At 48.7% G+C, this 57,671-nt stretch carries 55 protein-coding genes (1 of these 55 cut by a window edge); 51 read left to right on the top strand and 4 right to left on the bottom strand.

All coding sequences use genetic code 11. From position 1 onward, the window contains the following. Window positions 1-1,079 carry the 5' portion of an AI-2E family transporter gene (locus H8S44_RS01110; protein ID WP_186872885.1) on the bottom strand. The gene continues 70 nt to the left of window position 1, outside the view, so the window shows 1,079 of its 1,149 coding nt (coding positions 1-1,079); the start codon lies at window positions 1,077-1,079; its stop codon lies off the left edge, out of view. Further along, on the bottom strand, window positions 1,066-3,699 hold the full coding sequence (locus tag H8S44_RS01105; protein ID WP_186872886.1) for a cation-translocating P-type ATPase: 2,634 nt from the start codon (window positions 3,697-3,699) through the stop codon (window positions 1,066-1,068). Before H8S44_RS01105 ends, H8S44_RS01110 begins: the two co-directional genes overlap by 14 nt. Window positions 3,700-4,092: 393 nt before the next feature. Here H8S44_RS01105 and H8S44_RS01100 point away from each other — a divergent pair, with 393 nt between their 5' ends. The 13 genes from H8S44_RS01100 (at window position 4,093) to lysS (ending at window position 15,425) form a co-directional block, all read left to right on the top strand. Then, window positions 4,093-5,112, top strand: coding sequence for a cell wall hydrolase (locus H8S44_RS01100; RefSeq protein ID WP_186872887.1), 1,020 nt, complete (start codon window positions 4,093-4,095; stop codon window positions 5,110-5,112). A 300-nt stretch (window positions 5,113-5,412) separates the two neighbouring features. Continuing rightward, window positions 5,413-5,853, top strand: a complete 441-nt coding sequence (locus tag H8S44_RS01095; protein ID WP_186872888.1) for an NfeD family protein — start codon at window positions 5,413-5,415, stop codon at window positions 5,851-5,853. A gap of 2 nt (window positions 5,854-5,855) precedes the next feature. Continuing rightward, window positions 5,856-6,791: an SPFH domain-containing protein gene (locus tag H8S44_RS01090; protein ID WP_186872889.1), complete on the top strand. Its 936-nt coding sequence runs from the start codon at window positions 5,856-5,858 to the stop codon at window positions 6,789-6,791. 99 nt (window positions 6,792-6,890) lie between these two features. Continuing rightward, complete coding sequence (locus tag H8S44_RS16265; protein ID WP_186872890.1) at window positions 6,891-8,066, top strand: patatin-like phospholipase family protein; 1,176 nt, start codon at window positions 6,891-6,893, stop codon at window positions 8,064-8,066. Window positions 8,067-8,084: 18 nt separating this feature from the next. Further along, window positions 8,085-9,074 (top strand): ornithine carbamoyltransferase, encoded by a 990-nt coding sequence (gene argF, locus H8S44_RS16260; RefSeq protein WP_186872891.1) that lies wholly within the window; start codon window positions 8,085-8,087, stop codon window positions 9,072-9,074. Between the two features lie 3 nt (window positions 9,075-9,077). Beyond that, complete coding sequence (locus H8S44_RS01080; protein WP_186872892.1) at window positions 9,078-9,371, top strand: hypothetical protein; 294 nt, start codon at window positions 9,078-9,080, stop codon at window positions 9,369-9,371. Beyond that, window positions 9,371-10,351: a biotin--[acetyl-CoA-carboxylase] ligase gene (locus tag H8S44_RS01075; protein ID WP_186873019.1), complete on the top strand. Its 981-nt coding sequence runs from the start codon at window positions 9,371-9,373 to the stop codon at window positions 10,349-10,351. Before H8S44_RS01080 ends, H8S44_RS01075 begins: the two co-directional genes overlap by 1 nt. A 37-nt stretch (window positions 10,352-10,388) precedes the next feature. Then, on the top strand, window positions 10,389-10,730 hold the full coding sequence (locus H8S44_RS01070) for a DUF6145 family protein (protein ID WP_186872893.1): 342 nt from the start codon (window positions 10,389-10,391) through the stop codon (window positions 10,728-10,730). Continuing rightward, window positions 10,720-11,502 (top strand): prolipoprotein diacylglyceryl transferase, encoded by a 783-nt coding sequence (locus tag H8S44_RS01065; protein WP_186872894.1) that lies wholly within the window; start codon window positions 10,720-10,722, stop codon window positions 11,500-11,502. The genes H8S44_RS01070 and H8S44_RS01065 overlap by 11 nt, the downstream gene beginning before the upstream one ends. Next, window positions 11,495-11,755 carry a hypothetical protein gene (locus H8S44_RS01060; protein WP_186872895.1) on the top strand — a complete coding sequence of 87 codons (261 nt, stop codon included), beginning with the start codon at window positions 11,495-11,497 and terminating at the stop codon, window positions 11,753-11,755. Before H8S44_RS01065 ends, H8S44_RS01060 begins: the two co-directional genes overlap by 8 nt. Window positions 11,756-11,798: 43 nt before the next feature. Further along, window positions 11,799-12,755, top strand: coding sequence for a tRNA dihydrouridine synthase DusB (gene dusB / locus H8S44_RS01055; protein WP_186872896.1), 957 nt, complete (start codon window positions 11,799-11,801; stop codon window positions 12,753-12,755). Between the two features lie 210 nt (window positions 12,756-12,965). Then, complete coding sequence (gene greA, locus H8S44_RS01050) at window positions 12,966-13,448, top strand: transcription elongation factor GreA (RefSeq protein ID WP_158362491.1); 483 nt, start codon at window positions 12,966-12,968, stop codon at window positions 13,446-13,448. A gap of 24 nt (window positions 13,449-13,472) precedes the next feature. Next, window positions 13,473-15,425, top strand: a complete 1,953-nt coding sequence (gene lysS, locus H8S44_RS01045; RefSeq protein WP_186872897.1) for a lysine--tRNA ligase — start codon at window positions 13,473-13,475, stop codon at window positions 15,423-15,425. 127 nt (window positions 15,426-15,552) lie between these two features. On the opposite strand, the gene H8S44_RS01040 is transcribed toward lysS, so the two are convergent. After that, complete coding sequence (locus tag H8S44_RS01040; RefSeq protein ID WP_186872898.1) at window positions 15,553-16,785, bottom strand: site-specific integrase; 1,233 nt, start codon at window positions 16,783-16,785, stop codon at window positions 15,553-15,555. 52 nt (window positions 16,786-16,837) lie between these two features. After that, window positions 16,838-17,038 carry a hypothetical protein gene (locus H8S44_RS01035; RefSeq protein ID WP_003501914.1) on the bottom strand — a complete coding sequence of 67 codons (201 nt, stop codon included), beginning with the start codon at window positions 17,036-17,038 and terminating at the stop codon, window positions 16,838-16,840. Between the two features lie 915 nt (window positions 17,039-17,953). On the opposite strand from H8S44_RS01035, the gene H8S44_RS01030 reads away from it, so the two are divergent. The 38 genes from H8S44_RS01030 to H8S44_RS00850 all read left to right on the top strand — a co-directional run bounded on the left by H8S44_RS01030 (window position 17,954) and on the right by H8S44_RS00850 (window position 57,557). Then, complete coding sequence (locus tag H8S44_RS01030) at window positions 17,954-19,021, top strand: YqaJ viral recombinase family nuclease (protein ID WP_050624129.1); 1,068 nt, start codon at window positions 17,954-17,956, stop codon at window positions 19,019-19,021. 14 nt (window positions 19,022-19,035) lie between these two features. After that, complete coding sequence (recD2, locus tag H8S44_RS01025) at window positions 19,036-21,309, top strand: SF1B family DNA helicase RecD2 (protein WP_186872899.1); 2,274 nt, start codon at window positions 19,036-19,038, stop codon at window positions 21,307-21,309. 69 nt (window positions 21,310-21,378) lie between these two features. Further along, window positions 21,379-22,536, top strand: a complete 1,158-nt coding sequence (locus tag H8S44_RS01020) for a hypothetical protein (protein WP_186872900.1) — start codon at window positions 21,379-21,381, stop codon at window positions 22,534-22,536. A 42-nt stretch (window positions 22,537-22,578) separates the two neighbouring features. After that, complete coding sequence (locus H8S44_RS01015; protein ID WP_118552396.1) at window positions 22,579-24,372, top strand: YodL domain-containing protein; 1,794 nt, start codon at window positions 22,579-22,581, stop codon at window positions 24,370-24,372. Window positions 24,373-24,387: 15 nt separating this feature from the next. Next, entirely contained in the window at window positions 24,388-24,636 is a 249-nt protein-coding gene (locus tag H8S44_RS01010; RefSeq protein WP_025529719.1) for a hypothetical protein, read from the top strand. 72 nt (window positions 24,637-24,708) lie between these two features. Further along, window positions 24,709-25,629 carry a PcfK-like family protein gene (locus H8S44_RS01005; protein ID WP_182439116.1) on the top strand — a complete coding sequence of 307 codons (921 nt, stop codon included), beginning with the start codon at window positions 24,709-24,711 and terminating at the stop codon, window positions 25,627-25,629. 25 nt (window positions 25,630-25,654) lie between these two features. Continuing rightward, on the top strand, window positions 25,655-26,197 hold the full coding sequence (locus tag H8S44_RS01000) for a DUF7666 domain-containing protein (protein ID WP_117497564.1): 543 nt from the start codon (window positions 25,655-25,657) through the stop codon (window positions 26,195-26,197). Window position 26,198: 1 nt separating this feature from the next. After that, a complete protein-coding gene (locus H8S44_RS00995; protein WP_186872901.1) occupies window positions 26,199-28,388 on the top strand; it encodes a PcfJ domain-containing protein in 2,190 nt (729 codons plus the stop codon). A 66-nt stretch (window positions 28,389-28,454) separates the two neighbouring features. Next, on the top strand, window positions 28,455-28,712 hold the full coding sequence (locus H8S44_RS00990) for a hypothetical protein (RefSeq protein ID WP_186872902.1): 258 nt from the start codon (window positions 28,455-28,457) through the stop codon (window positions 28,710-28,712). Beyond that, window positions 28,709-29,032: a hypothetical protein gene (locus H8S44_RS00985; RefSeq protein WP_003501931.1), complete on the top strand. Its 324-nt coding sequence runs from the start codon at window positions 28,709-28,711 to the stop codon at window positions 29,030-29,032. The genes H8S44_RS00990 and H8S44_RS00985 overlap by 4 nt, the downstream gene beginning before the upstream one ends. After that, complete coding sequence (gene ligA / locus H8S44_RS00980; RefSeq protein ID WP_186872903.1) at window positions 29,032-31,056, top strand: NAD-dependent DNA ligase LigA; 2,025 nt, start codon at window positions 29,032-29,034, stop codon at window positions 31,054-31,056. Before H8S44_RS00985 ends, ligA begins: the two co-directional genes overlap by 1 nt. 110 nt (window positions 31,057-31,166) lie before the next feature. Further along, complete coding sequence (locus tag H8S44_RS00975) at window positions 31,167-33,284, top strand: hypothetical protein (RefSeq protein WP_186872904.1); 2,118 nt, start codon at window positions 31,167-31,169, stop codon at window positions 33,282-33,284. After that, on the top strand, window positions 33,281-35,755 hold the full coding sequence (locus H8S44_RS00970) for a hypothetical protein (protein ID WP_186872905.1): 2,475 nt from the start codon (window positions 33,281-33,283) through the stop codon (window positions 35,753-35,755). Before H8S44_RS00975 ends, H8S44_RS00970 begins: the two co-directional genes overlap by 4 nt. After that, window positions 35,748-36,377, top strand: coding sequence for a hypothetical protein (locus tag H8S44_RS00965; protein WP_186872906.1), 630 nt, complete (start codon window positions 35,748-35,750; stop codon window positions 36,375-36,377). Before H8S44_RS00970 ends, H8S44_RS00965 begins: the two co-directional genes overlap by 8 nt. Window positions 36,378-36,503: 126 nt before the next feature. Then, window positions 36,504-36,692: a DNA-binding protein gene (locus H8S44_RS00960; RefSeq protein ID WP_186872907.1), complete on the top strand. Its 189-nt coding sequence runs from the start codon at window positions 36,504-36,506 to the stop codon at window positions 36,690-36,692. Then, window positions 36,685-37,377, top strand: coding sequence for a response regulator transcription factor (locus tag H8S44_RS00955; protein ID WP_118560426.1), 693 nt, complete (start codon window positions 36,685-36,687; stop codon window positions 37,375-37,377). Before H8S44_RS00960 ends, H8S44_RS00955 begins: the two co-directional genes overlap by 8 nt. 5 nt (window positions 37,378-37,382) lie before the next feature. Further along, entirely contained in the window at window positions 37,383-38,300 is a 918-nt protein-coding gene (locus tag H8S44_RS00950) for a sensor histidine kinase (RefSeq protein ID WP_118560424.1), read from the top strand. 134 nt (window positions 38,301-38,434) lie between these two features. After that, on the top strand, window positions 38,435-39,361 hold the full coding sequence (locus H8S44_RS00945; protein WP_186872908.1) for an ABC transporter ATP-binding protein: 927 nt from the start codon (window positions 38,435-38,437) through the stop codon (window positions 39,359-39,361). Next, on the top strand, window positions 39,354-40,148 hold the full coding sequence (locus H8S44_RS00940; protein WP_186872909.1) for an ABC transporter permease: 795 nt from the start codon (window positions 39,354-39,356) through the stop codon (window positions 40,146-40,148). Before H8S44_RS00945 ends, H8S44_RS00940 begins: the two co-directional genes overlap by 8 nt. 12 nt (window positions 40,149-40,160) lie before the next feature. Further along, complete coding sequence (locus H8S44_RS00935; protein ID WP_080908643.1) at window positions 40,161-40,976, top strand: ABC transporter permease; 816 nt, start codon at window positions 40,161-40,163, stop codon at window positions 40,974-40,976. A gap of 5 nt (window positions 40,977-40,981) precedes the next feature. Continuing rightward, window positions 40,982-41,443, top strand: coding sequence for a hypothetical protein (locus H8S44_RS00930; protein WP_118560416.1), 462 nt, complete (start codon window positions 40,982-40,984; stop codon window positions 41,441-41,443). Window positions 41,444-41,502: 59 nt separating this feature from the next. Next, window positions 41,503-41,937 carry a winged helix-turn-helix domain-containing protein gene (locus H8S44_RS00925; RefSeq protein WP_080908641.1) on the top strand — a complete coding sequence of 145 codons (435 nt, stop codon included), beginning with the start codon at window positions 41,503-41,505 and terminating at the stop codon, window positions 41,935-41,937. 238 nt (window positions 41,938-42,175) lie between these two features. Then, on the top strand, window positions 42,176-42,898 hold the full coding sequence (locus tag H8S44_RS00920) for a response regulator transcription factor (RefSeq protein ID WP_456298169.1): 723 nt from the start codon (window positions 42,176-42,178) through the stop codon (window positions 42,896-42,898). Next, window positions 42,895-43,926: a sensor histidine kinase gene (locus tag H8S44_RS00915; RefSeq protein WP_186872911.1), complete on the top strand. Its 1,032-nt coding sequence runs from the start codon at window positions 42,895-42,897 to the stop codon at window positions 43,924-43,926. The genes H8S44_RS00920 and H8S44_RS00915 overlap by 4 nt, the downstream gene beginning before the upstream one ends. A gap of 128 nt (window positions 43,927-44,054) precedes the next feature. Next, window positions 44,055-44,315 carry a hypothetical protein gene (locus H8S44_RS00910; RefSeq protein ID WP_003501938.1) on the top strand — a complete coding sequence of 87 codons (261 nt, stop codon included), beginning with the start codon at window positions 44,055-44,057 and terminating at the stop codon, window positions 44,313-44,315. 101 nt (window positions 44,316-44,416) lie between these two features. Further along, the gene (locus H8S44_RS00905) at window positions 44,417-47,074 is read left to right on the top strand and encodes an ABC transporter permease (protein ID WP_186872912.1); all 2,658 of its coding nucleotides are present in this window, start codon (window positions 44,417-44,419) and stop codon (window positions 47,072-47,074) included. Between the two features lie 129 nt (window positions 47,075-47,203). Next, window positions 47,204-47,869, top strand: coding sequence for an ABC transporter ATP-binding protein (locus tag H8S44_RS00900; protein WP_186872913.1), 666 nt, complete (start codon window positions 47,204-47,206; stop codon window positions 47,867-47,869). Window positions 47,870-47,883: 14 nt separating this feature from the next. Then, window positions 47,884-50,268, top strand: a complete 2,385-nt coding sequence (locus H8S44_RS00895) for an ABC transporter permease (RefSeq protein ID WP_186872914.1) — start codon at window positions 47,884-47,886, stop codon at window positions 50,266-50,268. Between the two features lie 79 nt (window positions 50,269-50,347). Further along, the gene (locus H8S44_RS00890; protein ID WP_186872915.1) at window positions 50,348-52,732 is read left to right on the top strand and encodes an ABC transporter permease; all 2,385 of its coding nucleotides are present in this window, start codon (window positions 50,348-50,350) and stop codon (window positions 52,730-52,732) included. Window positions 52,733-52,814: 82 nt separating this feature from the next. Next, window positions 52,815-53,585, top strand: coding sequence for a response regulator (locus H8S44_RS00885; RefSeq protein WP_118646852.1), 771 nt, complete (start codon window positions 52,815-52,817; stop codon window positions 53,583-53,585). 204 nt (window positions 53,586-53,789) lie between these two features. Next, window positions 53,790-54,173 (top strand): GntR family transcriptional regulator, encoded by a 384-nt coding sequence (locus H8S44_RS00880; protein WP_118746637.1) that lies wholly within the window; start codon window positions 53,790-53,792, stop codon window positions 54,171-54,173. Beyond that, entirely contained in the window at window positions 54,166-55,026 is an 861-nt protein-coding gene (locus tag H8S44_RS00875; protein WP_118746636.1) for an ABC transporter ATP-binding protein, read from the top strand. The genes H8S44_RS00880 and H8S44_RS00875 overlap by 8 nt, the downstream gene beginning before the upstream one ends. Continuing rightward, on the top strand, window positions 55,019-55,669 hold the full coding sequence (locus tag H8S44_RS00870; RefSeq protein ID WP_118746635.1) for an ABC-2 transporter permease: 651 nt from the start codon (window positions 55,019-55,021) through the stop codon (window positions 55,667-55,669). The genes H8S44_RS00875 and H8S44_RS00870 overlap by 8 nt, the downstream gene beginning before the upstream one ends. A 9-nt stretch (window positions 55,670-55,678) precedes the next feature. Continuing rightward, a complete protein-coding gene (locus H8S44_RS16565) occupies window positions 55,679-55,801 on the top strand; it encodes a hypothetical protein (RefSeq protein WP_272106404.1) in 123 nt (40 codons plus the stop codon). A 215-nt stretch (window positions 55,802-56,016) separates the two neighbouring features. Continuing rightward, complete coding sequence (locus H8S44_RS00865; protein ID WP_118501973.1) at window positions 56,017-56,340, top strand: PadR family transcriptional regulator; 324 nt, start codon at window positions 56,017-56,019, stop codon at window positions 56,338-56,340. Continuing rightward, the gene (locus H8S44_RS00860) at window positions 56,337-56,924 is read left to right on the top strand and encodes a DUF2812 domain-containing protein (RefSeq protein WP_118501974.1); all 588 of its coding nucleotides are present in this window, start codon (window positions 56,337-56,339) and stop codon (window positions 56,922-56,924) included. Before H8S44_RS00865 ends, H8S44_RS00860 begins: the two co-directional genes overlap by 4 nt. Before the next feature lie 12 nt (window positions 56,925-56,936). Beyond that, a complete protein-coding gene (locus H8S44_RS00855; protein WP_118646100.1) occupies window positions 56,937-57,356 on the top strand; it encodes a nuclear transport factor 2 family protein in 420 nt (139 codons plus the stop codon). A gap of 24 nt (window positions 57,357-57,380) precedes the next feature. Beyond that, window positions 57,381-57,557, top strand: coding sequence for a hypothetical protein (locus H8S44_RS00850; protein WP_002578900.1), 177 nt, complete (start codon window positions 57,381-57,383; stop codon window positions 57,555-57,557). Window positions 57,558-57,671 lie beyond the last annotated feature (114 nt).

Here is a 57,671-nt window from a genome sequence, read left to right as displayed (position 1 = left end):
GTCAGTGGGATAAAGACAAGCATTCCTGCGATTCCCATCAGATTTCCGCCAATTGTCACAGCCGCAAGCACCCAGATGGAGGGCAGCCCGACAGAGCTGCCGACCACATGAGGATAAATCAGATTTCCCTCCAACTGTTGAAGGATCAGAAATACAAGAATAAACAAAACAGCCTGCCTGGGACTTACCATGAAAATGAGAAAGGCTGCCGTTGCACAGCCTATGAATGCGCCGAAAATGGGAATCAAAGCGGTAAACGCAATCAGGATTCCGATTAAAAGCGCATAGGGCATTTTTAAAATAATTAAGGTAAGAAGAAACATACTTCCGAGAATCACTGCTTCCAGACACTGTCCGGTAAGAAAATTTGCAAAAGTCCGATAAGTCAGGGAACAGATTCGAAGGGAAGCCTCGGCTTTTTCTTTTGGGAGAAAGGCAAAAAAGACTTTCCTTACCTGGATACGCAATTTTTCTTTCTGAAACAGAATATAACAGGCAAAAGAAAACGCGATAAAAAAGGTCGTGATACCGTTGACGATGGAGCCGACAGCCAGTATGGTTGTGTTCATCACATTTCCGGTTCCTTTTCCCAGAAGGCCCATTCCCCATTTGACAGCCTGGTCCGGGTCAAACCGGATCTGGTTTACCAGCTGCATGATTTCCTGGTTATTGTGTGAAAATTCCAGGATCCAGGCTTGCATCTGAGGAATAAAAGCAGTGATGTTTGTGATTAGAGTTCCGATGGTCCTGGTAAGCTGGGGAATGACTCCAAACATCACGAGGATAAGGAGGCCGACGATCCCGATAAGGGTGAGAAGCAGGCTTATGGGCCGCGCGAATTTTTCGGCGGTCTTCGTTCCTTTTTCCTTTGCTTTTCCAAAGAGCTTCTTTTCTAAGAAGCTCATGGGGACATTGATGACAAAGGCGATGGCGCCTCCCAGCGCAAAGGGAGACAGGATATCCCAGATGGTTTTTATTACATCGATCACGATATCGAATTTCCACAGCGCAATGACAAGGAATGCGGTAAATACGATGAGTTCGCGAATTTTTTTCATGGATAAGTTATTTAGATCCATTGTTTTCTCCATTCTTTTTTGATATCGTGCGGATCCATTTCAGCGCCTGAATGAGCAGAAGACTGGTAACTGCATACAGGTACACCTGGCCAAGCTGTACCAGATTCAGGGATTCCACCTTAAACAGCAGATGAAGGCCGGGAAGGGTCAGTACGGCTGTTATAAGCACTGCGCCCAGGGCAAAGGCCCCCAGCAGCCATGTATTGTGAAAGAAGCGGCTGGTAAAGAGAACCGGGTGATCGGATTTGCAGTTAAAGCCGTGGAACAGGCGCGACAGGCAAAGGGTTCCGAATGCGTATGTGCTTCCAAGCAGCGCGCCGTTCTGATGATATCCGGACAGAAATCCCACCATCGTCATGATACCGATGATCAAGCCCTCCAGGCCGATTTTGCTGAGAAAATCTTTTGTCAGAATCGATTCACCCGCAGCGCGCGGCTTTTCATTCATGACCTCGCTGCTATGGGGCTCTACGCCCAGGGCAATCGCCGGAAGGCTGTCTGTCAGAAGATTGATAAACAGCAGATGTACCGGTGCAAACGGAACCGGAAAGCCTGCTATCGACGCGCAAAGAACCGTCAGGATTGCTCCGAAGTTTCCGGATAACAGAAACTGGATTGCGTACTTAATATTCCGATAGACGTTACGGCCATTTTCCACCGCCTTTACAATCGTTGCGAAGTTATCATCGGTAAGCACCATCGCAGCGGCATCCTTGGCAACCTCTGTTCCGGTGATTCCCATAGCAACGCCAATGTCTGCCTGCTTCAGCGCGGGGGCGTCATTGACGCCGTCGCCGGTCATTGCGACAATCATACCTCTTTCCTGCCATGCGCGGACAATACGGATCTTATGCTCCGGGGATACTCTTGCGTACACCGAAATATTCGGAACCAGCGCTTTTAGCTCCTCATCGCTTAAATGTTCAATGTCCGCTCCCTCGCAGGCTTCAGATAAGTCCTGTAAAATGCCGATTCTTTTCGCGATTGCCGCCGCTGTTATCTTATGATCCCCGGTAATCATAACCGGCCGGATTCCGGCTCTGATACATTCGGCAACCGCTGCCTTCGATTCTTCTCTTGGCGGATCCATCATAGCGATGAGACCCAGGAAGATCAGATGATTTTCATCTTCGGCAGTTAAGAGATGTTCTTCCGGAAGGGGCCGGTAGGTAAAGGCAAGCACGCGGAGTCCTTCCATGGAAAATTCCTGATTCTGTTTTTGGATTTTCTCTTTATCGTCCGCTGTCATGTCCCGGACGCCCGCTTTGGTCCAGATTTGTTCCGTCCGTTCAAGGAGACAGTCTACCGCGCCTTTTACAATCAGTCGGTTCTCACCGTCTATCTTATGAAGGGTTGACATCATTTTACGCTCACTGTCAAAGGGAAGCTCTCCGTTCCTGGGATAGGTGCTTCTTACTTCCGCGGCATGAATTCCGCAGCGGCTTCCCAGATTAATCAGAGCGGTCTCTGTGGGATCTCCGATTTCGACTCCGTTTTCATTGGTTGAATCATTGCATAAAATACTGCAGTCCAGAAGATATCGCTGCGCCGGATCCATTGTATCAATGGCAGATGCGGGAACCCGTTTTTCATCTATATAATAATCCTCTACGGTCATCTTGTTTTGGGTAAGCGTTCCTGTTTTATCTGAACAGATAATGGAGACACTTCCAAGACCTTCCACCGCCTGAAGCTTGCGAATGATAGCGTGTTCCTTCGCCATTTTCTGCGTTCCAAAGGAAAGAACTATGGTGACGATGGAGCTTAAGGCCTCCGGAATTGCAGCGACCGCAAGCGCTACGGCAAACAGAAAGGCGTTGCCGGGTTGTTCACCCCGGAACACGCTGAGGGCAAATAAGATTCCGCAGAAAAGCAGAATTAAGATGGAAAGCTTCTTTCCGAAGGCCTCCAGATTTACCTGGAGAGGCGTCTGCTTTTCAGAAGTGGATTTCAAAAGTCCGGCAATCTTCCCGACCTCGGTCTGCATTCCGATGGCAGTCACAACTGCCCTGCCGCGGCCATAGGTCACAAAGCTTCCGGAGAACAGCATATTGGTTCGATCGCCAAGGGAAACCTCTGCGGAAAGAGTATCCAGGCTTTTTTCTACAGCGAGGCTTTCTCCGGTGAGAGCGCTTTCGTCAATCTTCAGACTGGCGTTCTCGATTAATCTTCCGTCTGCCGGAATCATATCGCCTGCCTCAAGCAGGATGATATCCCCGATGACCAGCTCCCTTGCCGGAAGCTGAACGACTGTGCTGTCGCGCAATACTTTGGCTTCCGGGCCGGCAAGCGTCTTCAGACTTTGCAGGGATTGTTCTGCCTTTATGGTCTGAACAGTTCCTAAAATTGCGTTAATTGTGATAACGATCAGGATAACGAGCGCGCTTTCCATGTCTCCGAGCACACCGGATATGATTGCCGACGCAATCAGGATAAGCACCAGAAAATCCCGATACTGTTCAAAGAAAATCTGTGGGATGCTTTTCTTTTTTCCTTCCGCAAGTTCATTCCAGCCGCAGGCTTCTCTGGCTCTTTTTACTTCTTCGCCGGTAAGTCCGGATTCTCTGCTGTTCACATGTTTCAGAACCTCTTCCGGCGTTTGCTGATAAATTTGTTTCATATGATTTTCTCCTTTTTCCTAAGTATTGCCAACAGGAATTTTTGTATAAAAAAAGAGACCTTTATTGCACAATAAATATGCAATAAAAGTCTCACTGTTTTCTTGTGACACCGGATGCTTTCACCGTATTGACGACGCCACAAACGCAGATTCGCAAGCGTAAGTTACTCCCTTTTATTTAAGAAAACTATATACCATCGCTGTTGTTTCTGTCAAGATTTTTATTTCATTTTTCGCCAAAGCGCCCGAAAGCCCGGAAAACTTGACAAAAGAGGATTTCTCTGCTACAATACCTGACGTAACAAAAATGTAATATTTGTAATAATAATTGTAACAAGTGACATAAAATATTAAAAAAGTCGCTGGTGCAATTAAGACTTACAGGAGGTTTTTATGAACGCAATCAGCAAAAAGATACCGTTGCTTTTTTCACTGGTATGCGTCTGGGTTCTGGCCTGCGGCTTTGAGAATCTGGATGTGGATACATCTGCCGGTATCGAGTCCGTTATGGAGGACCTGACAAGCGAAGATTTTGAGGCACTGAAGATAGAGACTGAGTGGGAAGACAGAGTTCTCGCCAACGTGGAAGACTACGTGACTGTGCGCCAGGAGCCCAATGCGGATTCCAAGGCCGTCGGCCGGATGTTTAAGGGAGACGGGGGAGAGGTGCTGGAGCACACAGAGGACGGATGGACCTTGGTAAAGTCCGGAAATGTAGAGGGTTATGTGAATGATGATTACCTCTTCTTTGGCCGGGACGCATATGAAGCATCCCAGGAAGCAGCGTCTCTGATCGCCACATCCCTGACCGGGGGCCTGCGGATCCGTTTCGAGGCCAGTACTGAGGCAAAAATTCTGAAGAATGTGGAAGAGGGCGCGAAGCTGGACGTTATCGAGCAGGGTGACGAGTGGGTACAGGTACAGTACGCAGAGGATAAGACAGGCTATGTATCGGCGGAGTTCGTGGATGTGAACTATGAGCTGGGTGAGGCCATGACCATGGAAGAGATCGAGAGGAAAGAGGCAGAGGAGAAGCGGGAGAAGCTGAAACAGCAGCTCACCGCCATGCAGGCAAATGGCGACGAGGTAACGCTTCTGGCAGCTCTGATTCAGGCAGAGGCCGGAAACCAGCCCTATGAAGGCCAGGTGGCCGTAGGCGCGGTGGTCATGAACCGTGTGCGCAGCGGACGTTATGGCAGTATCTTGGCGGCCATCTATGCGCCGGGGCAGTTTGGTGTAGTCAGCAATGGCACCATCGGAAGATATTTAAGTAACCCGAAGGCCAGCTGCAGACAGGCGGCCCAGGAAGCCATCGACGGCTACACTACAGTGGGAAACTTCACTCATTTCAAGAACGCGGCTTCTCCGGTGAGCGGTGATCACATCGTGATCGGAAATCATGTATTTTATTAATGGAACACATAGAAGTCGGAGAAAACAGAAGGAGCGGACGCGCAGGCGGCCGCTCCTTTTTATGGAATGATGTCGCTAAAGCGACCCGCCGCAGGCGGAGAATCCTGCAGAGCAGGATTCTATTTTACATCGGTGTGCAACACAGCTACAAAACGTAATAGAAAGTTTACTTGTAATTCCCTGAAAACTATAGTATCATTAGCCTAAGATTCATAATATTGCCTGTTCGGTCCGATGGGAGGGCATGGAAAGCTGTCCGGCGGAGCGAAAGAGCAGGCGCGAAAGGAGAGTGTAAGGCGTATGAGCGCCATGTATTGGCTGATATTGATCATCGTGCTGGTGGTGATAGAGATTATTACCCTGGGTCTGACGACGATCTGGTTTGCGGGCGGCGCGCTGATGGCATTTATACTTTCAATGCTGCATGTTTCGCCTGTACTGCAGTGGGCAGCGTTCTGCGCGGGATCACTGATTCTGCTGTTCGCCACCCGTCCCTGGGCGCTGCGGTATTTCAGCAGCCAGAAACGGGAGAAGACGAATGTGGACAGTCTGATTGGGAAAACAGCGGTGGTTACCGCTGACATTCACAATCTGGAAGGACGCGGACAGGTCTTTGTGAACGGCCTCACCTGGACGGCCCGGGCTGAACGGGAAGAAGAGACGATTCCGAAGGACACCCAGGTGGAGATCGTCAGGGTAGAAGGCGTGAAACTGATTGTGAAGAAGAAAGAGGAGGGCTGATTATGCCGGCTATTTTTGGAACTGTATTAGTACTGATACTGGTTATTTTTATCTTAATGGTGATTGCTTCCTGTATTAAGATCGTACCGCAGGCGCAGGCACTGGTTATCGAGCGCCTGGGCGCGTATATGGGAACCTGGGGCGTAGGTATTCATTTCAAGGCACCCTTTATCGATCGGGTGGCAAAGCGTGTGACCTTAAAGGAACAGGTGGTAGACTTCGCTCCCCAGCCCGTTATTACCAAGGATAACGTAACCATGAGAATCGACACCGTCGTATTTTTCCAGATTACCGATCCAAAGCTGTTCGCTTACGGTGTGGAGAATCCGATCATGGCGATCGAGAACCTGACAGCCACCACCCTTCGTAATATCATCGGAGACCTGGAGCTGGATCAGACCCTGACCTCCCGCGAGGTCATCAATACCAAGATGCGCGCGTCTCTGGATATCGCCACCGATCCCTGGGGCATCAAGGTAAACCGTGTGGAGCTGAAGAACATCATTCCTCCGGCGGCTATCCAGGATGCCATGGAGAAGCAGATGAAAGCAGAGCGTGAGCGCCGTGAGGCTATCCTTCGTGCGGAAGGTGAGAAAAAGTCCACCATTCTGGTGGCAGAAGGACAGAAGGAATCCGCAATTCTGGACGCGGAGGCGGAGAAACAGGCTGCCATCCTTCGGGCAGAGGCGAAGAAGGAAGCGACCATCCGCGAGGCAGAAGGTCAGGCACAGGCGATTCTGAAGGTGCAGCAGGCAAATGCAGACGGTCTGAAGATGCTGAAGGAGGCATCCGCGGACAGCGCGGTTCTGCAGCTGAAGAGCCTGGAGGCATTTGCCAAGGCGGCAGACGGACAGGCTACCAAGATCATCATTCCCTCAGACATTCAGGGACTGGCCGGTATGGTAAAGGCTGTTACGGAAGTGGCAAAAGAGAGCTAGGACACACAAAAGAGAAGACAGGGCTGCGGCACAGGGAAGACTTGCGCCCGCAGCCTGTTTCTGTTATGGCGGAAAGAACCGGAAGGAGGCTGAAAAAGTATGAAACCGGTGATTGATACCACAAAGGAATACGGACTGGTGCTGGAGGGCGGAGGAGCCAAGGGAGCCTGGCAGATCGGAGCCTGGAAGGCACTGAAGGAAGCGGGCGTGAAGATCCGGGGCGTGGCCGGAACCTCCGTGGGGGCCCTGAACGGAGCACTGATTTGCATGGGGGATCTGGAACGGGCGGAGAACCTCTGGAAGAATATCGAATATTCCCAGGTCATGGACGTGAACGACGAGCGGATGCAGAGCCTGTTTGACAAGGCGCGGATGACGCCGGAGTTTCTGCGGGAGACTCTGAAGGATATCTTCAGAACCCTGGGCGAGGGCGGCATGGATATTACGCCCCTGCGGCATCTGATAGAAGAGAATATCGACGAGGAGGCCATACGGAAGAGTCCGGTGGATTTTTATTCCTGCACCTTTTCCCTGACGGACTGGAAAGAGATGGATGTGGATATGAAGTCCGTACCGGACGGACAGATGAAGGACATGCTTCTGGCAAGCTCCTACCTGCCCGTGTTCAAGAATGAGAAGCTCCATGGCAAGACCTACGTGGACGGTGGCACCACCAATGTACTGCCCATGAACGTACTGCTGGAGCAGGGATATCGGGATCTGATTCTGTTGCGTATCTACGGAGTGGGTATCGAGAAGCGGGTGGAGATTCCCGAGGATGTGACGATTCTGGAGATCGGCCCCAAGGTGAGCCTGGGAAGCGTCTTGCAGTTCGACAGCAAAAAGAGTCGCCGGAATCTGCGGATGGGATATTTCGACACCATGAAGGCCATCTACGGGCTGGAGGGAGAAATATATTATATTGAACAAACCGGGGAGGAGTGCTATTATTTAAACAAATTGGTTCAGGTTAAGCCGGAGCTTCAGCGGGAGCTTCTGGAGCGGGCGCGGGTAGAGTGTCCGGGGGGACAGGAGCTGCGGGCCTATGTGGAGAGATTACTGCCGTTGCTGGCGGAGAAGCTGAAGCTTCCCAGAGAATGGAGCTACCGGGAGCTGTACCTGAAGATGTTGGAGCAGACGGCACGGGCGCTGAAGGTTCCCCGATACTGGATCTGTACGCCGGAATCATTGCTGGCAGAAGCGGAAAAAAGAGCGGAGGAAAAAGGAATGCCGGATTCCATGCCGGAGTACGGTCGCCTGATTTTAAATCGTTAGGCTGAGGAGGACAAAAGAATGAATTTAAAAGGACGGGATTTTCTGACACTGAAGGACTTTACACCGGAGGAGATCGAGTATCTGGTGGAGCTGGCCGCGGATCTGAAGGCCAGAAAGAAAGCAGGCATCGTAGAGAGGAATATGCGCGGGAAAAATGTGGCGCTGATCTTTGAAAAGACAAGCACCCGTACCCGCTGCGCTTTCGAAGTGGCGGCCCACGATATGGGAATGGGAACCACCTATCTGGATCCTTCAGGCTCCCAGATCGGAAAGAAGGAGAGCATCGCCGATACGGCCAGAGTCCTGAGTCGTATGTTTGACGGCATCGAGTACCGGGGGTTCGGTCAGGAGATCGTGGAGGAATTGGCCAAGTATTCCGATGTGCCGGTCTGGAACGGACTGACCAACGAGTATCATCCTACCCAGATGCTGGCGACTCTGTTGACGGTAAAGGAACACCTGGGTCACCTGAAGGGCGTAAAGCTGGTATATATGGGCGATGCCCGCTATAACATGGGTAATTCCCTGATGATCGCCTGTGCGAAGATGGGTATGCACTTCACAGCCTGCGCGCCCAAGAGCTATTTCCCCAACGCGGAACTGGTAGCTTACTGTGAAGGCGTGGCGAAGGAGACAGGCGCGACGATTACGCTCACCGAGGACGTGATGAGCGGAACAAAAGACGCTGACGTGATTTACACGGACGTGTGGGTATCCATGGGAGAGCCCGACGAGGTATGGGAAAGCCGTATCCGCGAGCTGATGCCCTATCAGGTCAATAAAAAGGTCATGGACAATGCGGGGCCCCAGGCTATCTTCACCCACTGTCTGCCGGCATTCCACGATCTGAAGACCAAGATCGGCAAGCAGATTCAGGAGAAGTTCGGTATCACAGAGATGGAGTGTACTGACGAGGTATTCGAGTCCGCCCAGTCCGTAGTATTCGACGAGGCGGAGAACCGTATGCACACCATCAAGGCTGTAATGGCAGCCACACTGGGGGCATAACGCATGAGCATGCGAAAAAAGACGGGCAGGTTGAGCCGGGATCCTTATTATTACTGGAAAATGATCTCCATGGTTCTGGCCTGTGCGGTTCTGATTCTGGCGCTGCTGATTCTCTTTGGAGGAAAGGAAGGGGCGCTGATACCGCTGGTCTTTTTTCTGGGAGCCGTCATGAGTGCGGTGACCGGAATCATGGAGCTGGCAAAGAATAAGAAGATCACAGGCTATCTCTGTTCCGTATTCGCGGGAGTGATGGCGGTGGCCATGATCTTCAATATTATCTGGATGTGGTTTTTATGATAAAGGAAAAGATACTGACGGCTTTGCGGGAACGGGAGGGCTATGTGTCAGGCCAGGAGCTTTGCGAAACCCTGGCCGTATCCCGGACTGCGGTCTGGAAGGCCGTGACAAAGCTGCGGGAAGAAGGATACGAGATAGACAGCGTACAGAATAAGGGGTACAGCCTTCTGGCGTCGCCGGACGCCATGACCGAGGCGGAGATCCGGAGTTGGCTTCACACCCGGGAAATGGGACAGAATCTGGTCTGCTTCGAGGATACGGACTCCACGAATCTTCAGGCCAAGTATCTGGCCGAAGAGGGAGCGCCCCACGGGACGTTGGTATGCGCCGATCAGCAGACGAAGGGCCGGGGCCGCCGGGGCCGGGCCTGGGATTCGCCGCCGGGAGAGGCTATCTATATGAGCCTGATGCTGCGGCCTGCCATCCGGCCGGAGCATGCCTCCATGCTGACACTGGTTATGGGAATGGCGGTGGCCGATGCCTGTAACGAGCTTATGGAAGGAAACATGGCGGGTTTGAAGTGGCCCAATGATCTGGTTATAAACGGGAAAAAGGCGGCCGGAACCCTGACCGAGATGAGTGCGGAGCTGGACTGCATCCATTATGTGGTGATCGGTACCGGGATCAATGTGAATACCCGGGAGTTCCCGGCGGAGCTGAGCCAGGCCATTTCACTGCGACAGGCCGCGGGACACAGTTTCCAGCGGGCAGAGTTGATCGCTCTGTGTATGAAGTATTTTGAAACCTATTACGGGCTTTTTGAACAGACGGAGGATCTGAGCCTGCTAAAGAAGGACTATGATCGTCTGCTGGTGAATACGGGGCGGGAAGTGCGGGTACTGGAGCCGGGGCATGAGTACACGGGGACAGCCCTTGGCATCAACCGCTACGGAGAGCTGCAGGTTCGCTGCGAGGACGGACATGTAGAAGAAATTTATGCCGGAGAGGTGTCGGTGCGGGGAATATACGGTTATGTATAGGATAGAGCGCGGGACGCAGAACCGGCCGGGAGGACACATGAGTCAGGAAAATAAGGTGCTTTGCGGAGCCAATTCCTATGAGGAAAAGTATTTTTTTAATCCGGAATTTGCGGCATTGCCATCGGCCATCAAAGATGAACTGAAGGTAATGTGCGTTCTTTTTGTGACGGAGGTGGGCGGCATTCTCCTGTTGGAGTTTGAGGAGGACGGCTCCCTGTATTTCAGGGTATCCAGTCAGGAAAATGATTTCTTTTTTGATGAGATCGGCAGCGAGCTGCGCATTAAGGAACTGCAGAAGGAAAAGGAAGAGCTGCTGGCTTCCATGGAACTGTTTTACAAGGTATTCTTTTTGAATGGAGAGACAGAACATGCACAATGAACTTTTGAAAATAGGACCCTTTACTGTATATGGCTACGGCCTGATGATCGCCATCGGTATCTTTTCCGCCTACTGTCTGGCGGAGTACCGGGCGCGGAAGCTGGGACTGGAGGATGAGAAGATTTTCGGACTGACCTTTTCAGCGGTCATCGGCGGTATTCTGGGTGGAAAGATTCTGTATTATATTACGGTGCTGCCGCAGATTATAGCGGATCCGTCCCTGCTTTACCGGGATCTGGTGGAGGGCTTTGTGATTTATGGAGCCCTGATCGGAGGCTTTCTGGGAATCGTAGTTTACTGCAGGATCCGGAAAATGAAACTGCTGGCCTATCTGGATCTGGCGCTGCCGTCGGTGGCCCTGGCCCAGGGCTTTGGAAGAATCGGCTGTCTGCTGGCCGGCTGCTGCTATGGCCGGGAGACCAGAGGCGCCTTTGCTATCACATTTCAGAATTCGGCCTATGCGCCCAACGGCGTTCCGCTGATTCCCACTCAGATCATTTCCAGCGGACTGGACTTTCTGCATTTTGCCATTCTGCTCTGGTTTGTGAAAAAGTGGAAGAAGGGCGACGGACAGGTGACGGGTCTGTACTTTATGCTGTACAGCGCGGGCCGCTTTATCCTGGAGTATTTCCGGGGTGACCTGGAGCGGGGCAGTGTAGGCGTGCTGTCCACCTCTCAGTTTATCGCCATCTTTATGTTTCTGTTCGGCGCCGTATTTTTCTTCGGATTCGGAAGAAAACAGGCGAAAGCGGATGAGGTGAAGGATGAGTAAGGAAGAAAAGCGGGCCCAGACCTGTCTGTATTTCGGCGTGCTGCTGGGCCTTATTGCGGCGGACTGGCACTGGTATCTGGGCAGATACGCCGGGGAAAGCGCTGTGGCGCAGCTGCCGTTTACTCCTGTGATTTATGTTTTGTGGCTGGCGGCGGTGGCGCTGTGTCTCGGAGCCAGTGTGGTATTTTTCTGGCGGGCCCGGAAGCAGGAGGCGGCCTATCGGACCAACCGGCGGAAGCCGAAGCGGCGTTAGGAACAGAAACAAAGACAGAAACGATAATAAAGGAAAGAAAGCTATGACATTGAAGATAGGAAGCGTGGAGCTTCCCAATCCGGTCATACTGGCGCCGATGGCAGGGGTAAGTGACCTGCCTTTTCGTCTGCTCTGCAGAGAGCAGGGGGCGGGTCTGGTATGTATGGAAATGGTCAGCGCAAAGGCCATTGCCTACCATAATAAAAATACGGAAAAGCTCATGGAGACCAGAGAGCAGGAGCGGCCGGTATCCCTGCAGCTCTTCGGGTCGGAGCCGGATCTGATGGCGGAGATTGCCGCACAGATCGAAGAACGGCCCTTTGATATCCTGGACATCAACATGGGCTGCCCTGTGCCGAAGATCGTGGGAAACGGCGAGGGGTCGGCGCTCATGAAGAACCCGAGGCTTATCGAGGAGATCATTACGAAGGTATCCCGGGCCATCAAAAAGCCTCTGACTGTGAAGTTCCGGAAGGGCTTCGACGACGACCATGTGAACGCGGTGGAGATCGCGAAGATCGCTGAGGCCAGCGGCGCGGCGGCGGTGGCAATCCATGGCCGGACCCGGGAACAGTATTATTCGGGAAAAGCGGACTGGGAGATCATCCGGCAGGTGAAGGAGGCTGTATCGATCCCCGTCATCGGGAATGGGGACGTGGACAGTCCGGAAAAAGTCAGAGCTTTACTTGACGCGACCGGTTGCGACGGAGTCATGATTGGCCGGGCGGCCAGAGGAAATCCCTGGATTTTTCATCGGGTATCCGAATATCTGAAGACCGGAAAGCTCCCCGACAAGCCATCCAGGGAAGAGATTAAGGCCATGATGCTCCGTCATGCCCGTATGCAGGTGGAACACAAGGGCGATTACACGGGCATCCGGGAAATGCGGAAACACATTTCCTGGTACACCACAGGCCTTCCCGGATCCGCAAAGCTTCGGGGAAGGATCAACAGCGTGGAGAGCCTGGAGGAGATGGAAGCCCTTTTACGGGAGATGTAAAGAAAGCGGTAAGAAAAGTACGGAAAAACCGGTGAAACATTTGACAATAAGGGCGTTAGAGTGTATAATATCGTGGACATTCTGAAAGCGGGGCAGTGTCGCATTCCACCATTTTCCGGAATGTCTGCAGGAATAATTGAGACAGAATAAGATATAATGAAATAGATACCGCCATAGGCGGTCAGGCGCAAAACCAGGAAGGATGTAAAAATGAGCGAGAAGAAAAACTTACTGACTTATGAGGGACTGAAAAAGCTGGAGGACGAGCTCCAGGATCTGAAGGTAGTTCAGAGAAAAGAGATCGCGCAGAAGATCAAAGAGGCAAGAGAACAGGGCGACCTGTCCGAGAACGCCGAGTATGACGCAGCCAAGGACGAGCAGCGTGATATCGAGGCCAGAATCGAGCAGATTGAGAAGATCCTGAAGAACGCAGAGGTGGTCGTAGAGGACGAGGTGGATCTGGACAAGATCAGCGTAGGCTGCGTGGTAAAGGTTCTGGACGTGGAATACGATGAGGAAGAGGAGTTCAAGCTGGTAGGTTCCTCCGAGGCAAACAGCCTGAACGGTAAGATTTCCAACGAGTCTCCGGTAGGAAAGGCACTGATCGGCGCGCGCGTAGGCGACACCATCAAGGTTGAGACTCAGGCAGGAGAGATTGAATACAAGGTACTTGAGATCCAGAGATCCAAGTAATCGACATACGAGAGGAGTACAGGAATGGAAGAACAGAAGAATCAGAACGGACAGGAGCAGGATATCAATCAGCTTTTAAAAGTTCGCCGAGAGAAGCTGGCAGATCTGCAGGAGCGGGGAAAGGATCCGTTCCAGATCACCAAATTTGACGTGACACATCACAGCCAGGAGGTCAAGGACGATTTTGACGCTCTGGAGGGCAAGACCGTAACCATCGCCGGACGTATGATGTCCAAGCGTGTCATGGGTAAGGCTTCCTTCTGCAACGTGCAGGATCTGAAGGGCAATATCCAGTGCTACGTGGCCAGAGACAACGTGGGCGAGGAAGAGTATAAGGATTTCAAGAAATATGATATCGGCGATATCATCGGCATCACCGGCGAAGTGTTCCGCACCAAGACCGGCGAGATCTCTATCCATGCGGCCAATGTGACACTGCTCAGCAAGAGTCTGCAGATTCTTCCGGAGAAGTTCCATGGCCTGACCAATACAGACGTGCGTTATCGCCAGCGTTACACCGATCTGATCATGAACAGCGATGTGAAGGATACCTTTATCAAGCGTTCCAGAATTATCAGCAGCATTCGCCGCTATCTGGACGGGCAGGGCTTCATGGAGGTGGAGACTCCCCTTCTGGTAGCCAATGCAGGCGGCGCGGCAGCGCGTCCCTTTATCACACATTCCAATGCGTTGGACGAGGACTTCAAGCTTCGTATTTCCCTGGAGCTGTACCTGAAGCGTCTGATCGTGGGCGGTTTGGAACGTGTATATGAGATCGGCCGTGTATTCCGTAACGAGGGCTGCGATACCCGCCACAACCCGGAGTTCACTCTGATGGAGCTGTATCAGGCATATACCGATTACCACGGCATGATGGATCTGACCGAGAACCTGTACCGTACCGTGGCTCAGGATGTCCTGGGAACCACAAAGATTGTATACAATGGCATTGAGATGGATCTGGGCAAGCCCTTTGAGCGGATCACCATGGTAGATGCTGTCAAGAAATATTCCGGCGTAGACTGGAACGAGATTCATACCCTGGAGGATGCCCGCGCCGTAGCGAAGGAGCACAACGTGGAGTTCGAAGAGCGCCATAAGAAGGGCGATATCCTGAATCTGTTCTTCGAGGAGTTTGTAGAGGAGCATCTGCTTCAGCCTACCTTCGTCATGGATCACCCCATTGAGATTTCTCCGCTGACCAAGAAGAAGCCGGAGAACCCGGATTATGTAGAGCGTTTTGAGTTCTTCATGAACGGCTGGGAGATGGCGAATGCTTACTCCGAGCTGAATGACCCGATTGATCAGCGGGAGCGTTTCAAGGCCCAGGAGGAGCTGCTGGCACAGGGCGACGACGAGGCGAACACCACAGACGAGGACTTCCTGAACGCCCTGGAAATCGGTATGCCGCCCACAGGCGGAATCGGCTTCGGTATCGACCGTATGTGTATGCTGCTGACAGACTCCGCAGCTATTCGCGACGTACTGCTGTTCCCGACAATGAAGACCCTGGATCCAAAGAAGGCTGAAAACAAAGCCGAAAAAGCAGCGGTAAATGGTTCTGCAGAGGATGCAACCGTGTCCGCGCCAAGCGTACAGATTGATCTTTCCAAGGTGAAAATCGAGCCGTTGTTTGCAGATGATGTAGACTTTGAGACATTCAGCAAGTCTGATTTCAGAGTGGTTAAGATCGAAGCCTGTGAGGCAGTGCCGAAGTCCAAGAAGCTCCTGAAATTCACACTGAATGACGGAACAGACCGGAAACGCACCATTTTAAGCGGTATTCACGAATATTACGAGCCGGAAGAGCTGGTTGGTAAGACCTGTGTGGCAATCACAAACCTGCCGCCGAGAAAGATGATGGGTATTGATTCCGAGGGTATGCTGATTTCCGCAGTGTACGAGTATGACGGACGGGAAGGCTTAAATCTTTTGATGCTGGATGACAGTATTCCGGCAGGAGCAAAGCTGTACTAAAGAGGTCATTTACTACAAAAAATCGTGTTACTACAACTTTTCTACAACTTTTGCGCGAGACCCTACGAAACCAGATGAAGCAATATGAAAGGCGGATCTGCTTATAAATGCAGATTCGCCTTTCTTTTTACATTAGCTTCATGTTCACGCTAATGCTTTTTGCCTTCTCCTGCATATTCTCTTGTGTGATATGGGTGTAGATGTCCATTGTAGTAGAGAAATCGGCATGCCCCATGACTTGCTGAATGAATTTAACATCGTTGGTGCTTTCGCAGAGCCGGGTACAGAAGGTGTGCCGCAAGTTGTGAACACTAAAATGAGGGAGCAGATCCGGCTCACGGTCTTCCAGTTCAGCCTGATCCATTTCTTCCATGTTGTAAGTTACGCTGATTCTCTCAATCGCCCGATTGATATTGTGGGCGCTCATGAATGAGCCGGTTCGGTTGCGGAAAACAAAACCATGAACTCCTCCTAACACCAGTTGATCATCTGGATACAATGCGTCGATGGTTTCAATCTGGAGGCGAAGCTGCTCGGCCACCTCTGGATAGAGGATAGGGATAATTCGTGTACCGCTCTCAGTTTTGGGAGTGGTAATGTGAAATCCGGCTTTTCCGTCAATGACCCGGTAGATTAAGTTGTGGTTGACCGAGATTGTGTTTTCGCTCAAGTTAATATCGCTTTTGGTAATGCCGGTACATTCTGCTACACGCATTCCTGTTCCAAGGAGCACAGTCATGATGGGGAGCCAATGGCTGTATGTAGGGGACTTGGCAATAAAACGCAGGAAATTCTGCTGTTGCGTTTTTGTGAGTGCGATCCGCCGTTTAGGCTTTGGAGCGCTGCCATCCGTCTTGAGCTTGCGGTAAATGCCCTTGCTGGGATTTTTGCGGATGTAATCGTCGTCCACGGCCATTTCAAGCGTAGGGTGAACAATGGTGTTGATGCTCTCCAGTGAGTTGATAGCAAAGCCGTGTTTCAGCAGTTTGGTATAAAACGCGAGAATATCACTTCTGTGGATTTGTGGCAGAGGCATGTTAGCGAAAGGCTCTTCTTTCACATAGAAGTCCCACAGGTAAAGATAATTTGCTCTGGTAGAGGGCTTCAGTTTGATGTTGTTATTCATGTAGACCTTGAACATATCATTCAGGGTAAGCTTCATGGCTTCCTGAGTACGGATGCCATCATCCTTATCTTTGTTGATCTGCTTTTCTTTGACACGAAGACTTGCGAGATCGGAGTCGTAAAGATATTTCTTTTTAGTGCCTAATTTGTAGACATACATATAGCTGCCATCTGCCCGTTGTGTTTCTCCGGGCCGAAGATTTCGTCCTTTGTTGTCTTTTCTCACTTTTGCCATTACTGGTACCTCCTGATTATAAAAGTGTAGTGCGCCTTACTGGCATGGTTATTTAGCCGGAAATATCATAAAGATATTCTTTGATACGCTGGACACTCCATAGGACACGGGTGTTCATGGTAATGCGTGCATTGGCAAGATCCCCAATCTGTACTGCAGTGTGCCTTCCACAGCACAACAGTTTGCAAAGGGTATCGGTATCAACAGCCAAGCACTGCTCCGGCGGTAGGTCATTCGGTTTTCTTTTCTCCATAATCGTCCTCCTTTTTTCGATTACAATGATCCCTTACGATTTGTAGAAGAAGGTTTTCAACAAAAACAATGAAAACGGTCTTGAGGTCAGGAGGTATTGAAATAACAAAAGAACTCTAATGGGGCCATTTCCTACGCCAGAACGGTTCTGCCGTGTATTTCAGGCTGCTGCTGTGCAGCACTTCGATTATGGGCGCGCTTCTGTGGTCATCGCACACTGTCCAGAATTCCTGTATAACTCCCCATAGAGGTTATGAACTTGTCAAGGTACTAAAAGAGCGTAGGGATCATCCGGTATTACCAAATGATCCGATACATCCTATAAATAGGCGGGGAAGAAAGAACTTCTGCAAAGAGGAAAGAAAATTTAAAGAAAATCCAAAAATCAATATATAGAATGTTTGAATTGACAATCACTATATATTGTGTTAGAATTGCAATGTAATTGATTTTTGTGCGTTGCCCGTCAGGGTACACAGGCTTTAGGGCTTGTGTTGCGGAGTAATGACTGCATTGCACACGCTGTTAATTTTGTACTTGTGTCAGTAGTATCACTGCGCCTTTTCAGGCCGGTATATTGCTGGCTTTTTTTATTTTACGGGATTTACCCACCATTGCGAGAATGACATCGGTTCATAGGCAACTATGGACGCCAGGCTTTATGCCGTCTGTCATTCTCGCTTTTTTATTGCCTGTAAGCCTGAAAGGGCTTTAAGGATAAATCAAAACTGAGAAAGGCAGGTCATGTACATGAATGTGAAGCAGAAAAGAAAGCAGAATGGTCGGCGGGTCAAGCCGGCACACTCCACGGACTGGAAGATGAAGAGACAGGCAGTATCTTCGCTCCGGCCCCGAAATGTTGCACCAATGGCGAGGGCAGTTATTTTGCCCCGAAGATCACGAAGGGGGATTTGATATGTCTGGCAGCAATAGTGCTGAACGAAAGCGGCATGAACCACTGGTGCTGGTAGAAACGGCAGATCTTTCAGAAGAAGACTGGCTGGATTACCGGCGCCGTGGAATCGGCGGCAGCGATGTATCGGCGATCTTTGGCACTTCTCCATTCCGGACAGCCAGGGATCTGTACTACGACAAACTGAACATAGCGTCAGTGGAAGATGATGAGGGCAACTGGGTTGCCATGGAAATGGGGCATTTGCTGGAGCCTCTGGTAGCAAAGATATTCGAGCGGAAAACCGGATATCGGGTCTACCAAATCAAAAAGATGTTCCAGCACCCACAGTATCCTTGGATGCTGGCTGATGTGGACTACTTTGTGGAACTGCCGGATGGCACCACAGCGATCCTTGAGATCAAGACCACAAACTATAATGCCAGAGATAACTGGTGGATGAATGGGAAGGAGACTGTTCCAGTCTACTATGAATCTCAGGGGCGTCATTATATGGCAGTAACGGATCTTGACCGATGTTTCTTTTGCTGCCTGTATGGTAACAACGAGGAGGAAGTTATTATCCGGGAGGTCAAGCGTGATTTCGAGTATGAGGCTGAGATGGTCTTTTTGGAGCAGTATTTCTGGGAAAACCATGTGCAGCGCCATGTGCCGCCGCCCTATACAGAAAGTGGGGCCTTGATTATTGAGAGCGCACGCAAACACTTTGGCCCGGCAGATAAAAATGCCCCGGCCGTTGCACTCGACCTGGATATGACTGCAAAACTCATGCAGTATTTGCGGCTTCTGGATGAAAAGAAAAATGCAGAGGTGTACTCCAAAGAAATCGACAAGGATATTCAGCGTCTGAAGGCGCTGTTGATTGCGGAAATGGGTACCAGCTGCACTGCAGTCTGTGAGCAGGAGGGAGTGAACTATACGGTTACCTATACCCCTGTTCGCAAGTCCATCATCGACAAGGATAACCTGCTTCGGTTGAAACTGGAGCATCCGGATATTTACGAGCAGTTTGTTACAGTATCCGAATCCAGACGGTTCAGTGTTAGAGCCTCGATTATGGAGGCCGCTTAGTGAGGTGAAAAAGGATGAATTGTATTGGTACCTACGACGGGACGATTTTTTATAATCCTGCCAATAAGTTTTGTATCGTCAGTGTAAAAACCGCAGATCAGAGCGTGCCAGCCGAGGCCAGGTCAAACAGGCGGTACAAAGACCATTTGATTCGCTTTACAGCTGTGGGGTATGAGATTCCACGGACAGATGCGGTAGAGTTGGAACTGGATGGTGAATGGACAAAGGGCAAGTATGGTGTCCAGCTCCAGGTGGAGCAGTGGCGTGAAATTGTGCCCAGAACAAAAAACGGCGTAGAGGGCTACCTTGCCTCCGGGCTTATCAAAGGGATTGGTCCCAAAACTGCCGCAGACATTGTGGAGCGGTTCGGTGTGGACACACTGGATATTCTGGAACACCAGCCGGAGCGGCTGTTGGAGATCCGGGGCATTACGGAAAGTAAATTGGAGGACATCAAAGCTTCTTATGCAGAAAACCGTATGCTCCAAGGAATTATGACCTTGCTGGCACCGTTTAAGATTACTCCCAAGACGGCATTGAAAATATATCAATATTTCGGCCCGACCAGCGTAGAGATTTTGGAAAAGAGCCCATTTGAGCTTTGCCAGATCTCCGGCTTTGGATTTCGGCGGGTAGATGCAATCGTACAAAAGAGCGGGGGCAATCTCCATGACTCTATGCGTATCAAAGGGGCTGTCTTTTGTGCGCTGGATGAGGGCAAGAGTAAACGAGGCCATCTGTACATCAGTTCTGAAGAACTGGAGAAATCAGCGCTGAAACTGCTCAATGAGAAGATACCTGTACCGGAGCTTCGCCTGCATCAGCAGGAAGTCAGGGATATGATGCAGGAAATGATCCTGAATGGAGCAATTGTTTCCGTGAAGGATAATATCTATCTTCCCAGAGTGTTTGCCCAAGAGGACGAAACGGCGCGCCGGATCGCCCAGCGTCTGGTCACCCAGATGCCAGTAGAGCATATTGCGCCGGTGCTGGAACAGGTCAAGGTTGAAATGGGACTGCGCCTGTCTGCACAGCAGGAGGCTGCGGTCTATGCAGCATTTAGGCATGGCTTGTCAGTGATTACGGGTTCTCCTGGTACTGGTAAAACAACAGTGCTGCGGACGATACTTGAGGTTTACCGGCGGCTGCACCCTGATGGCAAAATTGCTCTTATGGCGCCTACCGGTCGGGCAAGCCGCAGGATGTCGGAGAGTACCGGCTTTGAGGATGCCCGAACATTACACAGTGGTCTGGGACTGACCAGTGAAGAGGATGAGGGTAGCCGGAACAGAAAGTCAGAGCCACTGTCGGCCGATTTAATCATTGTGGATGAGTTTTCCATGGTGGATATGTGGCTTGCTGAGAAATTTTTTGAACGCATGAAGATAAATGCCAGAATCGTACTGGTAGGCGACCCAGATCAGCTTCCGAGCGTAGGAGCCGGAAATGTGTTTCGTGAAATCATCGAAACCAAAATCGTCCCAGTAACGGTGCTGGATCAGATTTTCCGTCAGTCGAAGGATAGTCTGATTGCCTATAATGCCAAATTTATCAACGAGGGCAATACCAAACTGTTTTACGGACCGGACTTTGTTTTCGTGTCTGGTGATAGTCAGGAAGATACCGCTGAAAAGATTACAGAACGGTATTGTTTGGAGATACAGGAGAGTGGCATTGAGAATGTGCAGATTCTTTCACCTTTCCGTTCAGAAGGCGCCGCGTCGTCGGAACAGCTGAATGAGACCATTCGTGAATTGGTCAACCCATTCCGCTCTGCGGAGGAGGAAATCAAGTTCGGCCCCAAGATATTCCGGGTCAATGACCGCATCATGCAGACCAAGAACACAGAAAAGGTCTCTAATGGAGATCTGGGCTTCATCCGGTATATTAAGGACACTGACCAGGGTAAAAAAATCGGCATGGATTTTGGCGCTGGCAGAACACTGGAATACGGCGTAGATGATTTGAGCAATGTGGATCTGGCTTATGCTACTACGATCCACAAGGCTATGGGCTCTGAGTATGAGATCGTTATTATGCCGCTGCTCAAAGCGCACACCATCATGATGTACCGTAATCTGCTCTACACCGGAATCACGCGTGCCAAAAAGCGGGTGGTGCTGATTGGGCAGAAACAGGTATTGTTTATGGCAATCCATCGTAATGAGATCGGCAAGCGGAATACGCTGCTGGGTATGCGTATTCAGATGTATTTCAAAGCCTACGCAAAGAAAGCCGGTATCCCCATTCCGGCTGCGTTGGAAGAACAATTAAAGAACGCAAGTTAAAAAAGAGAGGTCAGGTGCAGAAATGGCACTTGGCGTCTCCTATTTTTATGTCAGAAAGGAGTTTCCAACATGAACGAAAAAAGTAATCCGATGCCTATGATGTACAAAACAATTCCGGCAGTGGCAGAACTGAACAAGGTGCCGGGCTTTGACCCGCTCAAATTTCTGCGCCATAAGGTGTCCAGAAAAACCAATGAGGAAATGCTGCAGTTGGAATTGCCCTATCAGAAGCTGTGGTTTCGCCTGCGTCACCCCCAGGGCCGCATGAAACTGACTACTCTGCGGATCACGGAACAGCTTGCGATTATGGAGGCCAGAGTTTATCTGGACCGCAGTGATGCAGAGCCTATCAGTAATTACATCTCGCAACACAGTGCAGAAGAAGGTACCGACTATGTACAGGCTGCCCAGGATGAGGCATTGAGTGCTGCGCTGTCGGATGCCGGTTTCGGTCTGCAGTTTGCCGATGTCGCTGTTGACAGTACGGGCAAGGTGTTTGGAAGCAGTATTCCGCTTTCCGGGACGGCTCCTATCCAGCAACCGATGCCAAATGCGGCGCAGAGGCCCGTAGAAGCCCCTGGAGCGGCGCTGCGGCAATCTGGCGGGGAAGTTCATGCCCGGCCGAAAAGAGCGCCTCAGAACGCCGTAGAGGGCCGTAATGCTCCTGCTCGTCCGGCGCCTATTCAGAAACCTGCGGCAAAGCCGGTTCAGAATGAACAGCCCCCGGTTTCTCCGGTACAGCCAGTTGTCCAACAGATGGTTGCAGAAGAGAAGGAGAATATGGATACACTGCCTGCCGGCAAGGTAGAGGAGAATGCTCCCAATATGGAGCTGCCGGTACCGAGCCGCGAGGTTACATTGGATAGCAGTCCAAAACAGGATGATGCGTCTGAGCAGCCGGCCGCCTCCGTATTCCAATCGGATGAACCGGAAGAACTGCCTGTGGCGCCTGTTGTCCAACAGGAAGCACCCGATCAGCCTGTGGCGCCTTCTTATACGGAGAGCACTCCGGTAGAAGACATCTTGAAGGTAATGACCTTTGAAGAAGCGCAGAATGTGGTGGTGGATAGTGGTCTGAGCAAAGGAAAGACCATGGCAACAGTTGCCAAGGAGCGTCCGGTGAGTCTGAAATTCTACCTCACCCCAGGCAACAAGAGCACCAACAATATCGTTCGTGCTGCGGCGCAGATCATGCTCGATGGTATGGCCGCACAGAAAGCCGGATGATAAGCAGCCCCATCTATGGGGGCAAGAAGGGAGGGAGAACAGATGGACTCATATCCAGGAGATTTTCCGTTCGGTATTATGGATGTAGTGGAACTTCTACATCTACGAATCAGACGCCGACAGGCAAACAGTGTATATGTGGATTGCCCGTTTTGTGGTGACCGCCGCGGCAAGATGAATGTGAATTTCGTCAAAAATGTCTGGCGGTGCAATTATTGTGATGAGCATGGCGGTATGCTTGCGCTTTATGCGCGGCTAAACAATACGACTACATCCGATGCGTATTGGGAGATAGGAGAAGCCCTGTGCAACGATTTTCACAGGGAACGGCCGAACTCTGGATATGAGATGGCAGGAAACCAGCAGGCTGGCACTGGGTCCCCGGTTTCGGGGACTCAGACCGACTTTGCCGGATATGAGAGGAGGGGCGAACTAAAAACAGTGCAGCAAGCAGAACGGGCCAGCGGACAGGAAATTCATCAAACGCTTTCGCTGCTGCTCGCTATGCTGCCTCTTCAGCCTGCCCACCGCAACCATCTGCACTCCCCAAAACGGGGACTGTCGGATGAACAGATCGACCGGATTGGGTTCAAGAGCACTCCACCCCCATTCCTTTGCCGCTCCATTACCGAGCGGCTGATGAAACAGGGATGCAAGGTGGAGGGGGTGCCCGGCTTTTATCTGGATGACAGCGGGCGCTGGACCATGAACTTCTACCGAAAAAACGCAGGGATTTTGATTCCGGCTGTGGGATACGACGGTATGATACATGGCCTGCAGATACTTTTGGATAGTCCGCTCAAGCAAAAAGATGATCCACCGGATAAGTCAGGAGCCAAATACATCTGGTTTTCGTCCTCGTCCAAAAATATGGGCGTCACATCCGGGAGCCCGGTACATTTTATCGGCCATCCATCTGCTCGAGTGGTCTATGTCATTGAGGGACTGCTGAAAGCAGACATCTCACACTGCCTGACAAACCGGACTTTTGCGGCGATTGCCGGCGCAAACAACACAAGCCAGTTGGATACGCTGTTTGCACTGTTGGCACAGAATGGCACTGAGGAGATCATTGAGGCTCATGATATGGATAAGTACAGTAACCAAATGACCTCTAATGGGGCATCTAAGATCTATCTGATGGCCCGAAAAAATGGAATGGCATGTCGTCGGCTGACCTGGAATCCGAATTATAAAGGGTTTGATGATTGGCAGCTTGCCCTTCGGGAGAAAGAACAGAAGGAAAAGGAGGTGCAGAGAATGAATTTTAAGCAGCAATATCTGTGCGGTAAGTGTGATTTTACCTATATAGATGGCTGCGTCGAGCTTTGGCACACCAGAGCGGAGAAAGATTTGGATCTGACAGAGTATCTGGGGCTGACAAAGGAAGAGTATCAGATATTTCTTGCTCAGGGCAATCGGGCGCTGAAGGATATTCTGGACAGCCAGAGAGTTTTCCGGAGATTTTGCATTTACCAGCTTTGCCTGGGTGAGACACAGACGGTACCTTTCGCGTTCAAGCAACTGGATGCACTGCGTAAAGCTGGATATGAACAGCCGCCTGCCGCCGCCTATCAGACGGTATGGAGCGCAGAGGTCTGTTGCCCAAAGGGGCAGAATGACATGGAAGTGCTGGGGCGCCTGTTCCTGGACTTTAATGAGCATTTGCCGGAAGATTACAGAGGCCGTCCGTTGGCTCCATCTGATGTGGTGGAACTGGACTGCCAAGGCAAACGCACATACTTCTATGTGAATGACTGCCGGGATTTTGCGCCGGTACGCTTCTCCCCATTCTTGTGTAAAAGACTTCCGGAGCCTGCTCAAAAACAGGAATGAAGGGATAGGGGTCAGATGCGTATTGCAGAAAAGAAGAAAAGCCAGATTACAGCACTGTATGAGCAGTGCTCCAATCTTCCGGCAGATGTCAGAAGTTGTCTGGAGAATGGCTACTTTACCGTAACGGTACCTCCACCCTGGAACATGAGCAATCAAAAGACTGCGCAGGAGGTGCAGGACAAAATCAAGGAATGGTCAAGGCAGTATACTGGCGTGGTCTGCTACTGTTTTGACAGCTTCAGCACACTTTTATATGTGCTGTGAGCAACACACAATGGCATGGAAAGGGTCATAACGGCCTACTCCATGCCATTTTTTGCGAAAGGAGATTTTACAATGGGTGTTTTTTCAGAAATAGCAATGGAGCAGCAAAACAGTATGTTCGATTCGTCTGCAGCCTTTGAGGATGATGAAGCCTTTGAGCTGGAGGAGATGGAATCTTTGCCTGTGCCGCCTGTAGGTACAGACACTGTCCCAGTATCGGCGGCTTCGGTTTCTGCCGGTGAGACTGCTTTGGCTGATGCAGAGGAGGAACCTGCGGATGAAGTAGCGCCTGCTGGGGAAGAGAAGTCTGCTGAGGAGGGGAATTCGGCACAACCGCCCGCCGCAGAAGATGAAGAAAAAAAGCGTGCGGAGCATGAGGCGGCTGAAGCCCAGCGCAAAGCGGAATTTGACGCCAAACAGCAGGCGAAGAAAGCCGCGGAGCAGGAGCAAATCGCCCGTCTGGAAGCGATGAGTGATGAAGAAGTAATCGCGGCCTCTACCCAGAGGGTGAGTACCGATGTAGAAAAACTGACACGGCGAAATATGAAGGAATGTGTGTCCGAGCATATCCAGATGCTCTGTATGGAAGATACGGCGTTTGCCCGTCTGACGATGCATCCGAAAAAGAACATGATCCGCTGTTTCCAGTACATCAACCGAAAGGCATGGGATTATGTGCAGGATGAACTAAAAGCAAGCGGAACCCGCCCTGGTCCCGGACAGCAGACATATGGCTGCGATGTGCCGGATGATATGTGCTATCAGTGGGCGGAAGATTATTTCCGTGACCCTGATGCCAAGGAAGACCATGAGGATGAGGAGAAGTTTGTTCCCAAGCCGTATGCTGGGAAGTCCTCTGCAAAGAGCAAACCCAAGAAGGCGGCAGAGAAGAAAAAGACGGAACCCAAGGCGGCACCCAAGCAGGAGGAAAAAAAGCCTTCTCAGGATGGGCAGATGTCGCTTCTGGATTTTGGGATGGCAAAGGCAGGCTGAGCCGGCAAAGGAGGAAAAATGCAGAATGATTGCTTATAAGGGTTTTCGCCCCGGGCTGATATGCCGTGGCTATCAGTTTGTGATGGGGCTCAATACGACTGAAAAAGCAAATTGCAGGGAAAATGGATTTCACTGCGCGGAAAATCCGCTCGACTGCCTTAGCTATTATTCCAGCCTGGAGCATTCGGAATATTATATTGTCAACGCCGGCGGCGACATCGATGAAGATGAGCATGACTCCAAAATCGCCTGTACGGAGTTGACTGTGATTAAGCGGCTAACCAAAGAGGAGCTGTTTTTACATGGTTTGGCCTACATGGTAGATCACCCGCGCAGGGTGTGGAGTTCCCATGTGGCAGCCAACCGGGCAATGGCGAACTGCGGTTATGCGGTGGTACGGGGGAAAGACCCCGTTGCCACCGGCAGACTGGGAGACATCCTTGCTTTTGCGAAGGAAGCTCCGGATTCCGAAGCTATCGTACAGGTTGCTGTAGGGCGAGTTGATGGAATCACGTTGATGCCGGATGTGTGGTATGGCGTGGATTTGACAAGAAGGACGGTGAATTGAGATGAAAAAACGAGCCCTGATGGCATTTCCCAAGCTGACAGCAACAGAAGAAATGAAGCAGATTGCCGCTTCGGATATGCCGAGAAAAGAAAAAACGAAATATGGCTATGTCACGGAGGTTTGTGATTATTACGTTTATCTGCGTTGTGTCGTGCAGGCTGGAATTTTGAAAGCCGCACTCTTTTTTCCGGACTACCTGCGTTTGGACGGAAATAATCCGGTCTACGAGGTGTATCTGGATAAAGAGAATCGGCAGTTTACCACCTATGACTGCTTGAACCAGAAATGGAGCGAGGCCAAACTGGACCGACTGGACTGGAAACACTGGTATGCAAAAAGCAGCTGGGTCAGCGAGGAAGAAGCAGCAGTTATACAGACATATTTAGACAATGATAAAAGAGGAGCAAGTGCGATCCTGCAGTTCCAGAGGGCTGTCCGTGACGAACAGCTGGTGCAGCGACATCGGCTGGAAACCGACCCATGGGATAAAGATCTGGAGCAGGTGCCGGAACTTCCAAAGGACTGGAACCGCTGGGTGAATAAGGTCGCCATCCAGCAGAACTACATCTACTACCATTACAAAAAAGGCGGTGCAAAAACAGGGTACTGTACCTATTGTGAAAAGGAAGTGCCGATTAAAGGGCATCCTCACCACAATCAGGAAGGTTACTGCAGTTGCTGCCGCCATCCGGTGGTATTCAAAGCATATGGCCGGGCGGGGTACATGCAGACAGAAAAATATTTTGCTTACCTGATCCAGCGATGCAAGGACGGCTTTGTAGTTCGTGAATTTCAGGCTGACCGGACATACAGAAAAGAAAGCCTTCCAAATTCCAAGCTTTATTGCCAGGAAATCCGGCGTACCATCTATGACAGAGAACTAAAACCCAGAAGTTATTACTGGGGGATGTATAAGCAGCGTAATATGCGCTGGATTTCTTGTAGCCCCTGTTCTTATGACTGGCATGGTGCAGAAAATGGCCGTGTCTATGGTAAGACTCTGCCTCATCTTGAAAAGCATGAGCTTCGCTGTACCGGTCTTGTGCAATGGATTCGGAAACAGAAAAGCATCGATCCGGAAAGTTATCTGGCAGTTTGGCGCCGGCTTCCCCAGATGGAGCAAATATGGAAATCCGGCTTATCAAAATTGACGAAGGAATGTTTTAAGAACTGTGATGTAGTGCGGCAAATGATTTTGTACCCGGAGGCTCCAAGGCTGATTCGCGCATTGGGTCTGGATTCTCAGGGATTCAATCGTTTGCGGCAGATGGATGGAGATACAGAAGATTTAGGATGGCTGCAGGTTGAAAAGAAAAGGGGAAAACCCATTACCAATGAATTGCTTCGGTGGTTCCGTATCCATAAAATTCGAGCCAAGGATATTTTATTTATTGTGGATCGCATGAGCCCGCTGCAGATACGTAATTACCTGCAAAAGCAAAAGAAGTATTTTGATGGCAGCTGCCGACAGGCGTTAATCGCTTGGCAGGACTATATGGCTATGGCACAGCGCCTGCACATCGATACCAGTGATGAAATTATTTATCGCGTGCGCAAGCTGCGTCAGAGACATGATGAACTGGTAATTCAGTGTGAAGCCGGAAGTCTGGAACTTCAGGCAGAGAAAATGGCAGAAAAATATCCCAATGTTGATGGCATTTGCAGAGAACTTCAGAAGAAATATACCTATGCTGAGGAGGAATACATGGTTGTTGCTCCGGAAAACATTTTTGCGATCATCAAAGAGGGGCGAATGCTTCATCATTGTGTTGGCAACGATGGCAGTGGTGAGCGATATTATGAGCGCATGGAGCGTCGTGAGAGCTTTATTCTGTTCTTGCGCCGAACCGACGAACCGGAAGATCCCTATTACACATTGGAGATCGAACCAGATGGCACAGTGCGTCAGAAGCGTACACTATTTGACCGTCAGCATGAGGATATTGAGCAAGCAACTGACTTTCTTCGCAGATGGCAAAAAGTTATTGCAGAGCGTCTTACAGGTCGTGATTTGAAACTGGCTGCGGAAAGTCGGATTCTTCGTGAGAAGGAGTTTATCCAGTTGAAGAAGGATCGGGTCATCATTCATACCGGCCATTTGGCAGGAAGGCTTTTGGCGGATGTGCTGATGGCAGACCTGATGGAAAACACGGATAGCATCCAGTCTCCGGCATTGGCTGCTGCAGCGTGACAAAATGAGAATGGCCGGGCATCCTTGAGGGCGTCCGGTCATTGATGAAGAAGGAAGGAGCAGAGCATGAAACAAATTGGAAATCTGGCAGTGGTTTGCGCCAGGCGACAGGATGTGCTGCTGCAGGTTGGCAGTGAAAAGGTATGTGTCCATGTGGGAGCCGGGCCAGAGCGGAATACGCTTCACGCAGCGTGGGACGATGATGACGCCATTCAGCGTATTGTCCATGAATTGAATTTTGGCAAGTATGCAGCCGGCAGAAATGGGCTGCATACCGCACAGCAGAATTGCTCTGTGGGGCGGGGAAAGGAGAAAATCGCATGATCAAAAACCTGAATCAGCTGCGCAGGACACTTCGGGAAGGGACACAGTTGGAGATATTGGATCACTGCCGGCCGGAATGTATTGGGCAGATACGGAACATTACGCTGGTAAACACGCAGGGCTTTTATAGTACCGTAGCGAATCAGCCAGATGCGTCTGCCAACAGAGGCAACGGCGGCCGCGGCCCGATCCTTTGGTGGGGCAGAGCCGCCCACTGGCAGTTTGCAGACGGTGTTTGCAGTGTTTTCGACAGTGAACAGAAGCATACGGAAGAAGAACTGGTTATGTCCTTCCGGGTACTTGAAAAGGAGGCAGCATAATGGAACAGAATATTTTTGAAAAGCAGAGAGACTTGAATGACCGGCTCAACCGTTATCGGGATGAGTATTATAACCGCAACGCTCCCAGTGTGTCAGATGAGGTCTATGACAGACTCTTTGACGAGTTGAAAGAGTTGGAACAGGAAACGGGAATCCAAATGGCAAATTCGCCAACCCAGACAGTAGGCTATCCTGCGGTAAGCAGGCTGGAGAAAACCAGACATGAGATCCCGCTGCTGTCTTTGGATAAGACGAAGAGCAGTATGGATCTTCTGAATTTCATGGGTGAGCAGCAGGTGATGCTGATGCTCAAACTGGATGGCTTGACTGTAAAGTTGACCTATGAGAATGGAGAACTTCTGGAGGCGGCTACCCGTGGCGATGGTGACGAAGGGGAGATCATTACCCATAACACCCGAGCCATCAGCGGTATCCCTTCCCACATCACCTACAAAGAGAGACTGGTTGTGACGGGCGAGGGCTTTATCAGACCCAGTGATTTTGAGGAACTGAAGACCAGCCTGCAGGACAGCAGCGGTAAGCCCTATAAAAACGGCCGCAATCTGGCTGCTGGTTCCATTCGTCTGATGGATGCCAAGACATGCCGGGAGCGTCGGCTGGTTTTCATGCCGTTTGGTGTGCTGGAGGGCTTTCCGCACCTGACCCGGAAATCAGATAAGCTACGGGAACTGCGTGCGTTGGGGTTCCAGCCCTGTAAGTATCTGGTCACAAAGCAGAAACTGACGCTGGAAAATGTGGAAGCCGGTATCTATCAGCTGCGGCAATATGCCACTGACAAAGATATCCCCATTGACGGTATCGTGGTTTCGTTTAACGACATCGCCTATGCCCAGAGCTGCGGCCGCACCGGACATCACTATAAGGACGGTCTGGCCTATAAGTTTGAAGATGACCTGCATGAGAGCCTGCTGCAGTACATCGAATGGACGCCGGGCAGAACCGGAGAGATTGCTCCGGTAGCAGTATTTACGCCGGTGGAAATCGATGGCTGTGAGGTCAGCAGGGCCAGTCTGCACAACCTGTCCTTTATTGAGGATCTGGAACTGATGGCTGGAAACCGGATTCTGGTAAGCAAACGAAACATGATCATCCCCCACGTGGAGGAAAATCTGGACAGAGGCGGCTTCTCTATGGTGGATACGATTCCCCATGTTTGTCCCTGCTGTGGACAGCCTACCCGCATCCATGAATCAAGTGGAAAGGGCGAAAATGGCGAGGATCGCATCATCAAGACGCTGTACTGTGATAACCCTGACTGCGAGACACGTCGGCTGAAAAAGTTCGTCCATTTTGTCAGCCAGAAGGCAATGGACATTGAAGGGCTGTCGGAGGCTACATTGGAAAAATTCATCGGTCAGGGATTTATCCATAGTTATCTGGATATTTACCGTCTGGATCGTTACCGGGCTGAAATCGTCCGCATGGATGGGTTTGGTGAAAAGTCCTGGCAGCGCCTTTGGGACGCTATCCAACAGAGCCGAAACACCACCTTTGAGCGGTATCTGATTTCTATGGACATCCCTATGATCGGTAACACTGCCAGCAAGGTATTAGGTCGTGTGTTCCACTATGATTTGGATGAGTTTCGGGATGCGGTCTATGGTGGCTATGATTTCCGGCAGCTTCCGGATTTCGGGGAGACATTGCATAACAATATCCACGACTGGTTCTGTGTAGAAGATAATTTTTGTATTTGGGAGGAGTTACAGACTATGATGAGTATTCAAAAGCCTGCTGTGGCAGAACACAGCGAAAACAGGGTGCAGGATAATCCCTTTGTAGGAAAGACTATCGTAGTTACCGGCAAGGTGGAACCCTACACCCGGGACGGAATCAATGACCTGATCGAATCACTGGGAGCCCATGCCGGCAGCTCGGTGTCCAAGAAGACGGATTATCTGGTCTGCGGCGAAAATGCCGGCAGCAAGTTGTCCAAGGCCAGGGATTTGGGCGTTACGGTACTGTCACCTGCGGAGTTCTTTAGCATGGCCGGCGCTGAGTAAGAAAATATAGCATACCATCGGTATGCTGTCAGTTGATCAATGGGGAGAGAGCCATGTTGCGGCTCTCTCCCCATATCTTTTATGGAAGATTTCAGGTAGGAGGGATTTTAATGCATATCGACAGGATACCGGTTTACCGGGTATATCAGAGGGCTATTGATTTGGAGCTTTACCATGCCTTTGCCGAATTGGTAGTACAGACTTCTCAGGACGATACGGCGAGAAGGACTTACCGACAAACAAGGGCGATGCAGATATGGCAGGTGGAAACGGATGTGTCCGGCTATTTTGAACCATATCATCTGCGTTATCCTGGCGAGGTGTTGGAGCGGTTTGAGGAAAAACTGGGCAATGATGTCCGAGTTCTCCGCGCTCTGGCCCTGGCGCTGGGAAATACCTGTGCGATCCAGTCTGACAATATGTTTGTGGGCAATCAGCGGGGAGCATTCCTCCAGAAATTGCGGCGGTCTGCCGGAGAAGATGTGTACCTGCAGGGCGCTCTGTATCTTTTGGAAACAGATGCGGCACAGCGCCATGCCCTGTTGGAGAAACTGGCAGAAAGGGAGTGTACGAGAACGGAAGAAGCCCTGTTTATACTGTCGTTATTTGATGATAGGGAACGCGGCTATGAGGTGATGCATACCCAACTCAGTCATCTATTCACACAAAATCGGACACTTTCACTGGTATATGATTTTGGTGTGCTGGAATGGTTCATCCGGTTCTATGCAGAGCAGGCAAAGAAATACCGCGGGAAAGCCGACCTGGTGCTGCGCACGCTGATGAAACTGCCGTATATGAATATGAAGCCCGACAGCCGCGAATTTTCGGTTTTGACTAAAGCAGGGTATCGCTGCGATGAAATCATTTTGGCAAACTCTCTCGCTGTATGGGCGGACAGGCTGCCGGACCGGTTGAGTTCCAAGGGCATCACTGCCGAGAAAATCGCAACAGCGTGTGGGCGGATGCTTCTGAATGCTCCAAAGGATCTTTCGGAAGAATTTTACGAGTATCTTGGCTGGCTGTTTCGGTTCTATAACAGCTTTACGGTCAAGTACGAAGGATTTCAGGGGCTCTGGGAAGCGGTTCAATATGGTTTGAACCCCACAGCACCGAAAACACTGTTATGGATGAATCAAACGATACAGAAGGATTTTCCGTACCGATTTGATGTGTTTGATCCTCAGTACGATGATCTGGCGAAGGAGTTGGAGCGGGATAACTATATGGAGTTGTTTACCCTGCAGATGCTGCATTCCAGGCAGACGATCCCTTTGCAACAGTGGCTTTCCAGATATCAGGAACTGACCGGAGCTGACTATGGAGAATATTTCGGGAGCAGGCATACGAACAGCAGACGGGCGTTTGCCTTTCTGGTGGAAAAGAAGGAAATTGATTTATGGGAGTTTTTTGAGCAGCATAAGGATAATGGCGAACACGCGCCACAGCTGAAACTGCTGCGGGAGTATGCCCTGAGAATTTCAAGTTGGAGGTGTTTCCGGTTTGTAGAGAGGCTACTGGCTGAGTACACTTTTTCCCAACTTCAAACGATTTTTGGCGAGCGGTTTTACTTTCACGAATGCTTTGTCAGGAGTGAGGGGTATTACAGCAGAAGGGAATATAAAACATACATCAGCCGTCCATTCCTATCTGCAGAGCAGCATCGACAGCTCTATGACTGGGTGGAGCGTTCAGTTTTCCAGACTGAGCCGGAAAAATATGAGGACTTCGTTTTAAGTGCCTTAAAAGCACCGGAGATCCAACGCCTTTATGATAAAAAAGCGCTGGCAGCGGTGTTGCGGCAGTTTTTGCTCCACAGCGAGTATAACGGCTATGAAATCAACCGGCTGAAGGAAACATTCTATTCCAAGGAAGAGTTGGAGGATGAGCGCAGAGCCGAAGCTGAGAGAAAGAAGCAGGAAAAACGACTGGAGCAGAAAAAACGGACCATACAGAAACGGGAAAAGCTGCAGCAACTTTATAACGGCAGCGCCGAATCTCTGGTTAAATTCATTGGGGGATATTATCATCAGGACGAGAAGAACGAGGTGCTGAATATGGCGTTTGACAAGCTGGTGGAATGGCCCGCCGGTTGTGTGCAGACAATGGATGCCAAAGATGCACACGCCTTTTTTGAGCTGTGTGGTGAACTGGTAGAGTCTGAACCCCGGCCAAGGCATGAGATTTTGAATATGGTACTGACAATGATCGGAGGTGAAGCAGCATGAGAAATATATTAAAACATCTGACCCTATTGACCAGAATGAAAGATGACGGATTGCTTCCGACGCTTACAGGCAGCTTTTCAGAGGATGCCATAGCGCAGGCATGTGGACAGGTGGAGACACTTCAATTACAGGAACGGCTGCACATCCGAAAGACAAAGCGGATACAGGAAGAACTGGTTCGGGTGCCGGACTTTGCAGCGCTCTATGGTACGTTGTGCAGGCAGGAGATTGGCGATGAAGAAATTGCTTCAGCCTTAGAGTCGGCAGACGGGTATGGAGAGAGACTGACAGCGTATCCCCAAGAGCAGGTGCTGGCAGTCATGAAATTGGAACTGTTGCCTTCCCTGCGGTTTGAATACCTGAAATACTATTTTCCCTTTGTGATGTATGAAGAAGAGGAGCAGGTCATATTGGATAACCTGCAGACTTTTCCCATTGCGGAGTGGAAGGGACTTTCCATGCTGACGGAGCACCAGCGGGATATGATGCGGCAGCCGTTTCTTGGTTCGTATCTTTTTTGCTGGCATCAAAATGAACGGAAAGCTCTGGAACTGTTGGAACAGAATTGTCCGCTCCAGAGAGTCTGCATCTTGCTTTATCGGTATGGCGTGCGGCTGTTTCTGTCAGTAGAGCGCCTGAAAGATCTCCGGTGGATGAAAATGACCGATGTGGGAAAATTCCGCCGGCTGTTGGCTGTATTTGAATATGACGCAGAGGATTTGTCTGCTTTTTTTGACCTCTGGCTGGACAACCATGCCGGACAATATGACCTCAACTGGTTTATCTCCCAGCCACATCCTTTGAGCAAGGAACAGAGGGAAGAAATTTTATGCAACCAACTGAGTTATCTGAATGCTCTGTATGCCGGCAGGCTCCATCTGGATTTTAATGCTGTCCGGCAATTCCAGTTTTCAATTCTCATTTATGCGGTGGAACATAGAAAAAAGCATTTTTTAGAATTGGTGGATCAGAACAGTGAAGTGTTCCTGTCCTTGGGGCGATACTCTCTATTGTTTGAGCCGGGCTTTTGTGAGCACTGCAACATCAATTCCCTGACGCTGAAGAATTTGAAAGCCAGCGATTCTGTGAACCGCAGCGACAGCTTCTTTACGCTTCTGGAAGAAGGGCAGCAGTACACCTTTGAGGAAATGTATCAGCTTTGGCATCAGAAAGAGGTTTATGTCCGGTTATACACTATGCTGACACCTCTTTCCATAGATCAGCGTTTGCTGACGCTTCGGCAGCTGATAAAACGGGATCTGGTCAGCCAGTATACAGGAGATGCAGAGTTGGAGCAGCTTGGAAAATGTCTGTTGGAAAGGCCGTTTAGCGAATGGTATCGGGGTTCATTTGGACATATCTGTGGGCTGACCCGGCGGATTGCCATGGGGCTGCTGCAACACTATACGCAGCTGCAGGCATTCATACCGGATTTCACTACAGAGTCGGATGCGGTATTTGCCCTCAATAATATGACGGCTCTTTTGGAAAGGACGGATTGGAAGCAGGTGCGGAAAGATATTCTGACAACAGATGCAGACTGGCTGGATCTAAAAGAAAAACTGGCATTTTCGGACGATTTTGTGGAGCAGAACCGGGAGACTGTCACGGAATTTTTACTGCAGGGCGGCGCGGCTATGGTACGCGCTCTCTATGGGGAACTGGACGGGCAGGAGCTGGCTGTTGAAGCGCTGCGACGGATCGTACAGGCTGAATTGATGGGCCAGTTCTATAAACTCAAATATTTTGCTGGTGACCTGCAGCGTGAGATTCGCTACCCTGTCAGCGAGATGCAGGAGAGCCTCTGGAAGAAAAATCTTTCGTTGGCGCGAGGTGCATTTTGGGCAGAAGAGGTGGATGATTTTTACCACACGCTGCGGCTTGGTGAACTTCCTCATAGTACCTGTCTGTCTTACCGCACTGGAAGCCAGAGGGAGTGCCTGTTAGCTGCCTTTGACTCGAATAAGAAGATTATCCTTGTAAAAAAGGATGAGGCGGTGGTGGCTCGTGCCTGTCTCCGCATGACAAAAGGTGCATTTCAAAAACCGCCTGCCGTCGATTTTTCTTTTGCGGATCTGTCGCAGGAGAATACGGACTCCGGAAAATCTGCTGCCGATGAGAAGGCTGTGCTATTTTTGGAGAGCATTTATACTTTCGGACTCAATGATGTTGAAAAAGAGGAAGTAATGAAACTGGCAGTTTCCCTGACAACACAGAAAGCGGCAGAGCTGGGCGTTGTGGCTGTACTTGCAAGACGGTATCTGGGCTGCTATGAACGGGATGAGTATGTGCTTGCACCGTTCTATGTGTATATCTCAAAATCCAAAAACGGATGGCAGTATCTGGACTCTTTAGGCGGAGCGGCATATACCTCAGCAAAAGAGGAGTATGTAGAGCACCCCTTCCTGGTCATGCAGACTGCCATGCATCAGGCAGAGGCAAATAGCAGAAATGAGGTGTATTATGAATAATAGGACAATGGCAATAGTTTATGTGGATCGGGATAGTATTTCCCTCAAGACCTGTTCCAGAAATGGCTGTTCGCCGCAGCACTTTATTATTTTGAACAAGGAATTGCAGCGGCTGGAGGAGGAGAAGTGCTTAATCACCAAAGATATCCATTCCTATGCAGAACTGCGGCTGTGTAATGCCGTAGGCGGTGCTAAAGTACTGGAGCTTTCCTTCACATGGCTGAAGGATGCTGGCAGAGACAGCGTTTCCGGTTATACCGAGCGGGTCAGGTTGCCTTATGAGCCGTTCCGCTCATATGCGGCAGGTGAGGGAGAAACCATTGATAGAACACGGTGGCGGCTGTTGTCCATTCCGGAACAGAACCGGCCAAAGCTAGAGTTTCACAGCCGGAAAAATCTCAAGGCCGTAGTGGAGAATCCTATTCTGCGGCACAAACTGGGGAAATTTCTGGATCAGCATTTTAACTGGTACAACTACGAACGCATCGTCCTGACGGATGATTACCTGCCTTACAGCTTCTTTTTTGAGGGCTACATGGTACAGGGTGCAAAAACCTGCGGCGGAGTAATTCTGCATGGCGAAGAGAACATCCAAACGGCGAAATACGGGATACATACTTAACAGGTTAATAGGAGAACGGAGCCGCAGGTCAGAGATGATCTGCGGCTCTTTATGTAAGCATAATCACAATAGTCAGCTTGTATTATTCGAGATAAGGAACTATAATATGTCCTATGGAGGTGCAGAATGGACTATATGACACTAAAAGATGCCGCCGAACAGTGGGGCGTGACACCTCGCAGGGTAAATTATTATTGTGCGGGTGGGCGTATCCACGGCGCTGTGAAAATGGCCGGTGTTTGGCTGATCCCCAAAACTGCAGAGAAGCCGATTGATGGCCGGACAAAACGAGGGAAGGAGCTGAGCCATGAATAAAATTTTAATTATAGATGATGACAGAGAACTGTGTGCTTTGATTAAACGCAGTGTGCAATCGGAACATATAGAAGCTGATTTTTGTAATACTGGAAAAGAGGGCTTGCAGAAATTAAAAGAGCAGGAATACCAGCTTGTGGTGCTGGATGTGATGATGCCTGGTATGGATGGCTTTGAAACGCTGGAAGAAATCCGCAAAGAAAACAGCCTGCCGATTTTGATGTTCACATCCAAAAATGACAGTGCTTCTAAAGTGCGAGGGTTACGGGCCGGTGCGGACGATTATCTGACAAAGCCGTTTGACATGGACGAACTGATTGCCCGTATTGCGTCCCTCATTCGCCGCTACACCCGCTTTAATCAGCAAATCGGAGCTGCGCAAAAACTGGATTTTGATGGATTGCAGATTGACCTTGAAAATCGTTCTGTTACGACGGAAAACGGCACTTTTGAACTTCCACCAAAGGAATTTGATCTGCTCCTGTACTGTGCAAAGCATCAAGGAAAGATTTTAACAAAACAGCAGATTTATGAGGAAGTATGGGGCGAAGAATATTTCTATGATGACAGTAACATTATGGCGATCATCAGCCGGCTTCGTAAAAAATTAGAAGTCAATCCTTCCAGTCCAAAGTATATCCAAACGGTCAAAGGGATTGGCTACCGGTTTAATAAGGAGGTGTAGCCAGCATGGAAATCATCGTTTTCTTGTCCATTGGGATTGCTGTTTTGGCTGTGCTGACCTCCATCTTTCTCGTTCGGCGCGTAAAAAAGCAAATCGCAGAAATGACCGATGCACTGGTTGATGTGAAAAACGGAAATGGCAACCGGCGTATTTTGTCTGCAACAAATGAACTGACAGCGCCTCTTGCCTATGAAATCAATGAGATCGTTGTGTCCTATGAAAGCAGACTTTCGATTGTCCGGCAGACAGAAGAAACCAATCGCCAGCTTATGACGAGCCTTTCCCACGATGTTCGGACGCCCCTTACAACCCTTATTGGGTATCTTGACGCTGCACATAAAGGGCTTGTTACAGGGAAAGATCGGGATGATTATATCGAAACCGCCCGCCGGAAAGCTCACGATCTGAAAGAATATATTGATGTGCTTTTTGACTGGTTCAAGTTAAATTCCGACGAGTTCGCTTTGGAAATCCAGCCTGTTGAGGCCGCAGAGCTGACAAGAAATATCCTGATCGACTGGATACCTATTTTTGAGGATAAACAGGTCGATTATGACATTGATATTCCCGAACAGCCTGTCCGGGTAAGATTGGATATGGACAGCTATATGAGGATCATCAATAATCTCATTCAAAATGTAATTGCTCACAGCCATGCGGGCAAAATTAAAATTGCCCTGTCAAAGCAGGAAAATCACATGGAGCTGCTGCTGGCGGATAATGGTGTGGGGATTGAAAAAGAAGATTTGAAACACATTTTTGAACGGCTTTATAAGTGTGATAAGGGGCGGTCTGAAAAAGGCAGCGGTCTTGGTCTTTCTATTGTCCATCAGTTAGTAGAAAAGATGGGTGGAAATATAACAGTTGAAAGTGTACCGGGAAAAGGAACTGAATTTATGTTGCTTTTTCCTTTGGAGATTTAAGCGGGTTCCCGTCCTTGCGGCGGGAACCCTTGTCATTTTAGCCGGATTCTAAATTGCAAGGTTAATGCAAGGTTGCGGCAAGGTTAATGCAAGGTTTAAGTGATAGAATACCTTGAAGAACAGGAGGTTTGAATATGAACACAAATTACATCATTGAAACAAAAAATCTGACGAAGCAATACGGCTCACAAAAGAGTGTGGCTGACTTAAATATCCATGTGAAGCGTGGGAGAATTTATGGTCTGCTGGGGAGAAACGGAGCCGGAAAAACCACGACCATGAAGATGCTGTTGGGCTTAACAAATCCGACTTCCGGGGAGGTCAAAATCTGGGGAAAGTCCTTGCAGGGAAACGAAAAGAAGTTACTGCCCCGTATGGGCAGTCTGATCGAGTCCCCCGGCTTTTATCCCAATCTGACCGGCACAGAAAACTTGCGTATCTTTGCCACCCTGCGGGGTGTGCCAAACAATCATGCCGTCAAAGACGCTCTGGATTTGGTAGGACTGCCCTACAAAGATAAAAAGCTCTTTTCCCAGTATTCCCTTGGTATGAAACAGCGGCTTGCCATCGCCCTTGCCGTGATGCACGATCCGGAGCTTTTGATTTTGGATGAGCCGATCAACGGCCTTGATCCCATCGGCATTGCAGAGGTACGCTCCTTTATTCGGGAGCTTTGCGACGCAAGAGGAAAAACGATTCTGATTTCCAGTCACATTCTTTCGGAGATTTCCCTGCTGGCTGATGATATTGGAATTATCGACCACGGCGCGTTGCTGGAAGAAGAAAGCCTTGCTGAGTTGGAGCAAAAAAGCAGTAAGCATATCCGTTTTACGCTCTCTGATACGGCACAGGCGGCAAGAATTTTGGAACGCAATTTCCATGAAAGCCATTTCTCCATACAGGACGATCACAATCTGCGCCTGCACAACCTGGAGCTGCCCGTAGGGAAAATTGTAACTGCCTTTGTGGAAAACGGGTTGGAGGTATCGGAGGCTGCAACTTCAGAAGAAAGCCTTGAAGATTACTTCAAGCGTGTGACGGGAGGCGAGGGAATTGCTTAAACTGATTAAATGTGAATTTTTGAAATTGAAACGCAAGCCGCTGGTATTTATTTCTGTGTTCCTTTCCACCTTGCTTCCATTGGCTTATGCTATTTTTCTGGCAGATGCGAACACGGATGTGGATGCTACGAACAATATGATGTCCGGTCTGTTTCAGCTCAGCGCATATCTTCTTTTGATGCCGCTTCTTGTGATACTGGCTTCCAATCTGTTATTTGAGGAGCTGGACAATGATACTTTGAAAAATCTTGTTACCATACCGGTAAATAGAACCAAGCTGGTGCTTTCTAAGATGATGGTTTTACTGATATTTGCCATTGGTTTTATGGCGGTTGGAGCGTTGGTAAATCTTGCTGTTTTGCTGATCCAGGGATGGAATCCAGTGGGATTCTGGAAATTGTTTCAGGTAGGGATAGGAGAGGGAGTGATTATGTGGGTCGGCGCGCTCCCCTGTATTTTGATAGTTGTCCTTCTTGATAAAAACTATATCGTGTCGGTCGTGATAACCTTTTTCTATACTATTTTGAATTATCTTCTCACCAACAACGATGCTTTTCTGACACAGCCCTTTGGTCTGAACGCAGGAACACTGCTTCCGGGGCCGTTGGCGTTTCGCTGGACATTCCAGTTTTATGATTATGGCAGCATCAGCGAAGAGCTGGCAGAGCTGCTGGAACGGATAAGCCCGTATTTTTTGAATGATATACAGGTGTTCGGCGTGGCATTTGCGGAAGCCGCTGTATTTCTTGTGCTGATAGCGATGGTTTACCGGCGTCGTGAGATTTAAGGGGGTGTGATTATGTGGAATTTATTAAAATCGGAATTACTGAAACTGCGCCGGTGTCAGATCCTTTGGGTGGGGTTGGTGGCGCTTGCACTCTGTCCGTTGGTGCAATATGGAAGCCAGTTGATTGTTGAGCCGGAGTATCGAAATCCAAACTATGATTTTCCCATGCTTTTTGCGAATGTTGTATGGGGCAATACCCAGATGTTTTTCCCGATTTCACTGGTGATGATCGGCAGCTGGCTGATTGACAGAGAATCCACCCATGATACGCTGAAAAACATCATGACAATTCCTGTTTCTATGCCGGACGTGTTAGGGGCCAAGCTCTTCTGGGTTGGTATTCTTACGGTTCTGTTGGGAATTTACAGTGTTGGCGTTACCCTAATCACTGGACTGGCGGTTGGATTATCGGGACTGACAGCGGAAGTATTTTTTCATGGCGGTACACAGATCGTGTTAGCGGGTCTGACGACCTATATGGTCTGTATGCCCCTAATCCTGATTTTTGGACAGATCCGAGGGGCATATCTGGGAGGTTCCATTCTGGCGTTCTTCCTTGGATACAGCATGATGTTTTTCAAAGGCGGCATTCTTGCCAGCATCTATCCGTTTTCTGCTGCACTGATTTTAGTGGGCTTTGACATGAGTGAATATGCCGGAACAACCACAGCCCCGAACCCTTTGCTGGCGGTCATTGGGGTTGGCATCATGGTTCTCTGGGCTGTGCTTTTATTAGTGATGTCCAGCAACAAAAAAGAAATGAAAGCCCGTAAACAGACAAAGGCCAAGGGAAGAGGAAAGCGTGCTGTACGCAGGAAAGGAAGGTGATACCTGTGAAGAAAATAGTTCTATCACTATGCCTGATACTGTGTGGTGTCTCTATACTTTCCGGTTGTACAAAAGATGAAGTTCTCGATCAGTATAATAATATTGTGCAGTCTGCTGGTTCCATAGCGCTTACCGGAAATTCGTCCTTACAAGGCACGAAAGAAAAAGGGATTGATGATTATACCGGATGCTATACAGCCGACTATGAGAATTTTTCAGATACAGAGTATTTGTTTGGGGGAACTTCTATAAAGCGAGAAGCTGGTAAGGAGTTGTCTATTGATTGCACTTTGGAGGTTACGGAGGGAACTGCAAAAGTATTTTGGATTTCTGGATCTGATGAAGCAGTCACTTTGCTTGAAACAACCGGAACATATAGCGATACAATTACACTCCCTGAAGGCGGAAACTATATCGGCATTGAATGTGAGGATTTCACGGGAAGTATTGAATTGAATGTTGAATAGCATTCAGGCAATAGGAAAATTAAGTCATTGTATATTATGTATGTTCAAGGGAGGGATATATGGGAAAAATTTTTGTACTGTCGGTAACAGACCATGAAGAATATATACTTAGCAGAATTATGGAGATTATTGCGGCTGAGCCAGAATTTGACCATATTGTGTCATCCCACCCTCGTAATATTCTTGTTTTTCCAGGCTTGGAGCTTCGCCTGAAGGAGAGAACGGTACATCGAAACGGTGAGTTGATTTCTATGACCCATCGGGAATTTGCAACATTGGTATATTTGGCAAACCACCCATCCTGGGTATTTTCTGCCAGCCAGATCTATGAGGCTGTGTGGAATGCGGATGGTGAAAACTGCGGAACAGCCGTTGCCAGCGTCATTGGTCAGATTCGCAGAAAACTAACTCCGGATATGCCGAAAGCGGGCTATATTCGTACTGTTCTGGGGAGTGGATACAAATTTGAAGTTCCGCAGGGTATGGCAGAATAGTGGGATTTTTTAATTCAACTGCACATACCTATGTAACTACAAAAAGATTTAATATATAGTCAGCACCGCCGCAATCGTATAGTTTGCGGCGGTGTTTTTAATGTGTTCAACATGGCAAAAAGCCATTGTATGTATTTGTATTTTTATTCTTGTGCAGAAAAGTAGGCTATCCTATAATTAAAAAAGAAAAATATTTGGCTGGGACATTTCTGTAACATTTAATGTTTAGAATATCAGTATGATCGGAAAATTGGGAAAGGAAGTGAAGGCTTTGAAGAAGATTTTAATTGTAGAGGACGATCAGCTTTTGAATCGGACATTGGCATACAATCTGACCTCTGATGGATATGAGGTCATTTCGGTTTTTAATTTTGACAGTGCGGTAAGGAAGCTGCGGGAAAATGAATTTGATGTGGCACTGTTGGATATTAACCTCCCCGATGGCAGCGGACTGGATCTGTGTGAAGAAATTCGGAATCGTGGTCAGCATACCTATATCATCTTTATCACAGCCAATGATAAGGAGAGCGATATGCTCAAGGGCTATGAAGTCGGCGGCGCGGATTATGTGACCAAACCATTTTCTGTGACGGTGCTTTGCAAAAAAGTAGCGGCGGTTTTTGCAAATCTGGAACTGCGGACACCCCGGCATGATCTGTTTGATGATGGCTTTCTGAAAATCGACTTCTCCGAACAAAGTGCGTCCCTTGCCGGAGAATCCCTGGACTTTACACCGAAGGAATACCGCACCCTGTTCCTGTTCGTAAAGAACCCCCGGATTGTTCTGACCAAGCGGCAGATTTTAGAGAAGCTGTGGGACATTGATGGAGACTTTGTGGATGAGCATACTCTAACGACGATCATCAGCCGTATCCGCAAAAAAATCGAAACAGACGAGCGGAAATATATTAAGACAGCTTATGGAATGGGCTATCAGTGGATCGGCGGTGAGCCTCGATGAAACTGCAAAATTTATCTGTCAGGGCATTTTTGAGAAAAATTGTGGCGGGGACTCTGCTCACTGCCGCTTTGCTGCTGTTGATTTTTTTCCTGTTGACGAAAGATGTGCGTGTTGTCATCTGCGGCATTATTTTGACAGCTGCATTTTACATTTGGGGCATGGTTTTTCTGCACTATTTTCAAAAGAAACTTTCTCTGTTCACCGATGGTTTGTGCCAGACATTGGATCACATGATGGACAGTACAGACCGGCCCCAGGTAGATTATGAAGCGGAAACACTGTTGTCCCGGATCAGCCACCGTCTGGAACGGCTCTATAATGTGATGCAGAAAACCAGACATACGGCAGAGGGAGAAAAGGAAGAACTGCAATCCCTGGTATCAGATATTTCCCACCAGACCAAAACTCCCATCGCTAATTTGAAGCTGCTCAACGACACCATGCTGACACGGCCATTGACAGAAGAAAAGCGCAAGGAGTTTTTGCAGGCCACAGGCACACAGCTGGATAAACTGGATTTTCTTATTCAGGGAATGGTGAAAACTTCCCGTCTGGAAACGGGTGTCATTACGCTGGAGAAACAGGATGCTGTGATCGGGGATACGCTGGTGAGCGCCATCAATGGTGTTCTGGCGCCAATGGAACAAAAAGAGATCAATCTGTCGGTGGACTGCCCATCTGATCTGACAATATCTCATGACAGCCGTTGGACTTCCGAAGCATTGTTTAACATTCTGGATAATGCGGTAAAGTACACCTCTGCCGGTGGCAGCATCCAGGTGAGGGTACGGGATTGGGAAATGTATTTGAGGATAGATGTGACGGATACAGGCAGAGGCATCCCGGAGCATTCTCAGGGCACGATCTTCAAACGCTTCTATCGGGATGAAGCGGTGCATGATATAGATGGGGTCGGAATCGGCTTATACCTTGCCCGTGAGATCATTACCATGCAGGGCGGCTATATTACCGCTGAGTCTAAAGTTGGGGAAGGATCAACTTTTTCCGTGTTCCTGCCCATAAAATAATTCTGAGGCAGTCTGTTTTGACAGGCTGCCTTTTTTGAAAAATTTTTAGAGGATAATGGATTTTAGGACAATTCTGCAACATTTGGGATTTATGCTGACAGCAACATCATGAAATTGGAGGTGGCCTTATGGAAATCACAAAGACATTACTCATCAATGCAGCTTGCTTGCTGATCCCGCCGGTCGTTGTTGTTCTGCTGCTCCGGCACTTCTTTCCAAGAAAAATCAGATGGTCGGCTGGTGTGGTGGCTCTGGTAGATCTGGTGATCTTCTGGACAGATATTTTTTATTATGAGAGCGTTTGGCTGACGCTGTTTTTTGTTGTAATTCAGTTAGCAATGGTTTTGCTTATATCTATCTGGCTTTATAAAAAAGACACACGAAAATAAATTGTCCTAAAATTGAAGCAATTCACCCTAAAACTGTTGAGCCTTTGGGATATTTCTGCAACATTTGGGGGTTAGGATGACAGTGAAAGGAGTGAATGACTATGACATTACCATTTGAAAATGATACCAGCCGGATTGTAAAGCGGCTGGCGAAACAGAATATGAAAGCAAACCGGCGTACATCCATTTCTATCATGGTAGCCATATTGATCGCATCAACTTTTTTGTGTTCGTTATGCACATTCGTCCAAAGCTATTGGAATCAAAGTGTGCAGCAGGAGATCGCAGCCTACGGTGATTGGGATGCACAGCTTTTGGAGATTCATGCCGGCCAGCTGGATTTGATTGAGAATAACGAAAATATCCAGACCATTATGGTAAAAGGAGATAATCAGATTGCCTTATTGCCTGCTGCATCCGGCCTGCCCTATCTTTTGGTCCAAAACTGTGATGGGGTATATTGGGGCGCTATGCGGGAAAAGAATCTGATCCTGCGCGGACGGGCTCCCCAGGCGCCGGGAGAAATTGTGGTTGGAAAAAGCTTTTTTGAGCAGAATCCATCTGTTGAGATTGGAGACCGGCTGAACCTGGACTTGGGCGAACGCAGGATCGGAAATACAACTGTGGATTTTCTTTCCCCCATTCAAAGCGGGGAAGAATTTGTGAAAACAGAAAAAGTGCAGTACACCATCGTTGGTGAGATTGATATGACTGTTTCCAGCGCATACAATGGCTACCCTGCGTATGGATGGCTGGACACGGCCGCATTATCGGAGGACACGGGGATCGTTGCTTATCTTCAAGTGACGCAGCCGCGAAAAGTCTATGAAATCATCCCGCAGATAGCAGAGGACATTGGCTTGCAGCCGGATGAATTTGGTGACTATCCCTTCCGTTACCACACAGCCCTGCTTGGGATGTATGGAATTTATGCGCCGGGACATTTCCTAAGCAGTGACCTTCCCAAACTTGCGCTTGCGCTCGGTTTGGTCATGGCAGCATCTATGGCGGTATTTGCCTATATCATTCGGGGCGCTTTTTCTATTTCTGCGAAACGCAAGGTAAAGGAGCTGGGGATCTTAAAATCCATTGGAATGACGCCAAGGCAGATCCGCATGATGATCGTATATGAGGCGCGCTGGCTGTCTGTGCTTCCCATTCTGGTTTCTGTGGGACTTGGATACCTTTTTTCCTATGGCGTATTGGCAGCATATTCTGACCTGACGCAGGAAGTGACAGGGAGCCGGATAACCGCTTCCTTTTCCCCGTGGGTCGCAGTGGTTTCTATGATTCTTTCGTTCCTGACGGTTCGCCTGGCTGCATCTGGTCCTGCCCGGCAGATGGGAAAACTTCGCCCGATTGAAGCGGTCAAAGAAAGTTGGAGCAATCCTTCTTTGAAAAAATCAGCGAAGCATCCGATCCTGAAAAAGTGCTTTGGATTCCTTGGAAATATTTCTGCAAACTCCATGACGGCTAATAAGAGGCTGTTTCGTACCTGTACGGTAACGCTGAGTCTGTGTATGCTTTTGATGTTCAGTTTTCTGGCTGTTTTTTCCGTTTCAGATATTAACAATACAAAAGCAGAACAGGACAGCCACTTTAATGTCAATCTTACAATGGAGTCCGGTCAGAAAATAGAGCCAGCGCTTATGGAGGAATTGAAGCAGCTGCCTCACATAGAGGAACAAGCCACCTATACGATGGCGAACTGTGCGATCTGGGTTTCAGAAAGTGAGCTGTCGGAAGAATTTCTGTCCTCTGGAGGATTTGGCACAAAAGCGGCTGGTGAGTATGTAGCAAAGCGCGATGGCCGCTACCGTATCCCATGTGTATTGATCGGTTTGGAACAGGATGCCTATGAAGATTATCTCATGCAGTCAGGGGTGCCTTATTCAGAACAGGGTGCTGCGCTCATTGTCAATTCTGTTGTGAAAAATCCTGACTCCAGAGGTTATGAAGCCAAAAAGGATATGGTTCCATATCTAAAACTCAAAGAAGGTCAGTCTTTAGAAGTAACAGAGAAGTTCCTGGACTCCATCCAGGGGGATTACCGCTTTGATGTGACGGTGTCATCTGCACTTTCTGAAATGCCGGAGATTGGGCGTAATATAGCCTTTTATACATTACCCATTCTGGTGCCGATGGAGCGATACTATGAGATTATCCGGAATTTCGGAGAAGATCGTGCAGTTTACAATTACAGGACTTACATGAATCTTCTCGTGGAAGATGGACTGGATGCCGAAGTACAGGCGCAGGCAGAACAGATCTGCGGTACTTATCTGGGGACGAGTGATTTCTATACCTCCAGCAAGACACAGCGCGCTTTGGACAGAGAGCGGCTGACCGATGCGACCATGCTGATCGTTTACAGTCTGACTGCACTATTTGGTATCATTGGAATCTCATCGGCAGCAGTGGCGATCCTGAACAGTCTGTATCAGAGAAGAAAGGAATTTGCCATGCTGCGTTCTGTGGGGTTGGATAGAAAAGGTCTTGACCGTTTACTGCATATAGAAGGGTTCTTCCTTGGAGGAAAGCCTTTGGTCATTGGATTGCCAATCCTGTTTTTGATCGCCGCAGTTTTGATGTGGATGCAGGATGTGACTTTCATGGAGTTCATTCAGGTATTTCCGTTATTAGGGCTGGCAGCCTATATTGTTCTGGTGTTAATGGTCATCAGTGGGATTTACAGGGCGGCTTCCAGAAGAATCCGCAGGGACATTATTGTAGAAGTCTTAAAGGATGAAAATGTGTGAGTCTTACTGAAAAATGAATTGTCCTAAAATTGAAGCAATTCACCATAGATTTTCATACCCTTTAGGACAATTCTGCAACATTTGCCCTTTACCCTATACTCAAAAAATTAAGAAAGGCAGGTAACTGTTATGAAAATTTTGCAGACAACTGATCTTAAAAAATACTACGGCACAGAGCCGAACATTACCCGCGCCCTGGATGGCGTGAACTTCTCTGTGGAGGAGGGCGAATTTGTGGCGGTGGTCGGCACTTCCGGCTCCGGTAAGTCCACCCTGCTTCACATGATGGGCGGCCTGGATACCCCCACTTCCGGTAGCGTGATGGTGCGGGATAAGGAGCTGGCGAAGATGAACGATGAGCAGCTTACCATCTTCCGCCGCCGCAATATCGGCTTTATTTTCCAGAACTACAATCTAGTGCCGATCCTAAATGTTCATGAGAACATCGTTTTGCCCGTGGAACTGGATGGGGATACGGTGGATCAGAAATTCATGGCGGATGTGGTGTCCATGCTGGGACTGGAGGATAAGCTGAAGAATATGCCAAACAACCTCTCCGGCGGCCAGCAGCAGCGTGTAGCCATCGCCCGCGCTCTGGTGTCAAAGCCCGCTATCGTCCTTGCCGATGAACCTACCGGAAACCTGGACAGCAGGACCAGCGCCGATGTGCTGGGGCTTTTGCAGAGAACGAGTCGTGAATTTAACCAGACGCTGGTGATGATCACACATAATGATGCCATTGCCCAGCTTGCAGACCGTATCGTGCGGATTGAGGATGGCAAAATCGTTGAATAAAGGAGGTGGCAGACATGACATTGCCTTTTGAAAATGATACAGGGCCGGTCATTAAAAAATTGGCGTCACGAAGCATTCAGACAGATAAGCGGCGCAACCTGTTTGTGATCGTAACGATTGCTCTGGCAGCCGCTTTGATGGCAGCGATTTTTTGTGCAGGAGCGGGAAGTGACAGAAAACTGGAGGCGGACATTCGGGGACAGTATCAGGCGGTTGTGGTGAATTGTGACCGTGATACGATTGAAAAATTAAAAGCCTGCCCGGAGGTGGAACGCTGGGGCCTTTCACAGAATTACGGTTCCGCCCGCTATGGTGACAGCGTTCTGACCGTGGAGTATGCGGATGCCAACTGGATGGAATTGGGGAAGAAACCTTCCTTTACCGGGACGCTTCCGCAGGCTGCCAATGAAATTCTGGTAGAACGGGCATTTCTTGATTACTTTGAAATTCCGGCAGAAGTCGGGCAGACCATAGAAGTGAATCTTGGAAATGGAAAGCAGACTTATACCGTCAGCGGTATCATGGATGTGGAGAATGACTCCCGTATGTTCCAGCTTTATGTATCCGAAGCATTTGTGGAGGAGATGGCACAGGGGGAGCCGCTGTTTGAATTTCGGCTTCGTTATACCGGTGCGGACGATATGGAGCTGGAGCAGCTCAAGGCGGATATTGCAGCATTCCTTTCTGCCAACGGTGTCTCAGAGGATCAGATTTTTTACAGTTCCAACTATTTCGATATGCAGGGCTTTAAGTCCGGCGTGATGAAATATTACATTCCGGTGGCGATCCTTTTGCTGGTTGCCTGTGCCGTGGTTATTTACAGTATCTTTTTCATTTCCGTAAAGGGCAAAATGCGGGAATATGGACGCCTGAAGGTGATTGGTACAACGCCAAAACAGATTCGCCGGATCGTGCGGCGGGAGGGATTGCTGTTATCTCTCTGCGGCATCCCGCTGGGGCTTTTGGTTGGAGGTGCTATCGGGTTTGCCATTTTCCCGGCACATTGGAGTTGGATGGGCAATCTGCCTTATCTGGCTGCGACCGCAGCAGCCTGCGCACTGACGGTATTTCTGTCCATCCATGCACCGGTCCGCATAGCGGCGAAGGTATCCCCAATCGAAGCGGTGCGCTCCAGCGGTTATGAAACGGCAACAGACCGTAAAGATCAGAAAAACCACCGCATTACGCCATTCTCCATGGCACAGATGAATTTCAGGCGGAGCAGGAAAAAGACAGTCATCACCCTGACCTCTTTAGGACTGACGGGTGTATTTCTGGTGACGGCCGCTACGGTGCTGAACTCCATCAGTCCCGAAAAGATGGCGATGGAAGCCATGGGGGATCACTGTAACTACGAGGTCAGCTGGATGGATTCGGGAGGGGCGGAAGGACTGCCTGATATTGCGCGGGAGAATCCATTGACAGAAGAACTTCGTCAAGAGCTGCTTGCCCTGGATGGAGTGGAATCCATCACCAGCCATGAGGTGACATCCGCAACGGTGAAATTCCCCCAGGAAAGTGTTGCATTAAAATTCCCGGTGTTTGGCAGGGAGCAGATGGAACAATGGCTGCCGGAGGAAAATCTGGAACAGGGCAGTGCGGATTATGAGGAGCTTGCCGCAAACAACGGTGTGGTCGTGACGGACGTGGAAGATCACCTTTTAAGTATGTTTTATGGCTATACGCCTGCGATTGGGGATGTGCTGACCTTTGAATCCATGGACGGCAAGGCCATAGAAGTAACGGTCATGGGAATTGCGAAGCCGTCAGTGACATCGGGAACCGGTGCATGGGGGCTGTTTACCCTTACAGAAGAACTGGCCGACCAGCTTTACCCGGATATTGAGAACAGAGAGGCTGTCTGGAATGTCCATACATCGGAGGACTCTGATGCGCTCAGGGCGTCTATTTTCAGCCTGCTGGAAAATCCGGTGCTGACGGTATTTTCCAGGGCAGACCATGCGGCATCCCTGGAATCGCAGTTAAAGACAATGACCCGCGGTGTTTATCTGTTGTTGGCGTTCCTGTTTGTGTTCTCCATGGTAAATCTGGTCAACACCCTGATGACCAATCTGCTGGCAAGGCAGCAGGAGATTGGGATTTTGCAGTCTGTGGGCATGACAGGAAAGCAGGTTTCCCGTATGCTGATTGCAGAATGCCTGTGGTATGCAGGGGTTACGGTGTTACTGTCGGTTGGTATCGGTGGAACCCTGGGCTGGATTTTGGACTATGTGATCAGCAGTTTTCATATTTTCGGGGAACTGTCCTATCAATTCCCTTTGATGGAAACGGTTGTTTTTGTTCTGGCACTTTTGGTTGTGACCGGAATCTTCTCTGTGGTTGCTGTCCGTTATTCCAAACGGCTTTCCCTTGTGGATCGGATTAAGACCATGGAATAACCAGAGGCGGCGGCTTCCGAGGCGGAAAGCCGCCGCTTTGCTGATAGCAGAAATATAAGACTTAAAGGAGATGATCAAAATGACAGTACCATTTGAGAATGATACAGGAAATATTGTCAGGAAACTGGCAAGAAAAAGTTTGAAAAGTGAGAAGCGCCGGAATCTGATGGTGGTGATCGCCGTTGCGCTGGCATCCTGTCTGATCTGTTTTTCGATTGTGATGGCTTTGTCTACCCAGCAGATAGAGAAAAATCATGTGGAGGATACCTATGAGGCAGTCTATACCAGGATTACCGAGGAAGATGTGTCCACCCTGAAGGGGCTGGATGACTTCTCAAGGGTAGGAGAGTATTATATGCTGGCTGTGGAACCTGCGGAGCAGGGATACAACGCCTCCTATATTTATTGTGATGAGGAAACGATGTATATTGCCCGTGACCAGATGAAGCTTTTGGAAGGCCGCCTGCCCCAAAAGGAGGATGAGGTAGCGGTCAGCCGTTATTTCCTTTCCGAATATGGTGCAGACGCCGGGATTGGCGAAAAGGTTATGCTAAGCAGCGAGAGCTTTCACGGAGAATATACGGTGACTGGCATTCTGGAAGGCTATAAGGAAAAAGAGGTAAATGGCTGTTCCATTCTTCTTTCCAAAGAAGCTTTGAAAGGATGGAGCGGCTATGACCCCGCTGATTATCGCGCTTATGTGCATTTTCAGAATGAGCAGCAAATGGATGAAACAGAACTGACTGCCCGCAGCCGGGAGATCGCAAAGGAATATCAGCTGGAAATGCCGATTATGAACCTCAGCTATATGAAGTTCTATAAGCAGCCTGTGAATGTCAGTATGCTGGCGCTGGTTGCCGGAATTGCAGTTCTGGTCATCATCGGAGGGTATGTTGTGATACAAAGTATCTTCCGAATTTCTATCAATGACAAAATCCAAAGCTATGGACAACTGCGGACCATCGGCACAACGCCAAAACAGATCCGCCGTATTGTTAAAAAAGAAGGCCGTTTCTTAGGATGGGCTGGCATTGGTATCGGTATTTTGCTGGGATGTGCAGCCGGGTTTGCGCTGTTTCCCCGTGGGTTTAATCTGCTATTTTATGCAGCCGCGATTGTTTTGACTGCGCTGCTTGGCTGGTTTATGGTATCCATTGCGATCCGCAGACCGGTAAAGATTGCCGCCGGTATCTCCCCGATTGAAGCAGTCCGCTTTACCGGCAATCAGAGCGGAAAGGCCCACACACATAAGAAGAATATGCGGTTAAATCCCCTCTCCATGGGAATTGCAAATTTCAGGCGTGACCGCAAAAAGACTATCAGTATCGTGGCTTCCCTGAGTCTGGGCGGGGTGATCCTTTTGGTGACAGCTTCTATTCTTTTGGTTCGTTCGCCGGAGCGGATCGCAAGACAGTATTTCCCGGATGGGGATTATAAAATCTATATCCATTCTGAAAAAACAGAATATGAGGTGATGTCAAAAGGAAATCCTTTGAATGAAGCACTTCGGCAGGAGGTGCTGGCTGTGGACGGCGTGACAGATGTGATAGAGAATCGTCAGGCGGTTCATGTGCGGTTTGAGAATGAGGAAAGCTCTTCCGGCGGAATGTGCGATCTGTTGAGTGACCGAAACAGGGATCAAATGGAAGCGGCACTTATGTCGGGGACTTTACCTCAAGATTCTCATAGTATTGCACTCGATATGGAATATGCAGAAGATATGATCGGTGTAGATGTGGGCTCAGTTATAAAACTTACCATAGGGGAGCAAGAGATTCCTGTCACTGTTTCCGGTCTGTTCATAAATGATGAGCTTCAAAATGGTCATGGTCCTCTGACATTGGACAGCACCTGCATGGTTGCAACCAAAGAGCTGTTTCAGGAAGCAATGCCTATGATCGATTGTTTTGATTATTCCTGGAGCATTGTCAGCGATCCCCAAAAGGCGGAGCAGATTGAAAACAGTCTGAGCGCGATCATTTCTTCCAATCCAGACCTTGCACTGGACACCATTGGGATACATAAGGATTATGAGGAAATGGAAAACCGGGTCGTTTTTGGAGGTTTTCAGGCGCTGTCCTGGCTGGTGTTCCTCTTTGGCGTGGTCAATCTCATCAACACCACCCTCTCCAATCAGATGTCCAGAAAGAGGGAAAACAGTGTCTTTCGCGCCATCGGCCTGACCAGAAAGCAGCTCTGTCAAATGACCATCTATGAGGGAATTTGCTATGCGTTTTCTGCTGCGCTGGCAACGCTGGCAGTCGGTCTCCCGATTGCAGTGATCGCTGCCCGGAAATTCAGTGAAATGACTTTCTTTGGAGCGATCATGCCATATTCCTTCCCCTTCCTGCAAATGGGGCTGTTCGTGCTGGTGCTGTTTGGTCTGGAAATTATCTTGTCCTTCTGGACAATGCGCAGGCAGAGAAATCAATCGCTTGTGGAAGAAATGCGGGCGATGGAATAAGCATATAGAATCGGCGGGGCGGCAGCGTGCTGCCTCGCTTTTTCTGTTATCATTTTAATAAATTAAAATCGGGGGTAGATATATGAAAAAGATACTGTTGATTGACGATAGTGATACCTATATATGGAGTTTAAGAAAGTATTTACAGCACCGGGGCTACCCGGTAAAAACAGCTTGCACACTGAATGAAGCGCGGGCCGCCATCCAAGAAGAAATACCGCTGGTGATTTGCTGTGATCTCGACCTGCCGGACGGCTCCGGCATGGACTTTCTGGACGAGGTGCGAGCTGCAGATAAGGAGCTGCCTTTTATTCTGGTGTCCTGCCATGACAAGGACGACTACGAACAGGAGGCCAGGCGCCGGGGCGCGACGCTGTGCATGGACAAAATGAAAGGGCAGTTGGTGCAAGATAAGCTGGTGGAATACGCCTACCGGCAGTTATCTGGCGAAAAGACTCCGACTTTTCACAAGCTGCTCTTTGTCTACACAGAAGATACCAGCGCCGAAGTGCTGCGGGCTGCTATGCTACAAAAGGGCTTTGACCTGATTCTGGTTTCCTCGATTGAGGAGGCCAAGCGCCGGATTTTTGAGGATAAGGAAATTGAACTGATCTTGTGCAATCTGGAACTGCCGGACGGCACAGCAATGGAGCTGTTTCATACGCTGCGGCGGGTGGCGGGGATGTTCCAAATGAAGAATCCCCCTGTCCGGCTTCTGCCATTCTTTATCCTCACCGAGAACAATGACCTTGCCACGGAATATGAATACCGGCATGAGGGCGTGAACGACTACATCACCGCCCCGGTCAATATCCCGGAGCTGATCCGGCGGGTTCTGTTCTTTGTGGAATGAGATCGTTACACATATAAAAATATGTCTTTGTAGTGGACAGGATAGACGCTTTTTTATGAGAAATTGGTCAGGACAGTAAATTTATTGTCCCGACCAATTTTTGCTATTATGAACTTTTCTTAAACTATATTGCTTTTTGAAAAATTGCGTGTTATACTGTTATACATAACAGCATAACAGTCAAAACACACGGAGGATACAGCAATGAAACTTATTATTTCAAATGTATCTGGCGTCCCCATATACGAGCAGATTAAACAGCAGATCAAGGCGGCTATTTTAGCTGGTGAGCTTCAAGCCGAAGAAACTTTGCCCTCTCTTAGAACACTTGCCAAAGACTTAAAGATCAGCGTCTTAACAGTGACAAAGGCATACACAGAATTAGAGCAAGAGGGCTTTGTTAAAAATGTGCAGGGGCGCGGATGTTTCGTAATGGGGTCTGGTTCAGAACTGATTAAGGAGCAGCTTATTTGCAAAGTAGAAAACAATCTTACCGAAGCAATAAAAGCTGCAAGAATGGCAAATCTATCCACAGAGGAATTACATCGCCTTTTGGACATTTTAACGGAGGTAAAAACAGATGACTAATTATTTAGAGGTAACGAATCTTTCAAAATCTTTTGATTCTTTTCAGCTTCACAATATCAGCTTTACTTTGCCAAAGGGATATATTATGGGCTTGATCGGCCCGAATGGTTCTGGCAAAACAACGACAATCAAACTGATTTTGAATATGCTCAAGCGCACCGGCGGCACAGTCAAAGTGATGGGGCTGGATAATATCGCAGAAGAACAAAAAGTAAAATCAGAGCTGGGCGTTGTTTTCGATACAAATTATTTCAGTGATGATTGGAAAGTGTCGCAGGTTGAAAAATCCATTTCGGTATTTTATCCAAATTGGGACAGCCAGAAATTTGCGGATATGTTACGGAAATTCCACATTGCACCAACCAAAAAGGTAAAAGAACTTTCCAAAGGTATGCAGATGAAGTTAATGCTTGCCTGTGCGTTTTCATACGACGCCAAACTGCTGATCCTCGACGAGCCGACCAGTGGACTTGATCCGGTTTCCAGAGATGAACTTTTGAAAATTCTTTCAGAGTATATTGAAGATGGCGAGCATAGTGTTTTGTTCTCCACCCATATCACAGGAGATTTGGAGCGTGCAGCCGATTATATTACCTACATCAGTTATGGCGAGTTGTTCTTTACTGGCAACAAAGATGATTTTGTAGATATGTTCCGCATTGTAAAAGGTGGAATTGAGGAACTGTCCGATGATCTGAAAAATAAGGCGGCTGGTATTCGTACATTCCCTACGGGATTTGAGGCTCTGATGAAAACCGAAGATATTAACGGTTTCTCCAACCTGACTGTTGAGCCTGCCACTATTGATGAAATTGTAGTGTTTACAAGCAAGAAAGGTGACGATTATGAGTAATATTTTGAAATCCACAAAATTAGATATTGCATTGGTAAAACCATATTTTAAGACGATTTGCTTTACCCTGCTTCTGCCGATTGTGTTTGCCGCAATCAATCGTTCTTTGCTGACAGGGGTATCATTTGCTATGTGCTTTATTGCCATGACGACGGGATATACCTTTTCCATCACAGAAAAAAACAGTATGGATCGTCTGTTTGGTATTTTACCTGTTCGTAAAAGTGAGCTTGTGATCGGACGCTATGTTTTCGTCCTTGCAATGGGGCTTCTTTCTTTGATTATTTCTTTGATTGCACAGCCGCTTGCCTTGAAAGTGCTGGGTGAAACAGTTGGCGTATTTGATATTGTAACTGCCGCTATTGCAGGAGTATTCCTATTTGCACTCTATACCGTGTTCCAGATTCCGGGATATTACAAGTACGGCTCAATCAAAGGACGGGTATTTATGTATATTCCAGTGGCCGGTTTTTTGGTGACTTTACTTCTTCTCTCTAAAATGCCAGCTATCGGGAACTCAATTATTTCAGTCGTTGAATCTTCTCCGATACTTCTTGTTTTGCTTGCGGTTTTTGCTATTGTCGTGATGTATGCGGTTTCAATCTTCTTGTCCATTCGGGTTATGAAGAATAAGGAAATGTGAGGTGATTGTATGGATTTCACAATTTTGGCAGTTGTGCTTTTGATTGGTGTTGGAGTTCCTATCCGTAATAAACTCATACGGAAATATCGGGATAAGAAGAAGCAAGAAGAAAAGAAAAATATGCCAGAGTAATTTATAAATAGCAGCGCCGGAGAGTGGAGTCAGTATTTCCTTTCCGGTGCTGATTTTACATTTAGGACAATTCTGCAACAATTCTTTTTTATACTTGAGGTAACAAGTTACTATATCATAAAGCTTAGCGTTCTGTTATATTTTGGATCGTTATTGACTTCTATTACGGTTAGTGATATATTTATTACAGTAACCGTAATAAGGAGGCAGGTGTTATGCGAGACAATGCGAAAGGCGGTGCGCTCACAGAGGTGACATTCTTTATTTTGCTTTCCCTTTATACCCCCAAACATGGATATGCTGTCATGCAATTTATTGAAGATAGTACAAAAGGGCGGCTTACGCTGGGGGCAGGTACTTTATATGGTGCGTTGAACTCATTGCAGGAAAAAGGCTGGATTGCACCTTTTGGAGATAGTGCGGGACGGAAAAAAGAATATCTCATTACAACGCAAGGAAAAGAAATTGCAGAAAAGGAACTTATAAGGCTCAATGAACTTGTATGCGTAGCTAATGGAATTATTGGAGGTGCAGTATGAGCAAAAAGTATTATCGTTTCTTTGGCGGTTTGTTGACTGCCCAGGAACATTGGCTGAATAAAATGTCTGAAAAGGGCTATCGTCTGATTCGGGCGGAAAAAATGTTGTATGAATTTGAGGAGTGTAAACCGGATCAGGTAAAATACTGTGTGGAGTTTATCGGGCAAAAATCGAAGGTCGATGCGTCAGATTATCATGAGTTTTTAGAGGGGATGGGTTACAAAGTATTTTATAAAAACATCAACCTGAACTACTCTGTTGGTAAAGTGCGTCTACGGCCATGGGCTGAAAAAGGCGGACGCATAGCAACAAATGCCACCACCTTTAACCGGGAACTGTTGATTGTAGAAAAGGATAATGACGGTAAGCCATTTGAACTTCATACTTCTTATGAGGACAAGGAAAACTATTACAGAAATCTGCGTAATCCGTGGTTGTTGATACTGCTCATGTTCGCAATATTTGCGGTTGCAAAATGTTCGGTAGTTTTTGGTGTGCTTGCCCTGGTTTCTCTAATTCCTGTTCTCGTATATCAAACCCAGGTCATGCAGAACAAACGCGAAGGTAAGACAAAAGAATGGTGAGGTGTTTATATTATGAATGAACGAGAAAAAACGATCCGACTATGGTTTGATATGTGGCTCAATCAGCAGGATATGGGGATTGATGATATATTTGCAGAAGATGTGATCTATACAGAAAGCTGGAGTCCCCAGTATAACAACCTAAAAACAGTAAAGCATTGGTTTCAGGAATGGAATACCCGTGGCAGGGTAGTTGTTTGGGAAATCAAGCAATTCTTCCATAAGGGAGATCAAACGATTGTGGAGTGGTATTTCAAAAATGAAATGAACAATGGAAGTATAGAGGAATTTGATGGAATCTCGCTGGTTGAATGGACAGAAGATAATAAAATAAAGGCATTAAAAGAATTTGGGTGTAATCGCAATACCTATAATCCATACCAGGAAGGCGATACCCCTCAATTCAGAGCAGAAAAAGCGAATTGGTTTTGATTGAGTGCTTATGGAGGTAAAAATATGATGTATCGGACAGAATTAGTAGAAGGAATTACCGTGGAAAATGTAACAGAGAAAATCAATGCAAAAATAGAAGAAATGGAAAAGGAAAGCTATCGACTTGTTACGATGTCTTTTTGGGGAACCGAAAGAGCTGTACTGGTTTTCAAAAAAGGGTTAAAGGGTAGTTTGCTTTAACACATAGTTTGCTTTTGAACTGCCGACTATGGTGCATTGACAGATTGGCAGTCTCAACCATTCGTTAAAAGACTTTATTGTGGATTGGACGAGCAAACCATTGGGATTTGAGGT

The sequence above is a fragment of the Anaerosacchariphilus hominis genome (genome assembly GCF_014290175.1).
GTDB classification, from domain to species: domain Bacteria; phylum Bacillota; class Clostridia; order Lachnospirales; family Lachnospiraceae; genus Laedolimicola; species Laedolimicola hominis.
Note: the sequence above shows the minus strand (reverse complement) of the source record. Positions and strands in the feature narration are given on the sequence as shown.

Bases quoted from the DNA above. Each gene is read 5' to 3' on its own strand.
- H8S44_RS00900 (WP_186872913.1), top strand. From the start codon at position 47,204: ATGAAAATTTTGCAGACAACTGATCTTAAAAAATACTACGGCACAGAG.
- H8S44_RS00905 (WP_186872912.1), top strand. From the start codon at position 44,417: ATGACATTACCATTTGAAAATGATACCAGCCGGATTGTAAAGCGGCTG.
- H8S44_RS01020 (WP_186872900.1), top strand. From the start codon at position 21,379: ATGAACGAAAAAAGTAATCCGATGCCTATGATGTACAAAACAATTCCG.
- H8S44_RS00880 (WP_118746637.1), top strand. From the start codon at position 53,790: ATGAAACTTATTATTTCAAATGTATCTGGCGTCCCCATATACGAGCAG.
- H8S44_RS00965 (WP_186872906.1), top strand. From the start codon at position 35,748: ATGAATAATAGGACAATGGCAATAGTTTATGTGGATCGGGATAGTATT.
- H8S44_RS00895 (WP_186872914.1), top strand. From the start codon at position 47,884: ATGACATTGCCTTTTGAAAATGATACAGGGCCGGTCATTAAAAAATTG.
- H8S44_RS01090 (WP_186872889.1), top strand. From the start codon at position 5,856: ATGCCGGCTATTTTTGGAACTGTATTAGTACTGATACTGGTTATTTTT.
- H8S44_RS00850 (WP_002578900.1), top strand. From the start codon at position 57,381: ATGATGTATCGGACAGAATTAGTAGAAGGAATTACCGTGGAAAATGTA.
- H8S44_RS00950 (WP_118560424.1), top strand. From the start codon at position 37,383: ATGGAAATCATCGTTTTCTTGTCCATTGGGATTGCTGTTTTGGCTGTG.
- H8S44_RS01100 (WP_186872887.1), top strand. From the start codon at position 4,093: ATGAACGCAATCAGCAAAAAGATACCGTTGCTTTTTTCACTGGTATGC.
- H8S44_RS00985 (WP_003501931.1), top strand. From the start codon at position 28,709: ATGATCAAAAACCTGAATCAGCTGCGCAGGACACTTCGGGAAGGGACA.
- H8S44_RS01060 (WP_186872895.1), top strand. From the start codon at position 11,495: ATGAGTAAGGAAGAAAAGCGGGCCCAGACCTGTCTGTATTTCGGCGTG.
- H8S44_RS00910 (WP_003501938.1), top strand. From the start codon at position 44,055: ATGGAAATCACAAAGACATTACTCATCAATGCAGCTTGCTTGCTGATC.
- H8S44_RS01065 (WP_186872894.1), top strand. From the start codon at position 10,720: ATGCACAATGAACTTTTGAAAATAGGACCCTTTACTGTATATGGCTAC.
- H8S44_RS01095 (WP_186872888.1), top strand. From the start codon at position 5,413: ATGAGCGCCATGTATTGGCTGATATTGATCATCGTGCTGGTGGTGATA.
- H8S44_RS00975 (WP_186872904.1), top strand. From the start codon at position 31,167: ATGCATATCGACAGGATACCGGTTTACCGGGTATATCAGAGGGCTATT.
- H8S44_RS00885 (WP_118646852.1), top strand. From the start codon at position 52,815: ATGAAAAAGATACTGTTGATTGACGATAGTGATACCTATATATGGAGT.
- H8S44_RS00925 (WP_080908641.1), top strand. From the start codon at position 41,503: ATGGGAAAAATTTTTGTACTGTCGGTAACAGACCATGAAGAATATATA.
- H8S44_RS01035 (WP_003501914.1), bottom strand. From the start codon at position 17,038: ATGGAGAAAAGAAAACCGAATGACCTACCGCCGGAGCAGTGCTTGGCT.
- H8S44_RS00955 (WP_118560426.1), top strand. From the start codon at position 36,685: ATGAATAAAATTTTAATTATAGATGATGACAGAGAACTGTGTGCTTTG.
- ligA (WP_186872903.1), top strand. From the start codon at position 29,032: ATGGAACAGAATATTTTTGAAAAGCAGAGAGACTTGAATGACCGGCTC.
- H8S44_RS01015 (WP_118552396.1), top strand. From the start codon at position 22,579: ATGGACTCATATCCAGGAGATTTTCCGTTCGGTATTATGGATGTAGTG.
- dusB (WP_186872896.1), top strand. From the start codon at position 11,799: ATGACATTGAAGATAGGAAGCGTGGAGCTTCCCAATCCGGTCATACTG.
- H8S44_RS00935 (WP_080908643.1), top strand. From the start codon at position 40,161: ATGTGGAATTTATTAAAATCGGAATTACTGAAACTGCGCCGGTGTCAG.
- H8S44_RS00990 (WP_186872902.1), top strand. From the start codon at position 28,455: ATGAAACAAATTGGAAATCTGGCAGTGGTTTGCGCCAGGCGACAGGAT.
- H8S44_RS00970 (WP_186872905.1), top strand. From the start codon at position 33,281: ATGAGAAATATATTAAAACATCTGACCCTATTGACCAGAATGAAAGAT.
- H8S44_RS01010 (WP_025529719.1), top strand. From the start codon at position 24,388: ATGCGTATTGCAGAAAAGAAGAAAAGCCAGATTACAGCACTGTATGAG.
- H8S44_RS01105 (WP_186872886.1), bottom strand. From the start codon at position 3,699: ATGAAACAAATTTATCAGCAAACGCCGGAAGAGGTTCTGAAACATGTG.
- H8S44_RS00865 (WP_118501973.1), top strand. From the start codon at position 56,017: ATGCGAGACAATGCGAAAGGCGGTGCGCTCACAGAGGTGACATTCTTT.
- H8S44_RS00855 (WP_118646100.1), top strand. From the start codon at position 56,937: ATGAATGAACGAGAAAAAACGATCCGACTATGGTTTGATATGTGGCTC.
- H8S44_RS00995 (WP_186872901.1), top strand. From the start codon at position 26,199: ATGAAAAAACGAGCCCTGATGGCATTTCCCAAGCTGACAGCAACAGAA.
- greA (WP_158362491.1), top strand. From the start codon at position 12,966: ATGAGCGAGAAGAAAAACTTACTGACTTATGAGGGACTGAAAAAGCTG.
- H8S44_RS16565 (WP_272106404.1), top strand. From the start codon at position 55,679: ATGGATTTCACAATTTTGGCAGTTGTGCTTTTGATTGGTGTTGGAGTT.
- H8S44_RS01005 (WP_182439116.1), top strand. From the start codon at position 24,709: ATGGGTGTTTTTTCAGAAATAGCAATGGAGCAGCAAAACAGTATGTTC.
- H8S44_RS00870 (WP_118746635.1), top strand. From the start codon at position 55,019: ATGAGTAATATTTTGAAATCCACAAAATTAGATATTGCATTGGTAAAA.
- H8S44_RS00920 (WP_456298169.1), top strand. From the start codon at position 42,176: ATGATCGGAAAATTGGGAAAGGAAGTGAAGGCTTTGAAGAAGATTTTA.
- lysS (WP_186872897.1), top strand. From the start codon at position 13,473: ATGGAAGAACAGAAGAATCAGAACGGACAGGAGCAGGATATCAATCAG.
- H8S44_RS00960 (WP_186872907.1), top strand. From the start codon at position 36,504: ATGGACTATATGACACTAAAAGATGCCGCCGAACAGTGGGGCGTGACA.
- argF (WP_186872891.1), top strand. From the start codon at position 8,085: ATGAATTTAAAAGGACGGGATTTTCTGACACTGAAGGACTTTACACCG.
- H8S44_RS01000 (WP_117497564.1), top strand. From the start codon at position 25,655: ATGATTGCTTATAAGGGTTTTCGCCCCGGGCTGATATGCCGTGGCTAT.
- H8S44_RS00915 (WP_186872911.1), top strand. From the start codon at position 42,895: ATGAAACTGCAAAATTTATCTGTCAGGGCATTTTTGAGAAAAATTGTG.
- H8S44_RS01030 (WP_050624129.1), top strand. From the start codon at position 17,954: ATGTCTGGCAGCAATAGTGCTGAACGAAAGCGGCATGAACCACTGGTG.
- H8S44_RS00945 (WP_186872908.1), top strand. From the start codon at position 38,435: ATGAACACAAATTACATCATTGAAACAAAAAATCTGACGAAGCAATAC.
- H8S44_RS00890 (WP_186872915.1), top strand. From the start codon at position 50,348: ATGACAGTACCATTTGAGAATGATACAGGAAATATTGTCAGGAAACTG.
- H8S44_RS01040 (WP_186872898.1), bottom strand. From the start codon at position 16,785: ATGGCAAAAGTGAGAAAAGACAACAAAGGACGAAATCTTCGGCCCGGA.
- recD2 (WP_186872899.1), top strand. From the start codon at position 19,036: ATGAATTGTATTGGTACCTACGACGGGACGATTTTTTATAATCCTGCC.
- H8S44_RS01080 (WP_186872892.1), top strand. From the start codon at position 9,078: ATGAGCATGCGAAAAAAGACGGGCAGGTTGAGCCGGGATCCTTATTAT.
- H8S44_RS01070 (WP_186872893.1), top strand. From the start codon at position 10,389: ATGAGTCAGGAAAATAAGGTGCTTTGCGGAGCCAATTCCTATGAGGAA.
- H8S44_RS00860 (WP_118501974.1), top strand. From the start codon at position 56,337: ATGAGCAAAAAGTATTATCGTTTCTTTGGCGGTTTGTTGACTGCCCAG.
- H8S44_RS16265 (WP_186872890.1), top strand. From the start codon at position 6,891: ATGAAACCGGTGATTGATACCACAAAGGAATACGGACTGGTGCTGGAG.
- H8S44_RS00875 (WP_118746636.1), top strand. From the start codon at position 54,166: ATGACTAATTATTTAGAGGTAACGAATCTTTCAAAATCTTTTGATTCT.